This is a genomic window from Haloimpatiens massiliensis, assembly GCF_900184255.1.
Taxonomy (GTDB): domain Bacteria; phylum Bacillota; class Clostridia; order Clostridiales; family Clostridiaceae; genus Haloimpatiens; species Haloimpatiens massiliensis.
Window position 1 is genome coordinate 173,015 of sequence record NZ_LT854640.1, and the last position, 57,135, is coordinate 230,149.

The window sequence follows — 57,135 nt, forward strand, 5'->3', positions numbered from 1 at the left end:
GTTACAAAAAAATATAATATTAAAGAAGGGGAAATAGCCAAGGTAGATATAAAAGCAACTAGAGATGTTAAGGATGAAGTAAGCACTAAGGCATTAATAGACCAAGCAATTAAAAATTCCGGACCTCAATATTCAGTAGATAAGTCTGTAAAGGAAAAAGTAATTAAGAGCATAAATGAACTTTTAGGTAAAATAATTGAAGTTCAGCAAAGTGCAAAAGCTTTACCAGAAAACGAAAAAATGAATTTATATAGACAAAAAATAGAAGATTTGAAAAATGCAACATCAATAAAATTGTCTACAGAAAATATGGAAAAGCTGTTAAAACTAAATGAAGCAGAAGTTAGAAGTTTAAATGTAATTCTTAGAGATACTATGACAGAGGTTTATGATAATAAAATAATGGAAGATAAAAAGGAAGATGTAAAAGAAGCTAGAGAAACCATAGTATTTAGAATTAATAGTTCTGATTTATCTAAGTCAGGTAAAGAGCTAGGAGTAACTATAGGATATATGCAAGTTTTTCCTAACTATGTATTTGATGAAAAGAAAACAGAAGAATATAAGGAAAAGGTTGTAAAGGAAGTTCAACCTATTATAATTAAGAAAGATCAAATAATAGTAAAAGAGGGAGAGCCAGTAGAAAAATATCAAATGGATATATTAAAGAGCCTTGGCCTCCTAGATAATAAAAGTAATTTTGAATGGTATCTTTATATAAGTTTGGCTGGCTTAGTTTTGATAGTTATGACTCTTCAATTATACTATCTTAAGAAATATCATCAAAAGATATATAAAGATAATAGCAAATTAATACTTATATATATATTAATATTTATATCTCTATCTTTAGCAAGAGTACTAGGCATAATATCACCTTTTTTAGTGCCTCTATCTTGCGTTCCTATGCTTATGACACTTTTAATAGGGCAAAGGGTTGCTTTAACTATAAACGTTATAAACAGCGCTTTAATTGGTGCTGTAGTTGGTTTTAAACCAGAGATTATAATGTTAGCAGTTATAAACGGGGTCATAGGAACTATAATATTAAAGAAAATGCAGCAAAGAAACGATATACTGTATTCAAGTATATATATGGCTATAACAAATGTTATGTTTACATTTTCATCAGGATTCTTGCTTAGTAACAATGTACTAGATGTTGTGAAAAATGCAGCTTTTGCATTTATATCTAGTTGTATTTCAGGGGTACTTACTATAGGGTTCTTGCCATTTTTTGAAAGCGCATTTGACATAGTGACTACTATAAAACTTTTGGAATTATCAAATCCCAATAATCCGCTGCTCAGAAAGATATTATTAGAAGCTCCAGGAACATATCATCATAGCGTACTAGTTGGAAATTTAGCGGAGGTTGCAGCAGAGGCCGTTGGAGGCAATCCGGTTTTAGCTAGAGTTGGAGCGTACTATCATGATGCAGGAAAAATAAAAAGACCATACTTTTTCAAAGAAAATCAATTTGGGGGAGAAAATCCTCATAATAAAATAACACCAAACTTAAGCACTTTAATAATAACATCTCATGTAAAGGATGGGTTAGAACTGGCAAAAGAACATAAAATACCTAAAGAAATACAAGACATAATAATTCAACATCATGGTACTTCATTAGTAAAATACTTTTATTTAACAGTTAAAAATGCTAGTGATGATCCAGAAAGCATTAAAGAAGAGGATTTCAGGTATCCAGGTCCTATACCTAATAGTAAGGAAGCAGCCATAATAATGCTTGCAGATGGAGTAGAGGCGGCAGTAAGATCTATTAGTAATCCTACTAAGGGTAAAATAGAAGAAATGGTAAATAATATAATTAAGGGAAGATTAGCAGAGGGTCAACTAGATGATTGTGATTTAACTCTTAAGGATTTAAATAAAATTAGAAAGTCATTTTTGAAGGTGTTAAGTGGAATTTATCATCAAAGAATAGAATATCCTACAGATAAATGGTCTGAAAAAGCTATTTCTAAGGAATAAAAGGAGTTAAGTATATGTTATATATAGACAACAGACAAGAAAAAATAAACGTAGATGAGCAGTTTGAAAGTACTTTAGAGAAGATAATAGAATGGACTTTAAAAGAAGAAAAAGTAGATTTAGATTATGAGATAAGTATTTTATTTGTGGACAATGAAGCTATAAGAGAGATAAATAGAGAACAAAGAGGAATAGATAGAGATACAGATGTATTGTCATTTCCTATGTTAGATTATCCAAAGGGGAAAGTTTACAAAGAGATTTATTTAAAAAAATCCTTTGATGACAGTTATTTTGATGATGGAAAATTAGTACTTGGAGATATAGTCTTGTCATTAGAAAAGGGGAAAACTCAAAGTGAAGAATATGGTCATTCATTTTTAAGAGAATGTTGCTATTTAACAGTACATTCAGTATTACATTTACTTGGATATGATCATATGGAAGAAGAAGATAAGAAAAAAATGAGAACAAGAGAAGAAGAAATATTAAATAAGTTTAACATAATAAGATAAAAATAGTCCTCCTTCGAGAGGACTATTTTTAAAATGAAATACTTATAATACGTATAGTTATATTATATTAGGTGGTGATAGAGTGAAAGAAAAGAGAAAACTTTTAGATAGTTTTAACGATGCAATTGAAGGGGTAATTTATGCCATAAGAACTCAAAAAAACATGAGAATTCATATGATAGCAGCAATTTTAGTTTTAATATCATGCTTTTTCTTTGATCTTACGAAAAATGAATTGCTTATAGTTACAATCACTATAACCTTAGTGATATTTGCAGAAATGATAAACACAGCAGTAGAGTTTGCAATTGATGCTACTACTAATTACTATCATCCATTAGCAAAAATAGCTAAAAACATAGCTGCAGGGGCGGTTTTTATAACAGCTTTAAATGCAGTACTAGTAGGATTTATATTGTTTTGGGATAAACTTCAATACATTAATTTTTTAACTCTAAAAAAAATAAGAAATGCAGATACCTATATGATGTTTATTATATTGGTAATAGTTTGTATAGCTACAGTGATTGTAAAAGCTATATATGGAGAAGGAACACCACTTAAAGGAGGCATGCCTAGTGGACATAGTGCTTTGGCATTTTCTATAGCTACAATAATAGCTCTATTAACAGTGGAACCATCTGCTATAATATTAAGCTATTTGTTGGCTATAATAGTTGCACAAAGTAGAGTAGACTCAGAGGTTCACTCTGTACTAGAAGTAGTTCTAGGGGCGCTATTTGGCATTATATTGACTATAATAATATTTAAGTTTTTAAATTAGTGATACATGTATTGCTTGAAACAGCTAAAAATAATGATATAATTTATATACAATGTATAAGAATATAGATTGTATTAATAAATTTGGAGGTATGATTATGGAAATAAAAGAATTGATATATAAAGCAAAAACGGCCAGAGAAAAAGCATACTCACCATATTCAAATTTTAAAGTTGGAGCAGCTGTGCTTATGGACAATGGAGAGGTGTATACAGGATGTAATATAGAAAATGCATCTTTTGGAGCTACAAATTGTGCAGAAAGAACAGCTATATTTAAGGCAGTATCAGAAGGAGCTAAAGAAATAAAAGCCATAGCCTTAATAGGAAGTGAAGAAGAATTTACTTACCCATGTGGTATATGCAGACAGGTGATATCTGAATTTGCAGATGAAGATATCAAAATAATAATTGCGAAAAACGAAGAAGAATATATTGTTAAAAATTTAAATGATATATTGCCAGGAGCATTTACTAAAAAGGACTTAAATAAATAGTTACAAGAGGAGGAAAAATGTTTAAATCAGGATTTGTTACAATAATAGGAAGACCTAATGTGGGAAAATCCACATTAACAAATTATTTATTAGGAGAAAAATTATCTATAGTTTCTAATAAACCTCAAACTACTAGGAATAATATACAAACCGTCCTAACAGGGGAGGACTATCAATTAGTATTTGTGGATACACCGGGCATACATAAGCCTAAGCATAAATTAGGAGAATATATGGTTGATATAGCCACAGAATCTATAAATAATGTAGACTTAGTATTATTCCTAACCACTGCAGATGTGGAATTAGGTAAGGGTGATTTATATATATTAGAACAGTTAAAAAACATTAATAAACCTGTATTTCTAGTGGTGAATAAAATTGACGAAAGTAATCCAGAAAGAATAGCAAAAACTTTAGAAAATTACGGAGATGTTTATGGATTTAAAGAAATAATTCCCATATCAGCTAAAAATGGCAAAAATGTAGATACACTTTTAAATTTAATGATAGACAATATGCCAGAAGGACCTATGTATTACCCTAAAGATATGATAGCTGATGTACAGGAAAGATTTGTAGTTACAGAGATTATTAGAGAAAAAGCACTGAGACTTTTAAAGGAAGAAGTACCACATGGAATAGCTGTGGAAGTTGTATCTATGAAGCAAACTCAAAGTGGAAAATATAAAATTGATGTAAATATAATATGTGAAAAGAAGTCTCACAAAGGTATAATAATAGGTAAACAAGGAACTATGCTAGGGAAGATTACAAGGTATGCTGAGGAAGATATGAAAACTTTCTTAGGTGAAAAGGTTGACTTGACTATATGGGTTAAAGTAAGGAAAGAATGGAGAGATGACAATAATCTTTTAAGGGAACTTGGATATAAGAAGTAAAGTTTCCATAAAGTTAATAAAGTATTATAGAAGAATATGAAGAATTTAGGGTATAATATATATAGGAGATGATTTTCTGTCAACTTATAAGACTAAAGCAATAATTTTAAAAACTCAAGATTATAAGGAAAATGACAAAATTATATGGTTATTTACAGAAAAAATAGGTAAGATTTCAGCTATAGCTAAAGGAGCTAAAAAGAATAAAAGTAAGTTTTTATCATCTACTTTGCCCTTTTGCTTTGGAGAATTTGTCATATATAGAGGAAAGAGTATGTACCTAATAAATGAGGTTCAGATTATTCACTCCTTTGGAGAATTTTTAAACGATTTAGAAATGTTAACATACGCATCTTATTTAAATGAACTTATAGATATAGCACTTTTAGAGGAAGAAAGTAATAGAGAACTTTTTAGGCAAGTAGTTACAGCTTACTATCTTATGAAAAACAAAGTTGGAGATGTAGAAATACTAGTAAGAGCTTTTGAAATTAAACTATTAAGTTTTACAGGATACGGATTAAATTTTCAAAACTGTTGTATTTGTGGTAAAAAAATAAGTTCCTCCAATTATATTAATTTTTCTTATGGCGGAGGGGTGTGCAGTGAATGTAACAAACAAAATGGTGTGACCTTAACTAATACTGCGTATAATGTATTAAAAATTCTATCTAACTTTCCCTTAGAAAAGGTTCATAGAGTTAGTGTTAAGGAGGATACAAAAAAAGAATTATATAAAATATTATATGGTTTTATATTAGAGAACTATCAAAAAGCACCTAAAAGTTTGAATATGTTAAATGTTTTTAAGGAGGAGAGTAAAAATGAGTGATGTAACTTTAGAAAAGATTGACATGATAATAGAAAGGACTGGGGTCAGTTATACAGAAGCAAAGGAAGCTTTAGAAGCATGTGATGGTGATGTAGTAGAAGCATTAGTATATATAGAAAGCAACAAAAAAAATGAGTCTCCTTATACCACAAAAGAAGAATTTATAGCATGGGTTAAAGATTTAATAAAAAAAGGTCAGGCAACTAGAATCAAAATAAAAAGGGATGACAAGGTTCTTGTAGATATGCCTGTAAATGCAGGTGTTGCTGCTGGGGTTATTTCTTTAATTTGGTGGCCTATAGCTGCAACTTTATTAGTTACTGCAGTTTTTGCTAAGATAACTGTAGAAATAACTAAAAAAGACGGTACGGTAGAAGTTGTAAATAAAATAATAAAAACTAAAGCTTCTGAGGTTAAGGATATAGTTAAAGATGCAAGCAGCGATATTAAAGAAAAAATAAATTCTAAAATGAATAAAGATAAATATGAAGAAGAAAGTGACAATGTATATCAATATACAGTTAATTTTGAAGAAGATGAGAAAGAAGATAACAGAGAAGATAGTAACAAAAATTATTAATAAATAAGCTGGCAGATAATACTGCCAGCTTTGTGCATAAATGAGGCTATTTTGATGTGGAAAAAAGAATTATAATAAAAAAAGTATATACTATTGAAATTTTTTGTTAAAAAATATATCATTATTATGTTTAAATGGTATAATAGAAGTTAGTATATGTTAGAAAGAGGGTGGCTACTATTAAACTTACAGATAGACAACAAGAAATAATAAGATTAGTTAAAGAAAATCAACCCATGACTAGTGAGAAAATAGCTGCTAATTTGAATTTAACAAGAGCTGCACTTAGACCAGATTTGGCTATACTTACAATGACTGGAATATTAGATGCTAGGCCTAAAGTAGGCTATATATATTCTAATAAACCCTCTTATAGTCTTGTTTATGATTATATTAGGAAAATATCAGTAGAAGAAATAATGTCAAAGCCAGTAGTTGTAAAAGAAGATACGTCTATATATGATGCAATTTTGCATTTGTTTTTAAATGATGTAGGAACTCTTTTTGTAGAAAATAATGATACATTAGTGGGTGCTATATCAAGAAAAGACTTTTTAAAGATTGCTATGGGTGGAACGGATATGCACAAAGTTCCAGTGGGAATTATAATGACTAGAATGCCAAATATAGTTTTTGTGGATCCTAAGGATACAGCTTATAATGCAGCAAAGAAAATAATGGATCATGAGGTTGACAGCCTTCCAGTAGTAGAAAATTTTATTAGTGAAGGAAAAGAATTTTTCAAAATAGTTGGTAAGGTTTCTAAAACAAATATAACTAAAATATTTGTTAAATTAGGAGAGAACAGCTAAATTTATTTAGTGTTGTCTCTTAATTATATAAAACGTATACGCCGTAAAGGGGGACTAAAAATGTCGGATAATAAATATGTATATTTATTTAATGAAGGCAATGCCAAAATGAGAAATCTTTTAGGAGGAAAGGGTGCCAATTTAGCGGAAATGACTAATTTGGGAATACCTGTACCAGAAGGTTTTACAGTAACAACAGAAGCTTGTGTTAAGTATTATGATGATGGTAAGAAAGTAGATTCTTGCGTTATTTCTCAAATAGAAGATGCCATGATAAAAATAGAAGAATCTACAGGTAAAAAATTTGGTTCTAAGGAAAATCCTCTTCTTGTATCTGTTAGATCAGGGGCTAGAGTTTCTATGCCTGGTATGATGGATACTATATTAAATTTAGGATTAAATGATGAAACTGTAGAAGCTATGGCTAAATTAACTAATAATGAAAGATTTGCATATGATTCATATAGAAGATTTATTCAGATGTTTTCAGATGTAGTTATGGGAATAGAAAAAAGAAAATTTGAAGAAATATTGGATGAATTTAAATGTAAAAAAGGCGTAAAATATGATACAGATTTAGATGCACAAGATTTAAAAAATGTGGTTGAAAGCTATAAAAACGTATATAAAAAAGAAATGGGAGAAGAATTTCCACAGGAACCTAAAATACAGTTAATAGAAGCTGTTACAGCTGTATTTAGATCCTGGGACAATCCAAGAGCAAACGTTTATAGAAGACTTAATGATATACCAGGAGATTGGGGTACTGCTGTAAACGTTCAAAGAATGGCTTTTGGTAATATGGGAAATACCTCTGGAACTGGCGTAGCATTTACCAGAAACCCAGCTAATGGAGAAAATAAGATATTTGGTGAATACTTAATAAATGCTCAAGGTGAAGATGTAGTTGCTGGAGTAAGAACTCCACAGCCATTACAAAAATTAGAAGAAGATTTACCTGAATGCTATGAGCAATTTATGAATATTGCAAAAAAATTAGAAAATCACTATAGAGATATGCAAGATATGGAATTTACCATAGAACAAGGCAAATTGTATTTTTTACAAACAAGAAATGGAAAAAGAACTGCTCAAGCTGCGTTAAAAATAGCTGTAGACTTAGTAAATGAAGGACTTCTTACTAAGGAAGAGGCTATTTTAAAAGTAGAACCAAAACAGTTAGATACATTGCTTCATCCTAATTTTGATGAAAAAGAGTTAAAGAAAGCAAAAACTGTAGCAAAAGGATTACCAGCTTCTCCAGGAGCTGCTTCAGGAAGAGTTTATTTTACTGCTGAAGATGCTAAAATGCATCATGAAAGTGGCGAAAAGGTAGTTCTTGTAAGATTAGAAACTTCTCCAGAAGATATAGAAGGAATGGTTGCGTCAGAGGGCATATTAACTGTAAGAGGTGGTATGACATCTCACGCTGCAGTTGTAGCAAGAGGTATGGGAACTTGTTGTGTAGCAGGTTGTGGAGAAATAATTGTAGATGAAAAGGCAAAAACTTTTGAAGCTGCTGGACAAATATTTCATGAAGGCGATTACATTTCATTGGATGGAACTACAGGAAATGTATACGGTAAGTTAATAAAGACTGTTTCACCAGAAATGTCAGGACATTTTGGAATATTTATGAGCTGGGCAGATGAAATTAGAAAATTAAAAGTTAGAACTAATGCAGACACTCCAAAGGATGCTAAACAAGCAGTTGAATTTGGTGCACAGGGTATAGGTCTTTGTAGAACAGAGCATATGTTCTTTGATGAAAAGAGAATACCTTCTGTTAGAGAAATGATAGTTGCTAAAACAGTAGAACAAAGAGAAAAAGCTTTAGAAAAACTTTTGCCAATGCAAAGGGAAGATTTTATAGGAATATATGAAGCTATGGAGGGAAGACCTGTAACTATAAGACTTTTAGATCCACCACTACATGAATTCCTTCCAAATGAAGAAGAAGACATGAGAGAACTATCAAAGGAAATGGGAATAACCTTTGAAGAATTAAAAGCTACAGTAGCATCGTTACATGAATTTAATCCAATGATGGGTCACAGAGGTTGTAGACTTGCAGTTTCATATCCAGAGATAGCAAGAATGCAAACAAGAGCTATAATTGAGGCAGCAATAAAGGTTAATAAAGAAAAAGACTATAATATAGTACCAGAAATAATGATACCACTAGTAGGAGAATTGAAAGAGTTAAAATATGTTAAAGATACAATAACAAAAGAAGCAGATGAAATAATTAAATCAGAAGGTATAGAATTAAGATATATAGTAGGTACTATGATAGAAATACCAAGAGCAGCTATTACAGCAGATGAGATAGCCAAAGAAGCAGAATTCTTCTCCTTTGGAACTAATGATTTAACTCAAATGACTTTTGGATTTTCAAGAGATGATGCAGGTAAATTTTTGAAATATTATTATGAAAATAAGATTTATGAATTTGATCCATTCCAAAAATTAGATCAAGTTGGAGTGGGAAGATTAGTAGAAATTGCAACAGACCTAGGAAGAAAAACTAGACCAAACATTAAATTAGGAATTTGTGGAGAACATGGAGGAGATCCTTCATCTGTAGAGTTCTGCCACAATGTTGGATTGGATTATGTATCTTGTTCACCATATAGAGTTCCTATAGCTAGATTAGCAGCAGCTCAAGCTGAAGTGAAAAATCCTAGAAAATAATTAAAGAATAGTTAAAAATAATTTGAATCCCCAATCCCCAATTTACAGTTCCCAAGTAATAAACACTAAACCAGTGTTTTAGTAAACTAGGGGGCCCAGGTTGGAGACTGGGGATTATTTTAAATTTTAATCTTAAATCTACCTTCTATATAATCTATAAAATTATATGCAAATTTTAATTGCTCCTGTTCATTTTTAACAGATTTTAAAAGTATTTTAACAAAACTGTTTTTATTACATTTATTTATATTATTAAAGTAATCTCTAGATATTCTCCAATATTTTTGAGGAAAAGCCAAATAGCATAGAATATATAAATATTCATCTAAATTTAAAGGTAAAGTTTCTTCATATTCTTTAAGATATTTAAGTGTAAGGTTTAAATCCCATTTCGTGTTGTCTCTTCTTAAAAATCTTCTGAAAAAATATGAAATATCGTGAACGCAATAGTCCATTTCACATTTATCAAAATCAATTACCCATATATCAATATTATCATCAAACAATAAGTTTTTATTTACATAATCCAAATGGCATAGGCAACTAGATAAGTTGTCTGTATTTATTATATAAGAACTATTTAAAGAAATTTTACCAAGGGCTTCATTTACATCAAAATGGTCATTAAAAATATTGGAAAAATTATCATTATGCTTAACGGCTAAATTGAAATTTTTTAATAATCTTTCATATCTCCTATTTGTTGAAGAAAATATATCACTGTAATTTTCTCTTAAACTGCTACCGGTAATAGGTTGAAAATTTCTGCTTACATAATGCATTTTGGATAGATTTCTAACAGCTCTAATCATGTGTTCATGGTTATCATAGTCACATTTAATTCCATCTACCCAAGGAGTTAATATAAATAGCATGTTTTCATACTGAACAAATCGACTTCCAGAGTCTGTGGCAAGAAAGCGAGGAATTCTTAAACCAAATCTATATAGCCATTCCACTGAGGAATATACAAATAGAAGATCCTCAATGCCAAAATAAACTTTTTTAAGGCAATAGGATTTATCATTATAAGTTATTTTATATACTGCTCTTTGTTTCTCTGTGTTTTTAATTTTTATTTGTTCTATGTGAGCATTTTCCAGATTGTAATGACATAAAACGTATTTTTTTAAATTATATTCAGATAATAGTTTTATATTACTATATAAATTAGCCTTCGAAGGCATTGAAAACACATCCTTTATAAACATTCCACTATAAAGATATTAAAATATTCTTAATATTATACATTTTTATTTAAAAAAAGGATTTTTAATAATAGTATAGAATAAGTTTATGAATAAATATTTGAATAATATGAGAAAATAATATTTACGGGAAACAATATTTACAAAATTATATATATATTTTATATAATTTTGATAAAATTCCTTATGTGGAAATTTAATAAAATAAAAAATATGAAGGAATTTAATATTTTATAAAGAATATAATAAGTACAATGTAAAAAAAATAAAAAATAAAAGAAGGAGTTTATATTTTTTTGTCGAATAGTATTAAATTCGTACTAAAATAATTATAGTTAGGTGGGAGAGTTTTATTGATATCAGAAGATCTCATCTTAAGAATAAAAGAAGAAAATGATATAGTAGACGTAATTTCTGAAGTCGTTAATTTAAAAAAAACTGGAAGAAATTATGTGGGGTTATGTCCTTTCCATGGAGAAAAGACACCATCCTTTACAGTGTCACCAGACAAACAAATATTTAAATGTTTTGGTTGTGGAGAAGCAGGAAATGTATATACTTTTGTTATGAAAAATAGAAATGTTACTTTTCCTGAAGCTGCTAAAATACTTGGAGATAGAGTTAATATAAGTATAGAACAGGAGAAAGATAATAGTCCTCAAAATCAGAAACGAGAAAAACTCTACAAGATAAACGTAGATGCAGCTAGATATTTTTATAAGAACTTAAATAATAGTTCAGCAGCTAAAAAATATTTTTTTAAAAGAGGTATCACACATAAAACATTAGTTAAATTTGGTCTAGGATATGCTATGAATGGATGGAACAATCTCTTAAATTATTTAAAGGGAAAGGGATATACAGAATTAGATATGGTTGAAGCTGGATTAATAATTAAGAGTAAAAATGGAAACTACTATGATAGATTTAGAAATAGAGTTATATTTCCGGTTTTTAACTATAAAGGTAAGGTTATAGGATTTGGAGGGAGAGTATTAGATGACTCAAAACCTAAATACTTGAATTCACCTGAAACATATGTATTTAAAAAGGGAACAAATTTATATGGTTTGAATTTTGCTTTGAATAATTTTAATGGAGATACCCTTATGATTGTAGAAGGATACATGGATTGTATATCTTTGCATCAACGGGGTATAACTTATGTGGTAGCGTCTTTAGGAACTGCTTTTACTCCATACCAAGCAAAGCTTCTTAAAAGATATGTAAAAAAAATAATAATTTCTTACGATGCTGATGCTGCAGGTCAAGCGGCTACTTTGAGAGGGTTAGAGATATTAAAAAATCAGGGCTTTGATGTGCGGGTGCTTATAATACCCGATGGCAAAGATCCAGATGAATTTGTAAAAAATCACGGTAAGGAGGCTTTTGAAAAGTTAATAAAAGATGCATTACCACTGACAGAATACAGAATAAAAGTGGAAAGTAATGGAATAAATTTTCATGATAAGGAAATGATAATAAAATATACTAAAAAAGTTATTCCAATACTAGCTGAGTTACAGCCTATAGAACAGGATTTATATATAAAAAGAGTTGCTGAAAAAACAGATGTAAATCAACAAGCTTTATACGATATGATAAATAGATATGTAAATAGAAAAGAAAAAAGTAATGCAGATATGAATTTTGCTCAAGAAAATGCTGAAAAATTATATTTAGAACCAGCATATATAAAGGCAGAGAGAGTGCTTATTAATACAATGCTTAAAGATGCATCTAAAATACAAAGTATTAGTGGCATCATGAAGCCAGAGGAAATGGTACTAGATGTCCACAGAGAAATATATGATTACATATTAAAAAATTCACAATTGTCATCTGATCAGTTAATTAAAGATGTAGAGATGCAATGTAGGGATATTGAGAGTTCTAAAGAATTTGTAAAAATATTAGAAACAGAAATATTGGATGAAGAAAATTATACGGAGGCAATCAAAGATTGTATAGCCCAGATAAAAAAATCTAAGTTGGAGGAGTCGAAAAAAGTTATTATGGATAAAATCAGAAAGTATGAGTCAGAAGGAAACTTAGAGGAATCTATTAGATTAGCAAAAGAACTTGTTAATATTCAAAGACAGATTTCGCAAATTTAATATATGAAAGGAGGTAGCTTACTGCATGGATAAAAATGAAAAGATGAAATTAGTTAAGAACCTTATAGAAAAAGGAAAAAGTAAGGGTACTTTAACATATAAGGAAATAATGGATGAACTGGAGAAGGTTGATCTTACCCCAGAACAGATAGAAAAAATATACGAAGTTTTAGAATCTACTGGTATAAAAGTAGAAGGTGAAGAGGCTGAAAACCTAGGTAAAGAAGAAATTGAAATAAATATACCAGAAGGTATTGCTATAGATGACCCTGTAAGAATGTATTTAAAAGAAATAGGGAAAGTACCTTTATTAGAGGCAGAAGAGGAAACTCAATTGGCTCAAAGAATAGAACAGGGAGATCAAGTAGCTAAGAAGAAACTTGCTGAAGCTAACTTAAGATTGGTAGTTAGTATAGCAAAAAGATACGTTGGAAGAGGAATGCTATTTTTAGACTTAATCCAAGAAGGTAATTTAGGGCTTATAAAGGCCGTGGAAAAATTTGATTATAGAAAAGGTTATAAGTTCAGCACATATGCTACATGGTGGATACGTCAAGCTATAACTAGAGCTATAGCGGATCAAGCTAGAACTATAAGAATACCAGTGCATATGGTAGAGACTATAAATAAACTTATAAGGGTTTCTAGACAACTACTTCAGGAATTAGGAAGGGAACCACAACCAGAAGAAATAGCTAAAGAAATGGATATGCCTGTAGATAAGGTCAGAGAAATAATGAAAATTGCTCAAGAACCAGTTTCGTTAGAAACGCCTATAGGAGAAGAAGAGGATAGTCATTTAGGGGATTTTATACCAGATGATGAAGCACCAGCACCAGCAGAGGCTGCAGCATTCACAATGTTAAAAGAGCAACTTATAAATGTACTAGATACGTTAACTCCTAGAGAGGAAAAAGTCTTAAGATTGAGATTTGGGCTTGATGATGGAAGAGCTAGAACCCTTGAAGAAGTGGGAAAAGAGTTCAATGTAACTAGAGAAAGAATAAGACAAATAGAAGCAAAAGCTTTAAGGAAGCTAAGACATCCTAGCAGAAGTAAGAAACTAAAAGATTATTTAGATTAAAAACTAAATTTAAATTAAAAAAATAAAAGCACTATTTATTATTAACAATTTAAATAGTGCTTTTATTACATTTATAATATATAATATTAGTAATATATAAGTTTCCCTTTAAATTGGAAATCTAAAATAAGAAGAAGGTGATTATACCATGAATATATATAATTTTCGAAGAGGAATGGGATTATTATATCAGATATTTATAATAATTATAGTAAATTTAATAATAGGTGCTTTAATATTTGTAAGTAATAGTTATGTCATAAATGTATTTTCTAAAATATTATGCGCAGTTTTCAATATATATATGTTATATTACGTAGCTTTGTTTTCCACATTAAAAGTTGTTGCAGATGAAGAGTATATATGTATACTTGGCATATTCAATTTAAAAAAGATTAAAATTCCTATAAAGGACATAGAAGCTTATAGTGTAGCTACTGGTAAAATACGAGGAGTTCGATTATCAGGAATATGTAATAATAATTTTGCCCTAGGAAGAAGTATAGTTGATAAAATAGGAGTAACGAGAATGTTTGTAACTAGCAATGAATTTATAATATATTTTAAAACTCCTGAAATAAATTATGCTATATCTCCTAAAGAATATGTAATGTTAGAGGAATTTCTTAAAAAAAAGAAGATACCTAGTGGATTTTATGAAATAAATTATAAAAAAAAGGATGCTTTACATAAAGATAAAAAGTTTGTTAGATTGTTTGTTGCAGTTAGTATAGTTATAATAATAATGACTTTAAATCCATTTATATTATATATAATGGGAAAACTGCCTCGTACTATGCCTTTAAGTTACGATGCTGCTTTTAAACCTCTCATATATGGTACAAGTAAGCAGTTTGCATTTAGACAAATGATTTATGGAGCTTTAAATATGATAGTTCTATTTTGTATGTACTATGCTTCATATTTTCATGCTAAATATGATAAAAAATCTTCACTTGTGTATATTTATATGGCTTTAGTAGTAGCTATTGGATTTTTAGGAATGCAATTTAGAATACTAAGTACTAATTTGTAATTATGATTAAACACAAAAGATGAGTTAATCACATTAAAGCAATGTTGTATAAGGCACATTCAAATAAATAACAAGTCAGTATGCTAGTCTATCTTGCGTCATACTGCGTCAGCAGAACCCACCGATAGTTCTATTAGCGTCGGAACCTGCTTACTTGTTTGACACAAAATATACCAGCATCTTTGACTTGTTATTTATTTTCATGTACCTAATTGATACTAATTTTAAGATAGGATGATGAAATTGGATATAAGCATAAGATTAAAAACTATAGCTTCCATGGTAGATAAATGTGAAGTTTTAGTAGATGTAGGTACAGACCACGCCTATATCCCAATATATTTAGTGGAAAATCATATTTGCCAAAGGGCTATAGCATCTGATATAAACAAAGGTCCTGTAGAAAAAGCTAAGCTTAACGTAGCTATGGAAGGATTAAAAGAAAAAATACAATGCAGATTAGGGGGAGGTTTCTCTACAATAGAACCTGCAGAGGCAGATGTAGCAGTTATAGCGGGTATGGGTGGAAATCTTATAAGAGATATTATATTAGAGAGAGAAGAAGTATTTAAAAATCTTCAATATGCAGTGCTTCAACCCGTTCAAAATCCAGAGGTTTTAAGAGAATTTATTTATAAAAAGGGATATGAAATTCTAGATGAAGAATTGTGTTTAGAGGATGAAAAATATTATCAAATAATGAAAGTTAAATTTAATAATAAACCTATAAACATAAAAGATATATATTATGAGGTTGGACAAAAACTTATAGAAAAGAAGCATCCTCTATTAAAGAATTTTTTAATGCATTTAGTTAATAAGTATAAAAGAATACTAAATTCAATAAAAGATGATACGGATTTGGCTAAAAAGAGAAAAATTGAGATAAGCCATAAACTAAAAGAATTAGAGGAGCTGATTTCATGTCTTTAAAGGTTAAAGATATAGAAGAAATAATGGAGAATTATGCTCCATCAAAATTTAAAGAGAGCTATGACAATGTAGGGCTTATGGTAGGGGATAAGGAGGATGAGATTAAAGGAATATTAATAGCTTTGGATTGTACTTTAAAAGTGATAGAAGAGGCTAAAGAAAAGGGATGTAATTTAATTTTAACACATCATCCTTTAATTTTTAATAAGCCTTCATCCATAACTAAAGACACCCTACAGGGAAGAAAAATAATAGAGTTAATTAAAAATAATCTAAATTTGTTTTCTAGTCATACAAATTTAGATTCTGTATATGGTGGACTAAATAGTTTGATTATGAAAAAGCTAGGTTTCGAAGATTATTCAACTATGGAATTATCCCCAGTAAGAGAACCAGGAGACAATGTAACAGGTGTTGGAAGATTAGCTATTTTAAATGAGGCCATATCTATTAAGGACTTATGTAGAATGGTAAAGAATAAGCTTCGCGTACCATTTATAAGATATACTGGAGACGAAAACTGGAAAGTGGATAAAATTGCAGTTATCAATGGAAGTGGAGAAGATTTTTTTAGTATATCTAAAAAATTAGGTGCACAGTGTATAATAACAGGGGATACTACTTATCATTATGCCAGTGACTATACAGAAGAGGGCATAAGCATAATTGATGTAGGACATTTTGAAACAGAATGGCCAGCTTTTAAAATGTTTGGGGAACTAATTCAGGAGCAATTAAAAGAAAAAGCATATAATGTGGATATAATCATATCTGAAAAAACCAGTAGAGTATACAAATTTAAATAATATAAAGATTAAATTTAGAATGTAAAATAGGAATTTGTAGATTACGAACTTCTTATTATGAAAATACAGGAATTTAATACAGTATATACATTTATAAATAACTTGATTTAAATTTATGGCTGTGATAATATAATATTTGCGAGTAAGCTAGACAGTCGCTGCCAGATAGTATCTGGGAGAGGAAAGTCCGGGCTCCGTAGGGCAGGGTGCTGGGTAACCCCCAGTCAGGGTGACCTGAAGGAAAGTGCAACAGAGATATACCGCCAGAATGAAGTTTACTTCATGAGTGTAGCTTAGCTACCTGGCAAGGGTGGAAAGGCGAGGTAAGAGCTCACCAGCGCAATGGCGACTTTGCGGCTATGTAAACCCCACTTGGAGCAAGATCGAATAGAGAGACAAACGGAGTTGCCCGCTCTGTCTCCGGGTAAGATCGCTTGAGCCTATTGGTAACAATAGGCCTAGATAGATGACTGTTCACGACAGAACTCGGCTTATCGGTTTAGTCGCACACTTGAAACACTAGGTTTTGAACTTGGTGTTTTTTATTTTGCCACCATTTTGCCACCATTAAATAAATTAGTTAATTTTTCGGTGGCATCCTTTTGCATTTCTTTATCAACATGTGAATAAATGTTTAAAGTGGTACTAATATCAGTATGACCTAGTCTAGTTTGAACTACCTTAAAATTAACACCCTGTTCTATTAATAGAGTAGCATTTGTATGCCTTAAGTCATGAAATCTTATATTTTTAGATATACCAGCTTTTTTTAATACTTTTTTAAGCTTGCTAGTATAATAATTTGGATGAACATATTTACCATTTTCCCACGTCATTATAAAATTAAATTTGTTATTGTTAAACATATTTAATTCATAAAACTTACCATATTTTAATTTATTTTCACTTTGTATTTTATGATGCTTTTTTAACAGCTCTATTGCTTCATTAGATAAATACAATGTTCTTTCACTTTCTATGGTTTTCGGTGTAATTAAAGCAACGTGACCATTAGTATAAATCAAATTATTTTTTATAGTTACAGTTTGTTCTTTAAAATTGATATTTTCCCATTCAAGGCCACCAAGTTCTCCACGTCTTAAACCTAATTCCAAAGTTAAATATGTGCCTAGATGAAATATATAATCATAATATTCTTTAGAACTTGTTAAAGTTTTAAATATTTTATTAATTTCTTCTACAGTTAGGGTATTAGCTATAAATTTATCTCTTTTGGGCCTCTCAACATATTTACATGGATTATCATTTAGGATTTTTGATTTTATAGCTTTATTTAATGCAGTACTTAAAACAGTATATATTTGTTGTAGAGTGGATCCACTGATGTTGGACTCATTTTTAATACTAATTAACATTTTTTCAATATGAAAGGGCTTTAGTTCCATTAAAGTAATACCACCTAAATATGGTATCAAATATTTTCTAATTAATTCATTATATCTATTAAAAGTTGTTATTTTTCTAATAGGTTTTACATAATCGGTTAACCAGGTTAATAAATATTCTCCAGTGGAAGTTTTTTTAGGGACTATAAAACCTCCATTTTCAAATTCATACATTGCTTTATTCAATTCTTCTTGAGCTTCTTTTTTGGTTTTAAAACCTCCCTTCTCTTTCTTTTTTCTTTTACCGTCAATAACTCCAATATCAAAGTAATAACTCCATGTGGAGCCTCTTTTTCTTACTCCGCCTTGCATTTAAGCAGCACCTCCATTTTATTAAATTATTGGAAACAAATCTTTCTAAAATTCTGTTTCCGTTATGAAAACAGAGTGGAAACAATGGAAACACAAAAAATTGTTCTGTTTCCGATTGTGTTTCCGGTTGAAACATAGTAAAATTAATGGGTTTAATGCTATCGGATACAGATGATACACAATTTATATATAAAGTAATATTTATATAATTAGGCATATACACGTATATACGTATACGCCTAATATAGCAATTATAATATATATAAGAAAATCTGTATCATCTGTTTCCACTAGAATTGTTTAACTACTTCATATGGGAGGCCTAAATAAATAGAAACTTGTTCTAATGACATCCCGTATAACTCAATTTTGTCAATGTTAAAAAATTTTAAAGCAAAATAATTAGCTTGTTTTTCTAGCTTGCCTATATTTAGTAAATCTTTATTGAATGCAGCTTCATAAATATTAGTGTGTAGTAAAGCGTGCCCTAACTCGTGGGCTAGTATAAATTTTTCATATTCTAAATTTAAATCATTTCTAATAAAAACAACTTCTGTATTAAAATAATCTCTGTGATAGAAAGATTCATTTCCCCTAAGTAGAATATTGTTTAAATCTAATTTAATTATTTGTATTTCTAAATAATCATATATCTCATAGATATTGTCAGTATTATATGTATCCTTAACACCTTCTAATATATTGTCTATCCATAAATACATATTTTATCCCCCACCGTTCTATATAAGTTATTTTTTGTATTTATAACTTATCAGTTTGAGTTGTCTTAATAGTTCATTTGCGAATTCTACAACTTCATCATCACTCATTTGATTTACGTCAAATCCACCAAAGCCCATAATGGAAGGTTGTTTTAAAAGAAATTGAACTGCTTCTTTTGGATCAGCAAAGTCTACTATAGATTCTAAATATTTAATTTTTTCTTCCTGAGTAGTAATTTTATCTAAACTATTATCCCATTCTCTTATTTTTTCTTGTGTTACGGGTTTACCAATTGTTTCAGCTAAATCCTCTTTAAAGAATAGTTCAACTTTCACATCTAACGCTTTAGCTATTTTTTCTAATGTTGGTATAGATGGGTTAGTTTTATCATTTTCAATATCACTAATGAAACCCAATGATACCCCAGAAACCTTTGACAACTTATTTACACTCATTCCTCTTTCTTTTCTTAATAATCTTACATTATCTCCTAACAAAATAAACACTCCCTTTAAATTCGTTGTTATAGAATATTATAGTGAATATGTTCGCTTGTGTCAAATGAAAAAATAAGACATATTTAGCTATTCGTAGAAAACGAAAGGAATATGATGCTATTCTATAACTACGAACTACGGTGAAACTTGTTCGTAGTTATCGAATATGGTACTATTCACATATAGCGAACAAGCAAAGGGGGGGTGAAGGATTTGAATATGATTAAATTTTTTAGAAAAGAAAAAGGTTTAACGGTAAAAAAACTTTCTGAAATATCTGGTGTAGCAGTTGGATATTTAAGTGATTTAGAAAATAATAAGAGTAATAATCCAACAAAGGAAGTTATGGAAAATATAGCAGCTGCGCTTGGACAAACTGTTCCAGAAATATTTTATCCATAAAAAGGGGGTTAACGCATGAATAAACTTCTAACACAAAAAGACTTGGCTGAGAGGTGGCAAGTTAGTGTAAAGGCCATAGAAAGCTATAGACAGCAAGGAATATTAACTCCAATAGAAGGAATACCAAGCATACGTTTTAATCCACAACACATTGCAGAATTAGAGGGTACTAGAATAGAAAGATTTAGTCCACTGGAGCGTAGACGTATGGAAAGAGAAATGGAAGTTCTTAAACAAGAAAATGAAAAGCTTAAAGGCATATTAAGCCAAACATTGGCTAACTTAGCACCTGTAATTAATTTGTAGCACAAGCTCTAGTAAAAAAATCATACTCCACTAGAGATTAAGGAGAGGTATTGTATCGGGAAATAAATTTATAAGGAGGTATGTATGAATAAATTAATAAACATACAGGATAGAAATGGTAAGCAGCTAGTAAGTGCAAAGGAATTATATTTAGGACTAGGATTAGACAAATCCAATTGGTCAAGGTGGTATCAAAGAAATATATGGAATAATGAATTTTTTAAATTAAACATTGATTGGATAGGGGTTCGTCATTATGACGAAGGCAACGAGATACAAGATTTTGCAATAACTTTAGAATTTGCAAAACATATAGCAATGATGGCTAGAACTGAAAAATCACATGAATATAGAAATTACTTTATCGAGTGTGAAAAAAGAATTAAAGAGCAGCAGAAACCTACATGTATAGAAGATGTACTTATACAGAGCTTACAGGAAATGAAGGACATCAAACAACAATTAAACCAGGTTAGTAACAATGCACTACAAGCTACTAGAAGGGCAGAGGAAACCAAAGAAGAGGTACAAGCTATAAGAGATGTGATAACTCTTAACCCACATAGCTGGAGAAAAGAATCTTCTAATTTAATAAATAAGATGGCTTTAAATATGGGTGGATATGAACATATAAAACCAATTAGGGAAAAAAGTTATGCATTATTAGAACAAAGAATGGGAGTACAGCTATCAATAAGACTTGTAAATAAACGTAGGAGAATGGCAGATGAAGGTGTTTGTAAATCTAGGAGAAATAAACTTAATAAATTGGATATTATAGCTGATGATAAAAAACTTATAGAAGGATATCTTGCAATAGTTAAAGATATGGCAATTAAATCTGGTATATAGGAGGTGAAAAAGAATGAGTAAAAGCACTGATATTTACAAGAACGAAGACAAGAAGATTGGATGATGAAGATTTCATATCCACCAAATTGACGGACATGAACATGAAGTCAATTTTGATAAATGAATCAGGTTTATATTCAGCAATTCTTGGAAGTCAACTCCCATCAGCAAAAAAATTTAAAAGATGGGTTACATCAGAAGTATTACCAAGTATAAGACAAACAGGTGGCTATGTATCAAATGCTCCTAAGTTTATAGATAACTATTTCAGCAATTTCAGTATAGATCTAAGAAAAGAAATGATAGTTGAATTAGAGGGTAAAATTAAAGAATTATTTATTGAAAAGGAAAAGATAGACCAGCAGTTATTAGATAGTACAGAAACTATAGACAAAATAAAAAATACTTTGTAAAAGATTAAGGTAGGGACGGGGGTGATTATAGATGTCACTAGCTGAGAGCTTATTTGAATATGAGAAAACTATAGAAACTCTAAAAATAGAAAATCAATCGTTAAAAGACAGAGTTACATTTTTAGAAAATATGATTCCATTAACATTAAGAAATCAATCTCTAAATTTAGAATTGCTTACAGTTTCTGAAGTTGCTGAAAGGTTAAAAGTTAATAAGAATTCAGTTTATGAATTAATTAATAAAGGTTATCTAAAAAGTTTAAAACTAGGATCTATTAAAGTTCCGATAGAGGAACTAAATAATTTTATTGAGAGAAGTAAGGAATGTGAAATAAATTTATAGGTGCTGTAGGAGGTATGTAATGCTAAAAACAATACTAGAAAGGAGAGTAGGACATCTCAGTAATGCAGAATTTGCAGTAATAATGCAGATTACAACAGATGATATTAAGTTTAACAGAATTAGTTTTAAAAAATGTTCAAGCTTGGATTATGTGTTAGACGTAGCAGAGAGAAGCGCACATATTTTTAAAAAATGTGCATAAAAGGGGGTGAGTAAAATTAAAGATTGTATAAACAGCAATATAGAAGATATAGTTAAACTTTATTTTAAAGGTTATTCAGTAAAAGAAGCTATAGGAATTATAAGAGAAAGGAGCATAAAAAAAAGCCCTTTGCAGAGGGCATAAAATAAAAAATACGCAAACTCATTATAGACCAAAATGAGTAAAAAATCAAATGGAGGTAAACGGTGAAAATAATATTAAATTCTAATGATATACACGAAGTTTTGAAGTTAAGTAAAGCTGATAAAGTAAGTTTTATCAACCAAGATGGGATAACTTATATAATTGCTCATGAACTGAAAGACATTAGCTTTAAAAACCAAGTAATTAAGAGATTATATGGATATGGTGAGCCAGGACAAGCTCTTATAAATATAGAGGTTTTAAAGCTTATTCCCAAAAGCGTAGAAGTGGAAATTACAGAAGAGTTAATCACTGTAGGTAAGAGAAAAATTAAATATAAACCTAATAGTTTAGTAGATAAACCTATAGAAGTGGAAAAAGCACTTACTACTATAGAAGGTAAAGAGTTAGATCACTTACTAAGTTGTGATTATGCTATGAGCAAAGAATGTGTTAGACCAACGCTAAATGGTATTTGTATAAATAACGGTAAGTTTGTAGCATTAGATGGTTTTAGAATAGCAGTTAGAAAAGGAGCTTTCCAGACTAAGGAGTCTGTTATTGTAGCAGCAGATATAATTCCAGCACTTAAAAAAGTTAAATATGATGAAGATGTTGAAGTTTTTTACAACGACAACCATGTTAAGTTCGTATTTGGTGATTTAGAGATAATTGGTAGTAGGCAGCTAGGAGAATTTATAGAATATGAAAAAATATTTCCGGATAATTGTACTACATCCACAGAAATAAAAACGAAAGAAATTCTAAGCATACTTAAAGATTACAAGAAGAATAAATTTAGGCTAGTAAAATTTAATTTCGCAGATGGTGAGTTAATAATATCTACAAACAATAAAACTATAACAGTTAAAGATAAGTTGCCCATAAATTTACAAGGTGAACCAATAGAAATTATGTTCAATGTTAATTATTTAGTAGATACATTTAGTAATTATGAAATTGTTACATTAGAGCTTACCACAAATGAAAGCCCAATGATGGTTAAGAGTGAAAATAAATTAGACTTAATTCTACCAGTAAGGTTGGTAGATAGATAATGGTAGCACTGGTTAAGTTTAAAGGTTATCAAGAATTTATGGAATACTCATACTTTACTGATATAGAAGACTTAAAAGAAGGAGATCCAATTGTAGTTCCTACAAATGATTTCTTTTCAGTTGGAGTATTTTCACGATACACAGATAATAAGCAGCATATTAAAAATGCTACTAAATGTATTGTGCAAAAGGTAGATGTTGAAGGTTATGAAGCTAAGATGTTTTTAGGGGGTTTTGAATAATGGATAAAAACATTGAAATTATTAAGGATATTTTGGCTAGAGCCATTCAAATTACAGTTAACCAAAAGCAAGATGTATCTTGGGAATTTTATCCCTTAACTAAAACCCTAAGAATATCCACTCCACTCAAAGAAATTGGGCTAATAAAAACATACTGGGTGAAAGTTGAAGATACTGGAGGTTTAAAAGCAGTTCAAAATGAGTTAATTAATTTACAATGTGAAGATTTAAATAATGATTTTTTAGGATTATAAGGAGGAAAATAATATGAAAATCACAGCAGAATTTAATAGTAATGAGGAGTTAATAAGCTTTATAAATACTTTTGGTGCTAATGCACTAAAACTTGAAGCTAAGGAAGATGTAAAAACAACTAAAGAAGTTAAAAAAGAAGCAACTAAGGAGGAGGAGATCAAGAAGGTAGAAGAACCTAAGGAAGAAGTAAAAAAACAAGAAGTTAAGCAGGTAGATCCACCTAAGGAAGAAACAAAAAAAGAGGATAAAAAACAAGATACTCAAATTACAAAAGAAACTATAAGGGCTGCATTTGCAAAACTTATTAAAGCTGGTAAGGCTAACGAGGCTAAGGAGATTACTGCTAAGCATGGTGCTAAGAAAGTACCGGATTTAAAAGAAGAAGATTATGCTGAAGTATTAAAAGAAGTGGAGGAATTACTATAATGGCAAAACATGCAATATTGAGTGCTAGTGGTGCAAGCAGATGGCTCGCTTGTCCTCCTAGTGCTAGATTAGAAGAAAACTATCCTAATAAAAGTAGTGAATTTGCTAAGGAAGGGACACTTGCGCATGAGCTTGGAGAGTTGGGGCTACAGAAAAATTTAGGACTTATAACTACAAGGAAATATAATTCAGAGGTTAAAAAGATAGAAGCTAATGAACTATTCACAAAGGATATGCCATATTATGTGGAAATTTATTTAGATACTTGTATGGAAAAGGTAGCAGAAGCTGAAGCAAAGACACCAGATGCATTATTTAAGATAGAGCAGAAATTAAACTTTAGTGAATGGGTTCCAGAAGGCTTTGGAACTGGGGATTTTGTAATAATTGCAGACGGAACAATGGAAATATGTGACCTTAAGTATGGTAAAGGTGTTCCGGTAAGTGCTATAGGGAATGAGCAAATGAGATTGTATGCATTAGGAGCTATAACAGAATTTAGTTTCTTGTATGACATAGAAAAGGTTAAAATGACTATTATTCAACCTAGATTAGATAGCATTAGCACTGATGAAATAACAACAGAAAAATTGCTTGAATGGGCGGAAGAATATGTTAAACCTACTGCTCAATTAGCTTATGAAGGTAAAGGAGAATTTTGTGCAGGAGACCATTGTAAATTCTGTAGAGCTAAAGCAGTGTGTAAAGCTAGAGCAGATAAGAATATGGAACTAGCTAAGTATGATTTTCAGGAGCCAAATGCTTTAGATTATGAGGATATAGCTTTCATTCTTGGTAGAGCAGATGAATTGGTTAAATGGGCCACAGATGTAAAAGATTATGCATTGGAAAAAGCGCTTGAAGGCGAAGAGTTCCCAGGTTGGAAGGTTGTTGAAGGTAGAAGTAATAGAAAGTGGAAGGATGAAGATAAAGTTGGCGAAGTACTTCTTGGACAAGGATTCTTAGAAAATATTATATATACTAAAAAACTTACTGGAATTACAAACATGGAAAAGGCTATAGGTAAAAAAGAAGTTAATAGACTTCTAGGAGATTATATTATAAAACCTCAGGGCAAACCTACATTAGCACCTGAAGGTGATAAAAGACCAGTTTATAATTCTGCAGAAGCAGATTTCAAATAAGGAGGTATAAGCATTGGATTTTGTTATAAATGATTTAGATTTACAAAAGAGCTCTACGTTTAAAATCCACCCAGACTTAACAGTTAAGCAGGAACGATATTACTGTGTAATGCAAAATCCATTTATAACAAAATATGATACAGAAGTTATATATGGTAGCAGTGTTAAAGTATTACAAAATAAAATCAGAAGAAAATATAATTATTTAAAGAAAAGGAGAAATGTAAAATGATAAAAGCAAAAAGAACAGGCACAAAGGTAACTACAGGAAAGGTTAGATTAAGTTACGCAAATTTATTTGAGCCAAGAGCTATGGAAGGACAAGACCCAAAATACAGTGTAAGCGTAATAATTCCTAAAACTGATAAAGAAACACTACAAGCTATCAAAGAAGCCACTAATGAAGCTAAAGAGCAAGGCAAAGGTAAGTTTGGTGGCAAAGTACCTGCTAATCTAAAAACACCATTAAGGGATGGTGATATAGATAGACCAGATGATGAAGCTTATGCAGGTTGTTACTTCTTAAATGCTAATAGTAAAAATAAGCCAGGAGTAGTTGATAAAGATGTACAACCTATATTAGATGCTACAGAAGTATACAGTGGCTGTTATGCAAGACTTACACTTAACTTCTATGCATACAGTGCAAGTGGTAATAAAGGCATTGCTTGTGGATTAGGTAACGTGCAAAAGCTAGAAGATGGAGAGCCATTAGGTGGATTTACTAGGGCAGAAGATGACTTTGAAGCAGTTGGAGGAACTGCAGAAGATGACTTCTTAGGTTAAAAAATATAGGGTGAACTTATCGTTCACCCTTAATTATACAGGAGGGGTACAATGGAGTATTCATGTGAAAATCATATTCAGAATTCATATGGGGAAAGATTTTTTATAGGTGATAAAGTAAGTGTATATAAGGAATCATCATGGTGCTTTAGAGGGAAAATAACACACATTACAAGTAAGGGTATTTATTTAGATGTTGGTGCAAAGGCAGACAAATATTTTAGAGCTAATGAAATAGATGAAATAAAAATTCTAGGTGATGAAAAATGAGAACACTTGGAATAGACGTTGAGACCTATAGCAGTGTAGATATAGCTAAAGCAGGTGCTTATAAATATTGTGAGTCTCCAGATTTTGAAATACTACTATTTGCATATGCTTTTGATGATGATCCAGTGCAAATAGTAGATTTTGCACAAGATGAAGAACTACCTCAAGAGGTTGTAGAGGCACTTGATAATCCTACAATATTAAAAACTGCGTTTAATGCAAATTTTGAGAGAAACGCTATAAGTAATGATATGTATTTCCCTAATGGTATGCCACCAGAACAATGGGAATGTACTATGATAAAAGCTTTAACGTTAGGACTTCCAGGAAGTCTTGATATGGTGGGTAAGGCTTTAAAGTTTGAAGATGATAAGCAGAAGATGAAAGAAGGTAAATCATTAATTCAGTATTTCTGTAAGCCATGTAAACCTACTAAAACTAATGGTAAGAGAACTAGAAATCTTCCTAAACATGACCTAGAGAAATGGGAGCTGTTCAAAAAATATTGTAAGCGGGATGTTGAGGTAGAAAGAAATATTAGAAAGTTACTAAGTAGATATGAAACACTGGAAGAAGAACAGGAATTATGGCAACTGGACCAACACATAAATGATAGAGGTATTAATACGGATTTAACACTTATAGAAAAAGCTATTGAATGTGATACAGATTATACTAAAAGATTAATGCATGTAGCGACAAAGCTTACAGGACTTGAAAACCCAAATAGTCCTGCACAAATAAAAAAATGGATATGTGCTAGAGTTGGCCATGAAATAAAAAGTTTAAATAAGACTAGTATTCCAGGGCTTATAGAAGAGGCTGAAAGCCTTGAAAAACATGAAGTAATACAAATGCTAGAATTAAGAAAACTTATGGCCAAAACATCTATTAAAAAATATGAAACAATGCAAAATGCTAGATGTATTGATGGAAGAGTTAGAGGGTTGTTACAGTTTTACGGAGCTAATAGAACTGGCAGATGGGCTGGAAGATTAGTACAAGTTCAGAACCTTCCACAAAACCATTTACCGGACTTAGATGATGCTAGGAATTTTGTTAGAGAAGGTAAATTTGATACTGTAGAGTTTTTATATGATAGTATTCCAGATACTTTAAGTCAATTAATAAGAACTGCTTTTATACCTGGTGATGGTAATAGATTTATAGTTAGTGATTTCAGTGCTATAGAAGCAAGAGTAATTGCTTGGTTTGCTGGGGAACAATGGAGACAGGAAGTATTTAAGAATAATGGTGATATCTATTGTGCTTCAGCTAGTCAAATGTTTAGGGTACCCGTTGAAAAACATGGAATCAATGGCCACTTAAGACAAAAGGGAAAGATAGCAGAACTGGCTCTTGGTTATGGTGGAAGTGTAGGAGCTCTTACAAGTATGGGTGCTTTAAACATGGGTTTAAAAGAAGAAGAATTAAAACCACTGGTAGATAGCTGGAGAAGCGCGAACCCTAGTATTACAAAACTTTGGTGGGATGTAGATAAGGCTGCTAAAAAAGCTATTAAGGAAAGAACTACTGTATGTATGCAATATGGCCTTAAGTTTATATATGATCCTGGAGTTTTATTTGTACAATTACCTTCAGGTAGAAAGTTAGCATATATAAGACCCAAGATTGAACCTCATGAAACATTTAGTGGGGATAAGATAACCTATGAAGGTATGGAACAAACAAGTAAACAGTGGACTAGAATAAACACATATGGTCCTAAATTAGTAGAGAATATAATACAAGCTACTGCTAGGGATTGTCTAGGTGTAACAATGCAAAGGGTAGAAGAAGCAGGATACCCTATAGTAATGCATGTTCATGATGAATTAGTAATGGATGTACCTAAAGAGTTTGGAAGTTTGGAAGATGTTAACTCTATATTTGCTGAACCAATAGAATGGGCTCCGGGATTACTTCTAAATGCTGATGGATATGAGTGCAATTATTATATGAAGGATTAAAACATAATTTGAAAATAATGCGAACTTGAAAGGAGAACTGATTTATGTTATTAAATAAACAGCAAAAAAGGGATAGCAAGAAATGTGATGATATGGATATGAATAGCGAAACTATGGACTGTGCAGGATGTAGCTGTAGTGTGTGTATAGCACAAATAAAACTAACATTTGATAAAAAGGAATTAGCAACTATTATGGGTACGTTAATAGATGCAACCATTAGTAGAAAATATGAAGTGGAAAACAAAAAGTATTGTTGTGAAGAAGAACTAAAGTCTTTGGAAACTCAAATTGATGTATTAAATAAATTAGCAGCTAAAGTAAGCAAAATCATTAATGATTAATTCACATTCCAAAGATATTAGGTTTGGAGGGTTAAAAAATGTATGAGATAACTATTAGAATACCAACAAAAAGAGTTGGTGTGATAAATAAAATACGTAATATTCTTAAAAGTTCATATGAAACATCAAACATCAAGGGAAGAGGCACAGTTGAGGAAATACAAACTTGCAAAGCTGGTAGCATGAAAGAAATAGGAATAACTTTTGAAATTACTGAAACATAACGAAAGCCAGCAACCTTAAACATGGAATTTGAAGAAGTTATAAAAGATATGAAAAAGGGAGTGTAAATATAATGGATAAAATTAGAGATATTTCAATACAGGAAGCAGTACTTCATGTACTAGATAATAATTCAGATAAACCTATATTAAATAATTATAGAATAGTACTTAATGATGAGGTATATAGATTTATTCTAAGTCATATTGAAAGGATATTCAAAGATAATGATTTAAAATATGCACTATTTAAAGAAAATCCTACTGTACTAAAAGAAACTAGCCAGAACTATTTAAATGGGCAGGTTGATTTGCTCAAAGCTTCAAAGTATATAGCTAATAGCTTATTTAGTTTTATGAAATCTGATAACAGTATACCATCTTGCAATTTATTGGTTGTATCAATTAGTACTGAGTATGGTCCCATGTTAGGAATACTTAAGCTTGATTATATTAAACAGTATACACATGATATTGATTTTATTAATGATAATGTAGTGATTAAAATAGCTCCTATAACAACAGGGTTACCAACTACTAAAAAAGTTCAAAAGGCTGCTTTTATTAAACCTATAAATAGTAACCAAGAATATAATCTTTTAGTACTTGATAAGGGTAAAATTAGTGATGAATATGGAGCAAGTTATTTTACAGAAAACTTCCTTGGATGCTTGTTAATTGATAATGATAGAGATAATACAAGAACTTTTATGAATTCGTTAGAGAGTTGGACAAGAGCTAACTTAGGAGAAAATGCAGTAAAAGCAGAACATATAAGAAGTTTTGCAAGAAATGAACTTAAAGAAAACAAAGAAATAAATGTATATGAATTTGCTTCAAAAATTCTACCATTTGAGGAAAGTAGGAAGAATTTTATTTCTTATATGCAGGATAGAGATATTGAGAAGATTATAGTAGATAAGGAGTATTTAGAAAAAAGAATTAATAAACTTAAGCTTAAAATAGACAGTGATATTGAAATTAGTATAACAGAAGAAGCTTATAAGGATATTAATAGATTTGAGATTAAAAATAACGGAGATGGCTCTATTACATTTATGATAAAAAATGTAGAAAAATATGCAGAGAAGTAAAAGTCGAGATTCTTTGATGGAAAAGAGGTGATACCTTGGAAGCATACAAAACAGAAGATAAACCCAAAATTAAATATGATGGATCCATAGCTATAGCTACTGGAAAAAGCAGAAAAGAAACCCATTGGAAAAATAAAAATATTTTATGGTCAGCATTAGTTGAGAAATTATCACATACTACAAGAACACTTGAAGCTTATGCGGAATATAAGAAAATGCCTAAAACTGAAAAAGACAGGATTAAGGATGTTGGTGGATTTGTAGGTGGTGGACTCAAGAATGGTCGCAGGAAGGCTGAGAACGTTCAGAATAGAACTTTATTAACATTAGACCTAGACTATGTTAAGGGCGATATATGGACAAGTATAGAGCTATTATGGGACTTTGCGCTAGTTATGTATTCAACTCATACCCATACAGCAGACAACCCTAGATTAAGGTTAGTTATTCCATTAAGTAGGCCAGTACTTCCTGATGAATATCAGGCAATATCAAGAATGGTAGCCAATGATTTAGGTATTGACCAGTTTGATGATACAACCTATGAACCTAGTAGATTAATGTATTGGCCAAGCACTTCAAGTGATGGGGAATATGTATTTAAAGTACAAGATTTGTCATGGTTAAATCCAGATGATGTACTTAGTAGATATACCTTTGGTTGGCAAGATGTAAGTTATTGGCCAGAGAGTTCAAGAGCTAGGGCAAAACTAAATAATGTTTTAAAGAAGCAGGAGGACCCATTAGAAAAGAAAGGTATTATAGGTGCTTTCTGTAGGACCTATACAATTAGTGAAGCTATAGCAGAATTTTTAAATGATGTGTATGTACCTGGTGCAGATGAAACCAGGTACACATATGCAGAAGGTTCAACTACTGGTGGTGTAGTTGTTTATGATAATAAATTTAGCTATAGCCATCATGGTACGGATCCAGCAAGTAATATTTTATGTAATGCCTTTGACCTAGTTAGAATTCATAAGTTTGGACATTTAGATGATGAAGCTAAAGAAGATACTCCAGCTAATAGAATGCCTTCTTTTACTAAAATGAGTGAGTTTGCAAGTTCTAATGAAAAAGTAATGCAGACTATTGGAAAAGAAAGAATGGAAAAGGCTCAGGAGGATTTTGGTGTTGTTGAAGATGAAATAGACACAGAATGGGTAAAAGAATTAACATATACAGACCAAGGAAAAGTACGAAGCACAATAAGTAACTTTTCATTAATAATAGAGAATGATCCATTACTTAAGGATAAAATAGCTTACAATGAATTTTCTAATAGGGCTGTAGTTATAGGTCAACTTCCATGGAGGAGTAAAAATAATAAAAGTGATTGGAATGACACTGATGATAGCGGACTTAGAGAATTTATTGAAAAATATTATGGAATAAGTTCTACTGCAAAATGTGCTGATGCATTAGCATTAGCTTTTGAAAAACATTCTTTTCACCCTATAAAAGATTATCTAAATAGTCTTTTATGGGATGGAGAAAAAAGAGTTGATACATTATTTATAGATTATTTAGGTGCTGAAGATAATAGTTATGTTAGAACAGTAACAAGAAAAATATTAGTTGCTGCAGTAGCAAGGGTTTTTAATCCTGGATGTAAATTCGATAATATGCCGGTACTAAGTGGGCCACAAGGAATAGGAAAAAGTACCATTATAAAAAAACTGGGTATGGAGTGGTATAGTGATAGTTTAACCACTGTATCAGGTAAGGAAGCGTATGAACAACTTCAAGGAGTATGGCTTTTAGAGATGGGGGAAATGATGGCCACAAAGAAAGCAGACATTGAAGCAACTAAACATTTCCTAAGTAAAACGGAGGATATTTACAGAGTAGCTTATGGTAGAAGGACAAGCCGATTTCCCAGACAGTGTGTATTCATAGGTACAACTAATGACAGGGAATTTTTAAGAGATAAAACAGGAAATAGAAGGTTCTGGCCAATAGATGTAGGCCTAACGAAACATACTAAAAGTGTTTTTAAAGATATGACAGATTATGAAATAAGTCAAATTTGGGCTGAAGCAGTAGAGTTCTTTAAAAAAGAAGAACCGTTATATCTAAATGCAGAAGAAGAAAAAGAAGCCCAAAAGCAGCAGGAGGCACACAGCGAAGAAAGTGCAAAAGCAGGGCTTATAGAGGAATACTTAAATAAACCTCTACCTGATAATTGGTATAGTTTAGGATTATCTGAAAGGAAAAACTATATACAAGGCACTGAATTTGGTGATAGTTTGGAAGGTACCTTAAGGAGAGATAAAACTTGTGTTATGGAGATATGGGTTGAACTTTTTAATGGAGATCCTAAACAGCTTACACCATTACAGAGTAGAGAAATTAATGAAATTTTGAAAGGACTTAAAGAGTGGGAGAGAAATAGATCACCTTTAAGTTTTGGAAAAATTTATGGTAGACAAAGAGCTTATATACGGATACAGAATTAAAATTTAATCCTAAAATTCTGTATCCACTAAAATAATAGACCAGATACAATTGATACACAAAAAACGTTTTGTATCCGCTTTTGTATCCGCGCTAAGCTTAGATATGTCAATGGGTTTAATGCTATCGGAAACAGATGATACAGTATTTATATATAAAGTAATATTTATATAATTAGGCATATACACGTATATACACATACGCCTAATATAGCAATTATAATATATATAAGAAAATCTGTACCATCTGTTTCCACCTAATAATTGGAAGGTGATAATTTGGAAGAATCAAAAATAGAAAAATATCTAAAAAAGCAAATTGAATTGTTAGGTGGTAAAGCATTAAAGTTTGTTAGTCCAGGGACGTCAGGAGTGCCAGATAGGATTGTTTTATTACCACAAGGTAAGATAATATTTGTTGAACTTAAAGCACCAGGTAAAAGACCAAGAACTATGCAAGAATATAGAATTAAAGAATTGAGAAATTTAGGATTCAGAGTTGAAATAATAGATAGTATTGAAAAAGTTAATAAATTTGTAAGGGAGGTGGTCATATGAATTTTAGTCCATGGAATTATCAAGAGTATGCAATAAATCATATTTTAGAGCATGAGGCTTCAGGCCTTTTTCTCGACATGGGCATGGGTTAACTAGGGCAAAACCATAAGTACATTAACAGCAATAGATGATTTACTATTCCTAGGAGAAGTAAATAAAGTTTTAGTTATAGCGCCTTTAAGAGTAGCAGAAGATACATGGAGTACAGAAGTTGATAAATGGGACCATATTAAGCATTTAAAAATATCTAAGATTTTAGGAACTCCAACACAAAGAAAAAAAGCAGTACTAAAAGATGCGGATATTTATGTGACAAATAGAGAAAATGTAGTTTGGTTAGTTGATAATTATTTTAAGAATTGGAAGTGGGACACATGTGTTATAGATGAATTGAGTTCTTTTAAATCTTCCAAGGCTAAAAGGTTTAGAGCTTTAAAGAAAGTCAGGCCATACTTTAAAAGAATAGTAGGACTTACTGGAACTCCAGCACCTAATAGTTTAATTGATTTATGGCCACAGGTTTATTTATTAGATGGTGGTAAAAGATTGGGCAAAACTATAACAGGGTATAAGGACCAATATTTTTATCCAGTGCAAATGAATGGCCATATTGTTTATAAGTATGGACTAAAAGATGGAGCAGAAGAACAGATCCATAGAAAGATAAGTGATATTTGTATTTCTATGATGGCCAAAGATTATTTAGATATTCCTGAAAGGATTGATAATATTATAAATATTAAGTTACCTGATGAAGCAGTAAAGAGGTACAAGCAGTTAGAGAAAGACCTAGTAATAGAACTTGACGAAAATGATATTACTGCAGCTAATGCAGCAGTACTTACAAATAAGTTATTGCAAATGTCTAATGGGGCTATTTATTCGGAGGACAAGCAAGTTGTAAAAATTCATGATGAAAAAATAAACAAACTTGAAGAAATAATTGATACGGCAAATGGTAAGCCAGTTTTAGTATTTTATAATTTTAAACATGACTACGATAGAATAGCTAAAATGTTAGATAAGCTTAAAGTTAAATATCAAACATTGGATAATTCAGAAGATATTAAGGCATGGAATAGTGGAGAAATAGAAGTTGCATTATTACATCCAGCTTCAGCAGGTCATGGTTTAAATCTTCAATATGGTGGTAATATTATTGTTTGGTTTGGGCTTACATGGAGTTTAGAACTATATCAACAGGCTAATGCAAGACTTCACAGGCAGGGACAGAAAGAGGCAGTTATAATTCATCATTTAGTGAGTATTGGCACAGTTGATGAGGATGTGATGAAAGCTTTAAGTAATAAAGAAATCAATCAAAATACATTACTTGAAGCAGTAAAGGCTAGGTTAAAAGAGGTGGATAAATGCAAAGGGTAAAAGAATATTTGAATCAAGCTTATAGGTTGAACAAGCTTATAAATAATAAACAAAAGCAAATAGATAGTTTAAGAAGCTTAAGCATTAGTTTAAGTTGTAACCAAGATGAAAGAGTACAAACATCTTTAAGAAATGATAAAATTAGTTCTATGATAGCTAAAGTAATTGACCTAGAAAGAGAGATAACAAATGATATAGATAAGTATATAGATTTAAAAAAAGAAATAATGATGGAGATAGATAAGCTTAAAAATGGAGATCAGATTGAATTACTATACTCAAGATATTTAGAGTTTAAGCGGTGGGAATATATTGCAGTAGAAATGGGGTATAGTGTTAGACAAATTTATAGGATTCATGGTGAAGCATTAAAGAACTTAGAGGGTGTCATTGAATGTCACTAATAAAGTGTGTTAATGTTAAACTAATGTATTGTACAAATATAAAGAGTACTTGGAAATTATCCAGGTACTTTTTTATTTGTAGAGGAAGGTGAGAGGTTTGAGAATAGAAAAAATATTAAAAGTACAACAACCAAGGGAACATAAACAATTGAATGAGAATAGAAAAGAGAATAAGAAAAAATCTAGGAGAGGCGAAAACCTCTCTTTTTCTGATGTTATGGAGCTAATGAAACATGATAGTTATAAGAGGGGTAAGGGTGGAGCACTGAGGCAGAGGTAGGTGAGATGTATGAAAGATTTTATTTGGTTTTGGAAGGCTAGTAAAAAGTATACTGGATACAATTGGATTAAACTATTTTGTTTAGGATGGAAACCATTATTTAAATTTATGAGATTGACACGAGACAATAGAGAATATATAAGAAATAATCCACGATAAAAGGAGGTGGCATTGTGGCCAAACTAACACCAAAACAACAAAGATTTGTAGAAGAATATCTTATAGACCTTAATGCCACACAAGCGGCAATTAGGGCAGGATATTCGCCTAAGACAGCTAAAGATATTGGATGTGAGAACTTAGCAAAACCCAACATACGCGCGTGTATAGACAAAGCTATGGCAGAGAGGTCAAAACGTACTGGAATAAATGCTGATAGGGTTCTTCAGGAACTAGCAAGAATAGGTTTTGTTAATCCTAAAGACGTTATTAATTTTAATAAAGCTTCAGTAGAATCAAATGCCAGTGAAGATGATCTAGCTGCTATTCAATCAGTTAAGGTTAAGATGATGCAATCTGAAAATGGTGACATGGTTGAAAGAGAAGTTAGGCTTAATGATAAGCTTAAGGCTCTGGAGCTTATGGGTAAGCACCTAGGAATGTTCAAAGACAATGTAAATATTAATGCAAATGTAAATAGCACTAAGAAGCTAGATTCAATACTAGAGCAATTAGGTGATGAAGATAATGAGTGATGAATACAAGTTATCTCCAAAATATAGAGACTTTCTAAAACACAATGCCCCAGTAGAGTTTTTGGAGGGCACAACAGCAGCAGGCAAAACTACAGTAGGAATTACAAAGTTTATGTTAAAGGTTGCTAAGTCAAATAAGAAAATGCATGTAATAGCATCTAAAACAACAGGAGTTGCAGAAAAGAACATAATCCAAAAGGAATATGGAATTTTAGATGTGTTTGGTGATTTAGTAAGATATAACGGTAATGGTGATAAGGATAATAAAATACCTCACATAAGATATCAAACACCCAAAGGTGAGAAGATAATATATATTCTAGGTTATGATAATGCAGATAAGTGGAAGATGGCACTAGGTTCGCAGTTTGGTTGCGTATTGATAGATGAAATTAACACAGCAAGTATTGAATTTGTAAGAGAAATATGTACAAGAAATGATTACTTAATGGCCACACTTAATCCTGATGATCCTAATTTACCTATTTATTCAGAGTTTATAAATTGTAGTAGACCACTAGAAAAATATAAAAAAGATGTTCCAAAAGAAATAATGGAGCAATTAAACAGCGAAGAGAAATCAGGTTGGACATACTGGTTTTTTTCTTTTTATGATAATGCAAGTTTATCTGAAGCAGATATAGAGAAGAAGAAGTTAAGTGCTCCAAAAGGAACAAAGCTTTATAAAAATAAAATACTAGGCTTAAGAGGTAGAGCAACAGGGTTAATATTCTCTAACTTTGAAAGAAGGAACAATGTAATATCTAAAAAGAAAGCTAAAACAATGAAGTTTGTTCAGTTTACTGCTGGACTTGATACTTCATACTCACAGAATAGTCCAGACACATTTGCATTTACTTTCTTAGGGATTACAGATAAGAAAGAAGTTGTTGTACTGGATGAAGAAGTATATAACAATGCAAATTTAGAAACACCTTTAGCACCTAGTGACATAGCTCCTAGGTTTTTTAAATTCTTAGAGAAGAATAGAAAGGAATGGGGATTTGCTAGAGATGTATTTATAGATTCAGCTGACCAGGCAACAATAATGGAGCTTAAGAAGTTTAAAAGAACTAATGCATGTTTATATAATTTTCTTAATTCTTATAAAAAAGTTGAGATAATAGACAGAATACATCTAATGCTTGGGTGGATTAATACAGCTAGTAAGATTTATTACTATGTTGTAGATACTTGTACAGAGCATATAAGGGAATTAGAGTGCTATAGCTGGAAAGAAGATAAGTATGAGCCAGAGGACGCAAACGACCATACAATTAACTCTAGTCAGTACGCATGGATACCTTTTAGAAAGATAATAGGAGATTATAAGGAGGAATAGAAGTGGATAAAGAACTCAAGATTAAAGATTGTTACTCCAATACAAATATAGGAGGATTTGCGTGGGGTCTCATAGTAGGAATATTGTCAGGTATAACACTTATAAAGGTATTATTATTATAGTCCAAGTTTAAATTTAAAATAGGTGCCTAGTACTGTAACTAATATACCTACAATAAAGCCGCTTATAAAATTACTGAAAAATGCACGCCAAAATGCTTTATCTTGTTGTGTTTTATTCAAAAGATATTCTAACCCTATATCAGTAATGACATATGGTTGTAGTGGTTCACCATTTTCAGATAAATTTGAATAAGTAATCCACTGTTTTCTTAACATCAAAGATGGAGTAATATATGAGTTTCTACAGAGAGATAGTAATTCATTTTCATTTAAAGGATTTTCTTTAATAATTCTTAGTATTTTATAACTTTTATCAAGCATTTATATCATTCCTTTCATTAGTAGTATTTTAACATAAATAGAAGGAGGAATAGAATGGGGTGGTTTAAAAATATGGTAACAAAAGCCGCAGTAAAACTATTAAATATACAACCTGCAGTATCAACACCAATAATGATACAAGAACCTTTAAGTTATGAAGGTAATGTAATGAAAAATAGAATATGGTACAGAGGCGAACCATCAGAACTGGACCAGTTTTTTAAGAATATGGCATTAGATCAAGTTAGTAAATCTAGGTTTTGGGCTGCAGTTCCTAGTGAAAACTTAAACATAAGGAAAATGCATTCAGGCCTTCCAGCAATTATAGTGGAAACACTAGCAGATATAATTGCAAGTGATATAAACAGTATCGATATGGAAGAAATACAAGCAGAAACGTGGGAAGAAATATCTAAGGATAATAAGTTTAATAAATTAATCAAGCAAGCTATTGTTGAAACCCTTGTGGCTGGTGATGGAGCTTTTAAAATAACCATAGATACTGATTTAACTCCATATCCTATACTAGAGTATTATAGCGGTGAAAGGGTTGATTATACGGTTAAGAGGGGAAGATTACAAGAGGTATTATTCTTTACTGACTATACTGTTAAGAATAAAAACTATAGACTTATAGAGAGTTTTGGTAAGGGATATATAAAGAATAAGCTAGTTGATGAAAGAGGGAATGAAGTCCCTTTATCTTTAGTTCCAGGACTTGAAGAACTAAAGGATGTAACTTTTGATAATAGCTTTATGATGGCAGTACCTATGAAGTATTTTGAATCGCAAAAATGGGGTGGCAGGGGTAAGAGCATATTTGATAATAAAACAGATTCCTTTGATGCATTGGATGAAATAATAAGCCAATGGATAGATGCAATAAGAGCTGGAAGAGTACAAAAGTATATTCCTGAGGATTTAATACCCAAGAACCCTAATAATGGTGAACTAATGAAGCCTAATCCATTTGATAATCAGTTTATTAAGCTTGGCTCTTCATTGGCAGAAGATGATAAATCTAAAGTAGATATGTTACAACCAGAGATTAGATACCAAGCATTTATTGAAAGCTATGCAAAGGCTTTAGATATGTGTCTGCAGGGAATAATATCTCCAGCAACACTAGGAATAGACCTTAAGAAGTTAGATAATGCAGAAGCACAAAGAGAAAAGGAAAAGACCACTTTATATACTAGAAAGAAGATAATAGATGAACTTCAAGAAGTATTATACGAACTAATCAATGTTATATTTAAAACGTATAATACTATGAATAATAAAGCATGTATAGAAGATATCGAAGTAACAATTAACTTTGGTGAGTATGCTTCACCTAGCTTTGATGATAAGGTTGAAACAGTAGGAAAAGCTAAGACTTTTGGTGTTATGTCTATAGAGCAATGTGTTGAAGAATTATATGGAGACACATGGACAGAAGAAGAAAAAGAAGAAGAGGTTAAGAGGCTCAAAGCAGAACAGGGACTACTTGAAGCAGAAGAACCAAAAGTAACAGATGATGAAGAGTTAGACAATGAAGGAGATAATACAGAGAATATCCCAGAGGATGAAGAAGATGACGAAGAATAGTAAAGTATCAAAGTTAGGTGATATTTTAAAGAAGTTTACTAAGCAATTCATAAAAAAAGGAGCTAAAAAGGAAAGAGACAAGGCTTATGATATTAGAAAAATATTTGAGGAAATGGAGCTTAACCTTATATCATCTATGAAAAGAGCTTTTTATTTTCATGAAAGTGAACAAAATAAAGAAGGTTTTAAATGGGAACAATGGCAGCTTACTAAACTTAGAGAGATTGAGAAGTATAGAAGGAGAAACAAGAAATTAGTTCAGGAACATAATAGGCCTATACAACAAACTATAAACAGAGAGTTAAAAGGTAATTATATTAAAGGCCAAAACAGAGTAAGTAAGTTAATAAGCAAGGTTAAAGAATTTCTGGGGTTTAATAATGAAGCATCCATTAATTTGCCAGAGGATACCTCAGAGAAACAAAGTTTCAAAGAATATATAGCTAAGTTATTAAACAGACCTATAAAACCTCCTAAGGAAGAAAACTTTTTTGGAGTTAATGATAAGAAACTTGAAGCTCTGCAGGAAACAGTTACTAAGGACTTAAATAAAGCTAGCCAAGCTGTACTTAGAAAAATGGATGATGTATATAGGCAAACAATATTTAAAACTCATGTATACTTTCAAAATGGTACTAAAACATTAAATCAAGCAATAGATATGGCAACTAAAGATTTTTTAGATAAAGGTATAAATAGTATACAATATAAAAATGGTGCTAATGTTAATATCGCAAGCTATGCAGAAATGGCTTTAAGAACTGCATCACACAGAGCCACATTATTAGGTGAAGGAAAGAAACGTGATGAATATGGATTATATCTTGTAGTAGTAAGTGCTCATGCAAATACGTGTGAGAAATGTTTACCATGGCAAGGTAAAATACTTATAGATGATGTATTTAGCCACCCAAGTAAAGAGTATATAGAAGAATATAAAGCTAAATACAAGCTATTAAGTGAAGCTATAGAAGCAGGACTATTACATCCTAACTGTAGGCATACATTAACAACTTATTTTCCTGGTATAACTAAATTACCTGTAGCTCCAGATGAAGAAGAAGCTATAAAGGTATATGAAGCTGAACAAAAGCAGAGATATATGGAAAGACAGATTAGAAAGTGGAAAAGAGTCGAGGCTGGAGCTTGTGATTTAGAAAATCAGCAAAAGGCTCATGCTAAAGTTAAGGGTTTAGAGTATAAAATAAGGGAACACTTAAAAAATAATCCTCAACTTAGAAGAGATTACTACAGAGAAGAACCAGGAGAAGGGATAACTAATAAAGCACTAAAAGCTAATGCTAATAGATTGAAACAAAAAGCTTTAGATGATAAAATAGAAGAAACTAGGAAATATATTAAATCAGATGAACAGCCGAAGAATATCCATCTAGGTAAGCAAGGTAAGCATATCTTAGGGCATAATAACTATATACAAGGGAGAAGCTATCTAACTATATCAATAGAAGAAGCAGAGCAATTAATCAAAAGGTATGCAAGTACAGGAACGTTTGAGTTACAGCGTAACGGTGAGGTTAAGAATAGAGAGTTAATTGAATGTAATAAGAATATTGGAATTAATATAAATAACCAAACTGGAGAATTAACAGAAACTAATAGGTTCTATATACACTATAGTAAAGATGGCGTACACATAGTACCAACGTTAAAAGGAGTTGATAAGAAATGAGTTTATTAAGGGAATACTTTAATAAGAATGTAAGAATTGTCGATATAGATAATAGAGAATTTACTGGCTATGTAGAAACCTATACACCACCTATAGACAGCGAGGAAGAATTAGAGGAAATATCTATATTAGACAAGTCAAATAATCTAATAGGGTTTAATGAAGAAGAAATAAAAAGTATAGAAGAAATTTAAAAGCGCTTACTAAGTAAAAATAGTAGGTGCTTTTATTATGCTTAAAATTAAGTGCAGGGAGGATTAAGGTATGGGTTTAATAATAGATACAATATTGATTCCACTATTAGCTATAAGCACTATTTCTGATTATAAAAAGATAAAATCAAATAAAGAATTGATTGAAACATTAAATAAAACATTAGAAAAAATTGATTAAGTCTTAGAAATAAGGCTTTTTATTTTGCTCTTTTTTAAGTGTTGCAGAGCATAAAGAACAACGGTACTCCTAACTGGGAGCAACCAGTATAAATATGCTATTGGAGGGAATAGAAATGGAATGGTTAAGAAAATTATTAGAAAGTGCAACTATTAAAGATGGAAAGCTAGATATTGATGGATTAATGAAGTCAATAAATACTGAATTTCCTAAAAATGCAGTACCAAAAGATAAATTTAACGAGGTTTCAGAAGCTAAAAAGCAATTAGAAAGTGATATTAAAGAAAGAGATAATCAGCTTGAAACTCTTAAAAAGTCAACTGGTGACAATGCGGAGTTACAAAAACAAATTGAAACATTGCAAACTGATAATAAGAAAAAAGATGAAGAATATCAAGCTCAATTAAAAGATTTGCAAGTATCTAATGCAATCAAATTGGCTGTAGCTGATAAGGCACAGGATGCTGAATTAGTAGCAGGATTATTTGATAAGTCTAAATTAATCCTAGGTGATGATGGTAAAATTACAGGACTTGAGGATCAATTAAAAAATTTACAAGAAAGTAAGGCTTTTTTATTCAAGCAAGAAGAAAAACAAGAAACTCAACCAGGTTTTAAAATTGGAGTTGATGGTACATCACAAAATGGAGATGTTAATAGTCAATTAGCTTCAATCTTTGGAAACAGTACTAAATAATAAAGGAGAGATGATGATATGGCAGTAATTAGTTATGCTGAACAATTCGAAAGAGAGTTACAACAAAAATATGTAAGGGAGCTAACATCATATGCGTTAACTCAATCTAATCCAGGAGTTAAATTTATTAATGCACAAACTATAAAGTTACCTAGATTAACTTTAAGTGGATACAAGGACCATAATAGAAATGCTATGGGATTCAACACTGGAACTATAGCAAATGATTGGGAACCAAAGAAACTAGCTCATGATAGGGATATTGAGTTTGCACTAGACCCAATGGATATAGACGAAACTAATCTAGTTTTAGAAGTGGCTAATATCCAAAATGTATTTGAGACAGAGCAGGCAATACCTGAAAAGGATAGTTACAGATACTCTAAGTTATATGCAGAAGCAAAGACTTATAAAGCTAAAGGGGCTGTTATAGATAATACAGTTCTTACAGTAGCTAATATACTAGATTGGTTTGATACTCAAATGGAAAAGATGGACGATGAAGGAGTTCCTGCTGAGGGAAGAATACTTTATGTTACACCAGCTATAAATAAATTACTTAAAAATGCTAGCGGTTTATCTAGAAATATTGATGTAACTTCAAACAACGGTAAGATTGATAGAAGAGTTTATTCATTAGATGATGTTAATATTGTTAAGGTACCAAGTGCTAGATTTAAAACTAAATATGACTTTACTAATGGTTGTGTACCAGCAGGAGATGCAAAGCAAATCCATATGGTACTTGTGCATCCTTCTTGTGTTGTATCAAGAGATAAATATGCTTACATGAAGTTATTCACACCTGGTACAGATTCGAGAACAGCAGATAAATATATATATCAAAATAGATACTACACAGATACATTCTTAATAGAGAATAAAGCTTGTGGTATTGCAATTAATGCTGAAGCGGAAGCATAGGAGGGATATAAATGAAGGCAAGCAAGGATAACAAGGTTTATACGATAGATGAAACTCAAAAAGAAGCTTATGCAGCACAAGGATATGACATTATGGATGATGAAGGTAATATAGTTAAGTATGGAGCTGGCAAAACTGTTTCATATGAAGAATATAAGGAATTAGAGGACAAGGCTGTAAAACTAGAGAAAGAAAATAAAAAGCTAAAAGAAGAAAACAAGGAATTAAAGAAGGGTGACAAGTAGTTACTCTTCTTTTTCTTAAGGATGTGATTTAATGTCTTATGCAGATTCAGCTTACTATAAAAATGAATATGTAGGGAATATCATATCGGATGAAGATTTAAATTCAAAATTAAGTAGAGCTTCTGAACAGATAGATAACTTAACTTATAATAGAATCTCAGCTATAGGTTTTGATAATCTTACAGAATTTCAAAAGGATAAAGTAAGGAAAGCAGTGTGTTACCAAGCTGATTTTATAACTCAATATGGTGAATATTTAAACATGCCATTAAGCGGATATTCTGCTGGAAGTATAAGCCTTTCGTTTAATCCAAAAGAAGGCGGAGGAAATATAAAAACTTCTGACGAGGTTATTAATTTGCTTAGATCTACTGGACTTACTTCAAGGAGGTTGTAGTTATGCTAGGGAAACTTCCATTTCCAAAGTGGATATTGGTAACACCAGTAAAGATATATCAAACGGAAATAAGTGAAGATGGTGAGCCTGTAGAAAACTTAATTTATGATGGATTATGTAATTATAATGAAAAAACCAAACAAACATTAGATGCAGAAAGAAGGCTCATAACTCTTTCAGGTAAGGTCATTGTTGAAGGTGATATTAATCCAGGTAAATTGATTGAGGGATATGTGAAAATTGGAGAAATAAAAAAAGATATATTTAAGACTTCAAGACCACGTAATCCGGATGGTTCAGTTTTCAGTACTGAATTGGAGTTGATTTAATGGGTGTTAAAGTAACTATAAAATTGGATAATTCAAAAATAAATACTCTAATTGAGGCACAAAAGAAAGCTTTAGAAATGACTACAGAAGCTGTTAAGAGTGACATAGTTACTTCTGCAGTAGTACCCAAACAAACAGGTGAACTTGAGATAAGTCATTTTGTAGATACATCACAAATTGATGAAATGAAAACCTCAATTAATGTTAGTGGCCCACCATATGCAAGGAGATTATACTGGCATCCAGAGTATAATTTTAGAACAGATAAAAATATAAATGCCCAAGGAAAATGGATGCAGCCCTATATTGATGGAGAAAAGAAAGACTTTGCTAAAAATACTTTTAAAATAAATTTAAAGCAGCTCTCAAGGGGGTTGATTAAGTAATGTTATTAAGTGACGTAAGAGAATTTTTAAAAACAAAAATAGATTGTCCGCAATGGTATAGTGGGAAAATAGATGGAAGTAAGGAGCAATGCATAGGATTATATAATGTACAAGGTCCTGCTCCTAATTTAGCCTTAGGAGGATTAGCAAACACAAGTTATTCCGCCAAGGCTATTTCTATATTGGTTCACTGGACTAAGAATTGCAATATTGCAGAGCAAAAGGCTCAAGAAGTATATAATGCTTTATTTGGACAAGGTGGTACTATTGGAGGGCATAGGATAATTAAGTTTGATATGAGAACATCAGAGCCTATAGGAGTAGGAACAGATACAAATGGTGTTTTTGAATTTGTAATAGAAACAGTAATTTATTATGAAAGGTAGGTAATGTAAATGGCATTTACAGGAGTATTTCCAGTTTATAACCTTAAATTTAAGGTTGGGGTAAAAGGAAAAGAAAGTACAACCCCTACAGATATGAAAGAGATAGCTGATTTAGAGAACTTTGGTATAAGTATAGATGGTAAGGTGGAGGATTGGACACCAATGACCACTGCGGGATGGGCAAGAGCATTAATGACTGGTAAAGCATTCTCTATAAGTTTAAAAGGAAAAAGAAACGTAGGAGATCCAGGTAATGATTATGTAGCAAACACAGCTTGGAAAGATGGATTGGATTGTAGCACAAAAGGTGAGATAGAATTTCCAGATGGTGCAAAACTTACATTTGATTGTGTTATAGATGTTAAGAACGTAGGTGGTGGAGATTCTACTAATGTTGCACCACTTGAGTTCGATTTAAAAGGTGATGGTAAACCAACATATACACCAGCAGAAGTAGTATAGTAGGAGGGATATAAATGGCTAAGATATATAATATAATGGATAGGCTTACAAATGATAAACCCGAAATTAAAATTGATAATGAACATGTGTATAAAGTAAACAATAGTAAGAATACAGCTATACTTATAAAGTCGTTAAGTGAAGATCCAAAACTTGAAGAATTTGAAATGATGGACAAAATTGTGGAGGCTGGACTTGGAAAAGAAGCGTTAGAGTATATAAATAGTCTAGAACTATCACTGAAAGGCTATGAAGCAATTATGAATGCTATTATGGCAGCCATAAGTGAACAGGATTTAGAAGATATTGAAAAAATGGCAGAGCAAGAAATGAAAAAAATAACTAAAAAAAAGTAAATAAGTGGTATGATTTGTTTGAAGATTGGGGGCTAATAGAAGCCTCCTTTACTTCTCAATACGGGATTAGATTAAGAAATGAGAATGATATGTCATGGGGTGAATTTTGTACACTTTTAGCTGGTATAATGCCTAAAACCCCCCTAGGTGAAGTAGTTAATGTTAGAAGTGAAGAAAATAAGGATATATTAAAAAACTTCACTCCTGAACAACATAGAATTAGAAACGAATGGAGAAATAGACAAGTAGATGATATGACAAATGAAGAAAAGAAGGAAAAAATAAAAGAATTACAAGAAATATTTGCAAAAGCTTTTAGTTAATGTATATTATAATTAAGATATGTTAACTAGGAGGGGAGTATATGGGTTTATTAAATGGCTTAAAAAAGCAAATGAAAGAGGCTTATGAAGAAGGTAAAAATAAAGGTAAAAAATTAGGTTCTTTTGAATATCAATCTGAAAAAATAGAAGAAAAAAAACAAAAGAAATTACAGGAAAAAGAGAGAATATCCAATATGAAAAAAGAGGGCGTAGTATTTTGCCCTAAGTGTAAAAGTACATCTATAACTTATGTTGAAAAACATAAAAAGTTGAGTATAGGTAGAGCAGTTGTAGGTGGAGCATTGGCAGGCGAAACAGGAGCCATTCTCGGAGGATTAACCAGTAAAAAAGTAAAAGGAAAGGTTAAATGTTTAAATTGTGGCTATGAATGGAAACCAGGAAAAAGATAATATATATTTTTAGATAAAGCACTTACTAAGTTAATTAGTAGGTGTTTTTATTATGTTTAAAAGTGAGGTGAGAATATGAGTGATAGTGTAGGGCAGATAAGCTTGGATTTAGGTTTAAATGATGTAACCGAAAAACAAATTGAAAACATCAGTGAGAAAATAAAATCAAATATAACTAAAGCATTAAGTAATTTAGGTGATATAGGTAATGTCAATAAGACATTAGACAGCATTCAAAACACCATAAAGAAAATGATTGATTCAATACACTCGGAAATTAAAAGCAATCTCTCTGAACTTAAAAGTTATATTGAAGATATATTTTCAAAACTTAAAGTAAAAAATCCTATGGAAAATTTTTTAAATAAAGATTCTGCTGCTACTAATGAAAATGATGCTAGCACTAAAACTTCAAGAGGCCCACCTATAGGTGTTAAGGTTCCTAAAGTAGATTTATCCAGTGATACTGAATATATAAAATCACAAATAGAAAATCTAACAGCTCAATTAGACCAAGTTGGAGCTAAAGCTGATGAAGAAAGATACAAAATAAAAGATTTAAGAAAAGAAATAGAAAATTTAAGCAAACCAACTGGTAATAAAGCTATGGATTTTATTAACCAGGAGCAAATAAAAAAGCTACAGATTGAGCTTTCAAAGGCTGAACAGAGACTAAATAAATTTGCATCAACTTCTGATAAAACAGCATTTACAATAATTGAGTTAGAGAAAAAACTTGGAGGATTAGGTAACGCTACAAATACATCTTCAAAAGGTGTTAAAGGTCTATTTTCAAAACTCGGTGCTTTAGGTAGTGCAGCAAAAAAAGTTTCTAGTGCATCAAACGCTACAGCAGAGAATATAAAAAGAAGTGCAAGGGCCAGCATACAAGCTGGAGGGCACTTTAAGAAATTAGGGAATATTGGCTCTGATACAGGAAGAAGATTCCATGGTATGGGAAATATGATTTCTAGAAGTTTTGGCAGAGTATTAAGACAAGTACTTGTAATAAGAATTATGTACAGGGCCTTAAGAGGATTGATTAGCTATACAGGTTCAGCACTTATGACGAATAGGCAATTTGCACATTCTTTAAATCAAATTAGAACTAATTTAATGGTTGCATTTATGCCCATATACCAAGCAGTACTTCCAGCGCTAAATGCTCTAATGAGTGCATTATCTACAGTTACTGCGTATATTGCTACATTTATAAGTGCTATATTTGGTAAAACATATAAGCAGAGTTTTAATGCGGCTAAAGGATTGAATAAAGCAAGAGCAGCTATGGGAGCATACGGTAAAAGTACTAAGAAAGCTGGAGCAGATTCCAAAAAAGCAGCTAAGGATATGGAAGCAATGAAAGGTGCTTTAATGGGATTTGATGAGATAAATCAATTAGATTTAGATAAAGACAAGGGTAAAAAAGATAAGGGCGATTCTGGTGGGGATGGTATGCCACCAATGGTAATGCCTGATGTAGATGTAAGTCCAGCAAGTGCTGCTGGAAAGGCTATAGAAGGTATGGCTAAAAAAGTTAAGGCAGTATTAGCCACAATATTTCAACCTTTTAAGAATGCTTGGGCTAAAGAGGGGCAAGCAACTATTGCAAGTATTAAATATGCATTACATAGTATATTAGACTTACTAGGTAGCATAGGAAACAGTATGCTAACGGTATGGAGCAATGGAACTGGTGAAGCTATATTAACTGTTATACTGCAGATACTTCAAGATATATTCAATATTATAGGAGATATATCAAGTACTTTTACTACTGCATGGAATAAAGGTGGCATTGGAACTTCAATAGTACAAGGAATTGCTAATACAATTTTAAATTTACTAACATTAGTAAAAAAAGTTGGTGATTCATTTAGAGAGGTATGGGGACAAATAGGAACTCCACTAGCCGATACTTTTATGCAGGTTGTAAAATCAACTATAGATACGTTGGAAAATTTATCTCAAAAGCTTATTTATGTTTGGGATAATGGGGGAGAACATTTATTTCAAGGGCTTATTAGATTAGGCTCTAAAATATTTGAATTAGCAGGATATATTTATACACAATTTGTATTACCTTTTGTTGATTGGTTTGTAAATAATATGGCGCCTGCTATTGCACCAGTTTTAGATTTTATTGGTAAATTATTAGATAAGTTTACTGAACTAATAGATTGGCTCATGAATGATGGAAAGCCAGTGCTTGATATAATAGTAACTGTGTTAGGAAGTATGGCAGCCGCATTTGGAGTGGTTAAAGGAGCTATTGCGTTATATCATGGGGTTATAAAAATAGCAACTGGAGTTTCAAAAGTTTTTGGGGCAGCTATAGCTTGGCTGACTTCTCCTATAGGGATAGCAATAGTAGCAATAGGGGCAATAATAGCAATAGGAGTACTGCTATATAAAAACTGGGATACATTAAAAGCAAAAGCGGCAAAAGTATGGGGTAATATTAAGAGTACATTTGAATGTTTTAAAAATTGGCTAGGCAATGTATTTGCAACAGACTGGTCTAGAAGGTTTGGCTTCTTTGGAGATATTTTAAATGCCTTTCTACACACCGTGAAAGATATATGGAATAGTATTAAGAGAGTATTCTCAGGAATTATTGATTTTGTAGCTGGTGTTTTTACAGGCAATTGGAGAAGAGCTTGGCAAGGTGTGGTGAATATATTTGGTGGCATATTTGATGGTATAAAGGCATTAGCTAAAGCGCCATTGAATGGAGTAATTAGTTTAATAAATGGCGCTATAGGCGGATTAAATAAAATAAGCCTTCCTGATTGGGTTCCTGGAATAGGTGGTAAGGGAATTAACATTCCTAAAATACCTATGCTAGCGCGTGGAGGAATTATAGACCAGCCAACTTTATCTATGGTAGGTGAAGCTGGTAAGGAGGCTGTGGTACCATTAGAAAATAATACTGGTTGGATAGATAAAATATCTGAAGTTGTAGCTAATGCGATAGTAGCAGCTATGCAGTTTAATGGTAGCAAGACTAATAATCAAGATAATAGTGATATAGTAATGCAACTTGATGGTGTTACATTTGCAAGATTGATTAAAAAATATATAGATAGTGAAAATCAAAGAATAGGTAATGATGTAATACTTAAAATGACTTAGAAAGGAGCAGGTAGCTATGATAAAAGTTAATGGGGTAGAACTTCCTGCTCCAGTTGATTTTCAAGCAGGGGTAATGGATATTTCTAAGGCGGAAAGAAATGCCAGGGGAAGTATGATAATTGAGAGAATAGCAACTAAAAGAAAATTGGAATTAGCATGGAAGAACTTATCTGCAGAAGAAACAAGCAAATTACTTAAGTTAGTTTCAACGGTATTTTTCAATGTTTCTTATATAGATCCACAAGATAATAGTATGAGGACAGGGACATTTTATTGTGGTGATAGAACTATTGGAATGTTAGGCTTCTTGAATGGCAAAGTATATTATAAGGATATAAAATTTAATTTAATTGAAAGGTAGGTGTTTAGATTGATAACAGTTAGTAAAGAATTTAAGAAAGCAGTTTATGCGCCTACAAGGTCATGCAAGGCTAAAATAAGATTTGAAATACTGGACATTACAGCATTTAAAGACAATACAAAAACAGTAAGTAGCGAGGCTAGTATAAGTAGGAAAGACCAGTTAACGAATAAAATAAGAAAAATGAGTAATAAATATGCGGTATTTGAAAAGGACTATCTAAAGTTAGATGGTTCTTTTATTATTCCACCAAAAACTAACGAAATGTTAGATACAGAGTTGGGGTGGTGGAGCAATGCTTTAAGTGATGTTAATGGAATATTTAATCCATACCAAGTATTAGAGTTTAACTTTAGTCAAGAGCACTCTTCTGCAGGAATAACCCTATACTTCGATATGTTGAGCAGTGAATATGCTACTAATTTTGATATAGATGTATATGGAGCTACAGGATTAATTAAGCATGATTCTATAGTGAATAATTACAATTCTGTATATGTGTATATATCACAATTATCTAATTATAAAAGAATAGTAATAACTATTAAAAAGTGGTGCAAAGGTTATAGAAGGGTGAAAATTACTGAGGTGGACTTTGGAATCATTAAAGAATACACAGATAGCAATTTAATAAAAATGAATGTATTACAGGAACTTAATCCTACAAGTAGTGCTCTACCTGCAGATGAACTAAAGTTTACAATAGATAACTCTAATAAAGAGTTTAATGTTTTAAACCCTTCTGGATTTTATAATTTTCTTAAGGAAGGGCAAGAATGTTTCCCGGAAATAGGTGTTGAATTGGAAAGTGGAGAGATTGAATATATTCCAGTTGGAAAATTCTATCTTAAGAACTGGCAAAGCGACGAGGGGACTCTTACCACTACATTTACTGCTAGGGATATTTTAGATAGCCTTTCTAATGATGAAATTGAAAATGCTAATACTAGAGATACCACCCTTTATGATTTAGCTGTAGAGGTTATGAAGGCAAGTAATATAGAGAATTATGTACTAAGTAACAATTTAAAGTTTATTAAAACTAAAGGATTATACAAGAAAATGAGTTATAGAAATTTGTTACAGCTTATAGCCATAGCTGGAATGTGTGTGGTATACAGTGATAACTTGGGTGTATTCCATATGAAGCAACTTATTAGTGCTGAAGCTGTAATTGATTCTATAACAGTAAGTAATGAAGCTCTTATAAGTAATAAAGACCAGGTAATAAATAATATCCTGGAACCCAATTTTAACATTGCTACTTTTGAAAAAGATAGATTTAAACTAGATGGTAGCTTTGTTATTCCACAGGAAAATATGAAAGGTTATGAGGTTGGCTGGTGGAGCTCTGACTTATGTAATAATGATGGTATATTCTTAACACCATTAAAATTAGAAGTGAATATATCTAAGGACCACAATAGTAAAAATTTTGAGATTTTATTTGATACCATAAATAATGAATATGCTAATGAATTTGATTTAAAAGTTTATGCACCAGATGGATCTATAAAGATAAATGAAACTATAGTAAATAACAAAGCTAGATTCTTCTATGAAAATAATTTACTAGAGAATTGCAGAAAGATAGAGATTGTAATTAAAAAATGGTGCAAGGGTATTAGGAGAGCTAGAGTGGTTGAAATAGGATTTGACCTTCCAACTGATAACATAACTTTTGACAATATCTATAAAGAGCCACAAATAGAGCTAGGGCAAGCCGTAAAAGCGCTTGAAGTAACTTATTATCCAATGGATTTAGAGAATAAAGCAACTTACACTGCAGTAAATAATGATATAAAAGAAGGAGCTATTCTTAAGTTAGAAAATAGTTTAATAAACACAGAGATAGACGCTAAAAATGTGGCTGAATGGCTATTAAAAGAGAATAATAACATTGCTACTTTTAAAGTGGATTGGAGAGGTAACCCGGCATTAAATCTAACTGATAAAGTAAGTATAGAAAATGGGTATGGCAATAATAATATTGCAAATATAACTAAGCAAGAAATAGAGTATCAGGGCTATTTAAGTGGTAAAACAGAAGCAAAGGGGGGAATTTAATGTGGTTAACTCCTAAATTAGATTGGGCTAAGGATGATTTTTATAACCCTGAAGATTTAAATAGAGTTGAAAATAACACCGTAGAAGTAGCAAAATTAATCCAACAATTAATGGGCATTAATATAAGTCTTGAAGGGGCAGTAACTAATAGGGATTATAGTACAATCGAATTTGCAGATAGTTTGAATAGGGTTGAAAGAAACCTAGAAAAACTATCTGTTTTAAATTTACCAAGGTTAAAAGAACTAAAAACTACTTGGCAAACAGGAGAGCCATTTAGCTATAAAGATGCTATTAGATTAGAGAATAATTTAGAAATACTATATGATATTTTGAATAAAAACATAAGTAATATTAAATATTGTGGTTCATTTAGCTGTGGGCAATAAGGGTGTGATCACATGGTTAATACAATTGATATAAAAAATATTGAATGGAGTAAAAACACAGCGGATGTTGGGGAAACTGTTTTAATAAAAATAACCATAAGCAAAATTATTACAGATACTGTGCAGAGTAGTCAATATAGTTTATGTGGAGAAATTATTTCAGGACAACAAGTTAAAAGTGAGCTTGTTTTTAAACCATAGGAAAGGAAGGATATAATGGCAGTAAAAACAGTTAAGGTAAATATGAATGGGCAGGATTATGCATTAAGCTATAATAGTACAAGTGGAAAATGGGAAGGAAGTATAACGGCGCCATCTACTACATCATGGAACCAGTCCAATAATAAATATGGTGTGACCGTAACAGCTACAGATGAAGCTGGTAATAGTACTATAAAAGATAGAACAGATGGTGTACTAGGTTCTGCATTACAATTAAGGGTATTGGAAAAAGACAAACCTACTATTACATTAAGCTCCCCAAGTTCTGGTGCACGTGTTATTACTTCTAAACCAGCTATTAAATTTACATTAAGAGATAGTGGTTCCGGAATAGACATATCTAAATTACAGTTAAAGATAGATAGTGGAACATCTGTAGGAAACACTGCTACCGGTATGGCATGCACAAGCGTGCCTGGGGGGTATGATTGCACTTATACACCTACAACATCTCTCTCAGAAGGTTCACATACCATAACAATTAGTATAACTGATAATGATGGAAATATTTCTGATTTATTATCTTCTGCATTTAATGTGGATACAGTACCACCAGCACTTAATATTTCTAATCCATCAAATGGCTTAATAACTAACAATAAAACTCTAACGGTTAGAGGTACTACAAATGATGAAACATCTTCTCCTGTAACAGTTAGTATTAAGTTGAATGGCGTGGACCAGGGAGCAGTAACAGTATCAAGTGGTTCATTCTCCAAAGCATTAACATTGGCAGAAGGAAGCAATACCATAGAAATTAAAGCGGTAGACAGTGCTGGATTGACTTCTACTGTAACAAGAACGGTAACACTAGATACTAAAGCACCTACTATTTCAGCTGTAGCAGTTACACCAAATCCAGTAGATTGTGGTAAGACATTTGTAATTACAGTAACAGTGAATGACTAATGAGGTTAATAGGGTATTTGGATGGGGTAGAAATTAGTTTTGATTTCTACCCACCAAATGTTTTCAAAGCCACTATACCCAAGAGTGTTAAGGGTACTTATATAGTGCAACTAAAAGCTATTGATAATGCAGGTAATGAAACTAATCAGGCAGATATTTATATGTTTATAGATTTTCAAAAGATGATATTTAGGAAACTAGACAGTAAATATATTTGCAAACATGAAAATAGCGAATTTGTCTGTGTAAAACTAAAAAATAATTATTATTATAGAGAGTTGTGGTGATGTAATGATATTGCAACAGGGGGAGGTTAGAGAGGTTGGAATTGAGGTAATAAATCAACTGGGGCAAGATTTTGTAATAGATGTAGCAGAATATAAAATAATTAATAAAGGCAAAGAAGTATTAGAAGAAGGTTTCCCAGCAATAGATGGGCATAAGGTATTGTTACTATTCAATGCAACAGAGAAAGGTGAATTTAGTGTTATATTTAAATATCATATAGGCCCAGAAATTCTAAAGGCTAAAATTTGTGTGGAGGTGATATAATGGCATATCAAAAAACAACTTGGAAAAATAGATTAGTAGAAAGACCTGGGACTTATACTTTTAGGCAGAATGCGGATGGAACTGTAACTTTATTAGCAGCTGAGGGGAATGTTATAGAAGCTGGAACGCCCGTTAATGCAGAGAATATGAATAAGATTGAGAATTTTTTAGAAGAATTGGATAAAAGAAAAATTAAAGAAAGTGATATAACAGAGGCTGTGCAGGAATATACAGTAGTTTCTTCTGTCCGAGAGCAGGGTTATAGATTATTTCCACCTGGACCAGATGGGAAGCGATTGTTAATTCAATTTGGCAGTATTAAGGTTGCAGAGTCCGAAGGAGCAAATAGTTCTAGCGGAGGGGTGTATTACAAAATGGTTACTAATTTAACTCTTCCATTGTCATATAAAGACGAAAATTTCAAGGTTTCTACGAATGCTAGAGGTGCATTCTGCTGGACATTTGGAAGTTCCGTAAATAATAGCCAAATTAATATTGGACTTTCTAACGTAACGAATGCTGCAACAAATGGTAACCAGACGATACAGTGGCGTACCATAGGATTCATATAAGGAGATGAAAAGATGATATATATAAGTATACAAAATGAAAATGAATTTCTATTTAGAAATTCTAATGTAGAGCAAATAGAGGCGAATGATGTGCCTGTAAAAGAAGAAATATATTTAGAATATTTACAAAGGGAAATAAATGAAAAATTTAAAATTAAAAATCTACAAGGTTCTACTTTTGAAGAAATTTTCGAAGAAGTTGAACCAGAACCAATAGAACCAAGAGAAGTCGAACCAAGTTCGCAGGAACTTTTAGCGCAACAAGTTGCTAACTTAGCGATAGAAAATAAGAAAAAAGATATGGCAATTGAAAGCCTAGTCAAAATGGTTGCAGATTTAAATATTAAAGTACAAGGAGGTACAAATTAATGTTTGATTTCTATAATACGTTTTACAGGATGGGATATTTGAAAATTGATGATGTAAAAGAGGCTTGTAAGTGGAAATGTATAAGTGAGACAGAATATAAAGAGATAACTGGAGAAGATTATACAATTTAGAAAAACTAAAAAGGCAAAATAGGCACCTATATGGTGTTTTTATTTTGCCTAAATTTAATAAGAAAGAAGGTTAAAAAATGAAATGGAATAAAATGCTAAGTACAATTATAGCCGGAGTGGGGGCTTGTGCAAATTACTTCTTTGGAGGGTGGGACATGGCACTTAAGACACTATTACTACTTATGTTTTTAGACTATATAACAGGATTAATTTGTGCAGGCAAAGATAAAACACTTAGTTCTAGTATAGGGTTTAAAGGCTTAGGTAAAAAGATACTTATATTAATAATAGTAGGTGTTGGTGTGTGTATAGATAATGTTACTGGAGCACATGGAATAGTTAGGAGCATGGTTATATTCTTTTATGCTTCTATGGAAGGAATATCTATATTGGAAAATGCAACTAGAGCTGGTGTGCCAGTTCCGGAACAACTAAAAGAAATGCTAGTACAACTTAAAGAAGGAAATAAAAAAGAGATCCATAAAGAGCAGATCAAATAGTTCTGTTCTTTTTATTTAGAAAAATAAAATTTTAGGAGGAATGAATAATGAATATAATAGAAAGAAATCTTAATTTAGGCAATATGACATATGGTAATAAACCCAACACAATAGTATTGCACCATGCAGAAAGTTCTAAGTGTACTGTGGAGGATATAAACAGGTGGCATAAGGGTAACGGTTGGGCAGGCATTGGGTACCACTATTTTGTAAAGAAAGATGGCAGTATCTATAAAGGTAGACCAGATAACGCCATAGGAGCACATGCTAGGGGACACAATACTAATAGTTTAGGCATATGTGCAGAAGGACGATATATGGTAGAGAACATGCCACAAGCACAGAAAAATAGCATTATAGAGTTATGTAAATACCTAAAGAGTAAGTATGGAATAAGTAGGATATATGGACATGGTGAGTTAATGTCCACAGATTGTCCAGGAGCTAATTTCCCTTTACAAGAAATTAAAAATACAGTTCTTAATGGACAGAGCTCTACCAATGCAACTAACAGTGGCGTATCTGTAGGTTCTAAAATAAAAATTACTGGTGCTAATTATGCAACCGGACAAGCAATACCTAACTGGGTAAAAAATAATACTTATACAGTACAACAGATTAGTGGCAGCAAGGCATTAATAAAAGAGATCTTAAGCTGGGTATATATAAAAGATTTAAAAGTGGTGTCCAGCAACTCTAATAGTTCTTCCAAACAAAACACTTCTAATTGGATAAGTTTAGATGGCAAAACTGGTACTTGTACTGGTAGCGGTGTAAGGGTTAGAAGCTCAAAAGATACTAGTACCAGTAAAAATATATTAGGCCACCTATACAAAGGCGAAAAGGTTAGGCTCTACAGACTAGAAGGAGATTGGGTGCACATATATTACCCTTCTCATGGTGGGTACATCCACAAGAATTATATAAAATATTAACTCTAAGGTAGCAGGTAGGAGAAATCTTACTTGCTACCTTTTTTATTTTTTCATATGTGTTTATTAAGATACAAAATAAATTAAATAGTTATGGTGGCAAAAATTATTTTTGCCACCACTTTGCCACCAATGTATAAGATTTATCAAATTTTTATTAATTATAATAAAATAATCGAATGTGCGTAAAGTGTTGATTTACATATTGTTTAAATTATTATATAATATTATAAAGTAGAGTTAAATGTAAGCCTAATATAAGACAGAACTCGGCTTATCGGTTTAGTCGCACACTTGAAACACTGGGTTTTCAACTTGGTGTTTTTTATTTTGCCACCGTTACACTCCATAAAGTACACATTATGCTGTTTAATGGTAAAATTATTGTTCTCAGCTCTTATGTAAGCCATGGAGGAGAAATTTCATAATTCCACTACATTGTACCTTTTGTGGTTTAATCATAATGATGAAACTAAATCAAAAATAATAATATTAAAAAAGAAAATATTAAATTTAAAAAGTATTAAATCTAAATAGAGGACAGTTAATAATTTTTTAAATAGTTAAATTTTATTAACTGTTCTTTTAATATAGATTAAATTCTTAAGATTTAAAAAACAGGTAAAATAACCACAACAAGGT

The 57,135-nt window shown here is 31.3% G+C and carries 71 protein-coding genes, 1 other RNA gene and 3 pseudogenes (1 of these 75 running past the window's edge); 70 read left to right on the plus strand and 5 right to left on the minus strand.

The window, feature by feature from the left end; all coding sequences use genetic code 11:
• From C1715_RS08925 to ppdK, 9 genes are all read left to right on the plus strand, one after another.
• Window positions 1-1,995, plus strand: partial view of an HD family phosphohydrolase gene (locus tag C1715_RS08925; RefSeq protein WP_102400157.1) — the 3' portion only. It extends 108 nt beyond the left edge of the window; 1,995 of the gene's 2,103 nt are visible here — the last part of the coding sequence; its start codon lies beyond the left edge, outside the window; the stop codon is at window positions 1,993-1,995.
• Between the two features lie 14 nt (window positions 1,996-2,009).
• Window positions 2,010-2,510 (plus strand): rRNA maturation RNase YbeY, encoded by a 501-nt coding sequence (ybeY, locus tag C1715_RS08930; RefSeq protein ID WP_102400158.1) that lies wholly within the window; start codon window positions 2,010-2,012, stop codon window positions 2,508-2,510.
• Between the two features lie 82 nt (window positions 2,511-2,592).
• Entirely contained in the window at window positions 2,593-3,294 is a 702-nt protein-coding gene (locus tag C1715_RS08935) for a diacylglycerol kinase (RefSeq protein WP_102400159.1), read from the plus strand.
• A gap of 97 nt (window positions 3,295-3,391) precedes the next feature.
• Window positions 3,392-3,790 (plus strand): cytidine deaminase, encoded by a 399-nt coding sequence (locus C1715_RS08940; protein ID WP_102400160.1) that lies wholly within the window; start codon window positions 3,392-3,394, stop codon window positions 3,788-3,790.
• Window positions 3,791-3,807: 17 nt separating this feature from the next.
• Complete coding sequence (gene era / locus C1715_RS08945) at window positions 3,808-4,692, plus strand: GTPase Era (RefSeq protein WP_102400161.1); 885 nt, start codon at window positions 3,808-3,810, stop codon at window positions 4,690-4,692.
• Window positions 4,693-4,768: 76 nt separating this feature from the next.
• Window positions 4,769-5,524 (plus strand): DNA repair protein RecO, encoded by a 756-nt coding sequence (recO, locus tag C1715_RS08950; RefSeq protein WP_102400162.1) that lies wholly within the window; start codon window positions 4,769-4,771, stop codon window positions 5,522-5,524.
• Window positions 5,517-6,104, plus strand: a complete 588-nt coding sequence (locus tag C1715_RS08955) for a DUF4342 domain-containing protein (RefSeq protein ID WP_102400163.1) — start codon at window positions 5,517-5,519, stop codon at window positions 6,102-6,104. The genes recO and C1715_RS08955 overlap by 8 nt, the downstream gene beginning before the upstream one ends.
• A gap of 170 nt (window positions 6,105-6,274) precedes the next feature.
• On the plus strand, window positions 6,275-6,916 hold the full coding sequence (gene ccpN, locus C1715_RS08960) for a transcriptional regulator CcpN (protein WP_102400164.1): 642 nt from the start codon (window positions 6,275-6,277) through the stop codon (window positions 6,914-6,916).
• A 60-nt stretch (window positions 6,917-6,976) separates the two neighbouring features.
• On the plus strand, window positions 6,977-9,610 hold the full coding sequence (ppdK, locus tag C1715_RS08965; protein ID WP_102400165.1) for a pyruvate, phosphate dikinase: 2,634 nt from the start codon (window positions 6,977-6,979) through the stop codon (window positions 9,608-9,610).
• 119 nt (window positions 9,611-9,729) lie between these two features.
• On the opposite strand, the gene C1715_RS08970 is transcribed toward ppdK, so the two are convergent.
• Window positions 9,730-10,797, minus strand: a complete 1,068-nt coding sequence (locus C1715_RS08970) for a CotS family spore coat protein (RefSeq protein WP_102400166.1) — start codon at window positions 10,795-10,797, stop codon at window positions 9,730-9,732.
• Window positions 10,798-11,171: 374 nt separating this feature from the next.
• Between C1715_RS08970 and dnaG the strand changes: the two genes are divergently transcribed.
• From dnaG to rnpB, 6 genes are all read left to right on the plus strand, one after another.
• Window positions 11,172-12,935, plus strand: coding sequence for a DNA primase (gene dnaG, locus C1715_RS08975; protein WP_102400167.1), 1,764 nt, complete (start codon window positions 11,172-11,174; stop codon window positions 12,933-12,935).
• A gap of 25 nt (window positions 12,936-12,960) precedes the next feature.
• Entirely contained in the window at window positions 12,961-14,019 is a 1,059-nt protein-coding gene (rpoD, locus tag C1715_RS08980) for an RNA polymerase sigma factor RpoD (RefSeq protein ID WP_102400168.1), read from the plus strand.
• 148 nt (window positions 14,020-14,167) lie between these two features.
• Window positions 14,168-15,055 (plus strand): PH domain-containing protein, encoded by an 888-nt coding sequence (locus tag C1715_RS08985; protein WP_242971933.1) that lies wholly within the window; start codon window positions 14,168-14,170, stop codon window positions 15,053-15,055.
• 243 nt (window positions 15,056-15,298) lie between these two features.
• On the plus strand, window positions 15,299-15,988 hold the full coding sequence (locus C1715_RS08990) for a tRNA (adenine(22)-N(1))-methyltransferase (RefSeq protein WP_102400169.1): 690 nt from the start codon (window positions 15,299-15,301) through the stop codon (window positions 15,986-15,988).
• Window positions 15,979-16,794 (plus strand): Nif3-like dinuclear metal center hexameric protein, encoded by an 816-nt coding sequence (locus tag C1715_RS08995; RefSeq protein WP_102400170.1) that lies wholly within the window; start codon window positions 15,979-15,981, stop codon window positions 16,792-16,794. The genes C1715_RS08990 and C1715_RS08995 overlap by 10 nt, the downstream gene beginning before the upstream one ends.
• A 139-nt stretch (window positions 16,795-16,933) precedes the next feature.
• Window positions 16,934-17,304: RNase P RNA component class A (rnpB, locus tag C1715_RS09000), an RNA gene on the plus strand.
• 32 nt (window positions 17,305-17,336) lie between these two features.
• Here the strand turns inward: rnpB and C1715_RS09005 are convergent.
• From C1715_RS09005 to C1715_RS09015, 3 genes are all read right to left on the minus strand, one after another.
• A complete protein-coding gene (locus C1715_RS09005; RefSeq protein ID WP_102400171.1) occupies window positions 17,337-18,512 on the minus strand; it encodes a tyrosine-type recombinase/integrase in 1,176 nt (391 codons plus the stop codon).
• 290 nt (window positions 18,513-18,802) lie between these two features.
• Window positions 18,803-19,234 carry an ImmA/IrrE family metallo-endopeptidase gene (locus C1715_RS09010; RefSeq protein WP_102400172.1) on the minus strand — a complete coding sequence of 144 codons (432 nt, stop codon included), beginning with the start codon at window positions 19,232-19,234 and terminating at the stop codon, window positions 18,803-18,805.
• A gap of 27 nt (window positions 19,235-19,261) precedes the next feature.
• The gene (locus tag C1715_RS09015) at window positions 19,262-19,732 is read right to left on the minus strand and encodes a helix-turn-helix domain-containing protein (protein ID WP_341457745.1); all 471 of its coding nucleotides are present in this window, start codon (window positions 19,730-19,732) and stop codon (window positions 19,262-19,264) included.
• Window positions 19,733-19,951: 219 nt separating this feature from the next.
• Here C1715_RS09015 and C1715_RS09020 point away from each other — a divergent pair, with 219 nt between their 5' ends.
• The 27 genes and pseudogenes from C1715_RS09020 (at window position 19,952) to C1715_RS09145 (ending at window position 37,323) form a co-directional block, all read left to right on the plus strand.
• Window positions 19,952-20,134, plus strand: coding sequence for a helix-turn-helix domain-containing protein (locus tag C1715_RS09020; RefSeq protein ID WP_242972003.1), 183 nt, complete (start codon window positions 19,952-19,954; stop codon window positions 20,132-20,134).
• A 15-nt stretch (window positions 20,135-20,149) separates the two neighbouring features.
• Window positions 20,150-20,440, plus strand: a complete 291-nt coding sequence (locus tag C1715_RS09025; RefSeq protein WP_102400174.1) for a histidine kinase — start codon at window positions 20,150-20,152, stop codon at window positions 20,438-20,440.
• Between the two features lie 84 nt (window positions 20,441-20,524).
• Window positions 20,525-21,292 carry an antA/AntB antirepressor family protein gene (locus C1715_RS09030; RefSeq protein WP_102400175.1) on the plus strand — a complete coding sequence of 256 codons (768 nt, stop codon included), beginning with the start codon at window positions 20,525-20,527 and terminating at the stop codon, window positions 21,290-21,292.
• Window positions 21,293-21,402: 110 nt separating this feature from the next.
• Window positions 21,403-21,529 (plus strand): annotated as a pseudogene (locus tag C1715_RS19785) (BRO-N domain-containing protein); the annotation flags it as partial.
• Window positions 21,530-21,736: 207 nt separating this feature from the next.
• On the plus strand, window positions 21,737-22,048 hold the full coding sequence (locus C1715_RS09040; RefSeq protein WP_242971935.1) for a helix-turn-helix domain-containing protein: 312 nt from the start codon (window positions 21,737-21,739) through the stop codon (window positions 22,046-22,048).
• Between the two features lie 19 nt (window positions 22,049-22,067).
• Entirely contained in the window at window positions 22,068-22,250 is a 183-nt protein-coding gene (locus C1715_RS09045) for a hypothetical protein (RefSeq protein ID WP_102400176.1), read from the plus strand.
• 6 nt (window positions 22,251-22,256) lie between these two features.
• Window positions 22,257-22,394 (plus strand): hypothetical protein, encoded by a 138-nt coding sequence (locus C1715_RS19370; RefSeq protein WP_180964036.1) that lies wholly within the window; start codon window positions 22,257-22,259, stop codon window positions 22,392-22,394.
• Window positions 22,395-22,456: 62 nt separating this feature from the next.
• Window positions 22,457-23,452: a DNA polymerase III subunit beta family protein gene (locus C1715_RS09050; protein WP_102400177.1), complete on the plus strand. Its 996-nt coding sequence runs from the start codon at window positions 22,457-22,459 to the stop codon at window positions 23,450-23,452.
• Complete coding sequence (locus tag C1715_RS09055; RefSeq protein ID WP_102400178.1) at window positions 23,452-23,694, plus strand: hypothetical protein; 243 nt, start codon at window positions 23,452-23,454, stop codon at window positions 23,692-23,694. The genes C1715_RS09050 and C1715_RS09055 overlap by 1 nt, the downstream gene beginning before the upstream one ends.
• Window positions 23,694-23,948: a hypothetical protein gene (locus tag C1715_RS09060; RefSeq protein ID WP_102400179.1), complete on the plus strand. Its 255-nt coding sequence runs from the start codon at window positions 23,694-23,696 to the stop codon at window positions 23,946-23,948. Before C1715_RS09055 ends, C1715_RS09060 begins: the two co-directional genes overlap by 1 nt.
• A 13-nt stretch (window positions 23,949-23,961) precedes the next feature.
• On the plus strand, window positions 23,962-24,375 hold the full coding sequence (locus C1715_RS09065; RefSeq protein WP_102400180.1) for a hypothetical protein: 414 nt from the start codon (window positions 23,962-23,964) through the stop codon (window positions 24,373-24,375).
• Window positions 24,375-25,520, plus strand: coding sequence for a DUF2800 domain-containing protein (locus C1715_RS09070; RefSeq protein ID WP_102400181.1), 1,146 nt, complete (start codon window positions 24,375-24,377; stop codon window positions 25,518-25,520). Before C1715_RS09065 ends, C1715_RS09070 begins: the two co-directional genes overlap by 1 nt.
• Before the next feature lie 13 nt (window positions 25,521-25,533).
• Window positions 25,534-25,752 carry a hypothetical protein gene (locus tag C1715_RS09075; RefSeq protein ID WP_102400182.1) on the plus strand — a complete coding sequence of 73 codons (219 nt, stop codon included), beginning with the start codon at window positions 25,534-25,536 and terminating at the stop codon, window positions 25,750-25,752.
• Window positions 25,749-26,306 carry a DUF2815 family protein gene (locus C1715_RS09080; RefSeq protein WP_102400183.1) on the plus strand — a complete coding sequence of 186 codons (558 nt, stop codon included), beginning with the start codon at window positions 25,749-25,751 and terminating at the stop codon, window positions 26,304-26,306. The genes C1715_RS09075 and C1715_RS09080 overlap by 4 nt, the downstream gene beginning before the upstream one ends.
• 51 nt (window positions 26,307-26,357) lie before the next feature.
• On the plus strand, window positions 26,358-26,576 hold the full coding sequence (locus C1715_RS09085) for a hypothetical protein (protein WP_102400184.1): 219 nt from the start codon (window positions 26,358-26,360) through the stop codon (window positions 26,574-26,576).
• Window positions 26,573-28,546, plus strand: coding sequence for a DNA polymerase (locus tag C1715_RS09090; RefSeq protein ID WP_102400185.1), 1,974 nt, complete (start codon window positions 26,573-26,575; stop codon window positions 28,544-28,546). Before C1715_RS09085 ends, C1715_RS09090 begins: the two co-directional genes overlap by 4 nt.
• A gap of 44 nt (window positions 28,547-28,590) precedes the next feature.
• Complete coding sequence (locus C1715_RS09095) at window positions 28,591-28,890, plus strand: hypothetical protein (RefSeq protein ID WP_102400186.1); 300 nt, start codon at window positions 28,591-28,593, stop codon at window positions 28,888-28,890.
• Between the two features lie 38 nt (window positions 28,891-28,928).
• Window positions 28,929-29,114, plus strand: a complete 186-nt coding sequence (locus C1715_RS09100; RefSeq protein WP_102400187.1) for a hypothetical protein — start codon at window positions 28,929-28,931, stop codon at window positions 29,112-29,114.
• Window positions 29,115-29,185: 71 nt separating this feature from the next.
• Window positions 29,186-30,205, plus strand: coding sequence for a nucleoid-associated protein (locus C1715_RS09105; RefSeq protein WP_102400188.1), 1,020 nt, complete (start codon window positions 29,186-29,188; stop codon window positions 30,203-30,205).
• Window positions 30,206-30,240: 35 nt separating this feature from the next.
• Window positions 30,241-32,664, plus strand: a complete 2,424-nt coding sequence (locus tag C1715_RS09110) for a virulence-associated E family protein (RefSeq protein WP_102400189.1) — start codon at window positions 30,241-30,243, stop codon at window positions 32,662-32,664.
• 276 nt (window positions 32,665-32,940) lie between these two features.
• The gene (locus C1715_RS09115) at window positions 32,941-33,219 is read left to right on the plus strand and encodes a VRR-NUC domain-containing protein (protein ID WP_102400190.1); all 279 of its coding nucleotides are present in this window, start codon (window positions 32,941-32,943) and stop codon (window positions 33,217-33,219) included.
• Window positions 33,216-34,602, plus strand: a pseudogene (locus C1715_RS09125) (SNF2-related protein). The gene C1715_RS09115 and the pseudogene C1715_RS09125 overlap by 4 nt, the downstream one beginning before the upstream one ends.
• Entirely contained in the window at window positions 34,590-35,006 is a 417-nt protein-coding gene (locus C1715_RS09130) for a hypothetical protein (protein ID WP_102400192.1), read from the plus strand. Before C1715_RS09125 ends, C1715_RS09130 begins: the two are co-directional and overlap by 13 nt.
• 97 nt (window positions 35,007-35,103) lie before the next feature.
• Window positions 35,104-35,286, plus strand: a complete 183-nt coding sequence (locus tag C1715_RS09135) for a hypothetical protein (RefSeq protein ID WP_102400193.1) — start codon at window positions 35,104-35,106, stop codon at window positions 35,284-35,286.
• Window positions 35,287-35,295: 9 nt separating this feature from the next.
• A complete protein-coding gene (locus C1715_RS19375; protein WP_180964037.1) occupies window positions 35,296-35,445 on the plus strand; it encodes a hypothetical protein in 150 nt (49 codons plus the stop codon).
• 14 nt (window positions 35,446-35,459) lie between these two features.
• A complete protein-coding gene (locus C1715_RS09140) occupies window positions 35,460-35,981 on the plus strand; it encodes a terminase small subunit (RefSeq protein ID WP_102400194.1) in 522 nt (173 codons plus the stop codon).
• Window positions 35,974-37,323: a terminase large subunit domain-containing protein gene (locus C1715_RS09145; RefSeq protein WP_102400195.1), complete on the plus strand. Its 1,350-nt coding sequence runs from the start codon at window positions 35,974-35,976 to the stop codon at window positions 37,321-37,323. The genes C1715_RS09140 and C1715_RS09145 overlap by 8 nt, the downstream gene beginning before the upstream one ends.
• A gap of 116 nt (window positions 37,324-37,439) precedes the next feature.
• Here C1715_RS09145 and C1715_RS09150 read toward each other — a convergent pair whose 3' ends face one another.
• Entirely contained in the window at window positions 37,440-37,766 is a 327-nt protein-coding gene (locus C1715_RS09150; RefSeq protein ID WP_102400196.1) for a hypothetical protein, read from the minus strand.
• A gap of 54 nt (window positions 37,767-37,820) precedes the next feature.
• Between C1715_RS09150 and C1715_RS09155 the strand changes: the two genes are divergently transcribed.
• From C1715_RS09155 to C1715_RS09285, 28 genes and pseudogenes are all read left to right on the plus strand, one after another.
• Window positions 37,821-39,356 (plus strand): phage portal protein, encoded by a 1,536-nt coding sequence (locus C1715_RS09155; RefSeq protein ID WP_102400197.1) that lies wholly within the window; start codon window positions 37,821-37,823, stop codon window positions 39,354-39,356.
• Entirely contained in the window at window positions 39,343-41,046 is a 1,704-nt protein-coding gene (locus C1715_RS09160; RefSeq protein WP_102400198.1) for a phage minor capsid protein, read from the plus strand. The genes C1715_RS09155 and C1715_RS09160 overlap by 14 nt, the downstream gene beginning before the upstream one ends.
• Window positions 41,043-41,240: a hypothetical protein gene (locus tag C1715_RS09165; protein ID WP_102400199.1), complete on the plus strand. Its 198-nt coding sequence runs from the start codon at window positions 41,043-41,045 to the stop codon at window positions 41,238-41,240. The genes C1715_RS09160 and C1715_RS09165 overlap by 4 nt, the downstream gene beginning before the upstream one ends.
• A 70-nt stretch (window positions 41,241-41,310) precedes the next feature.
• Window positions 41,311-41,439: a hypothetical protein gene (locus C1715_RS20050; protein ID WP_278320101.1), complete on the plus strand. Its 129-nt coding sequence runs from the start codon at window positions 41,311-41,313 to the stop codon at window positions 41,437-41,439.
• Between the two features lie 115 nt (window positions 41,440-41,554).
• On the plus strand, window positions 41,555-42,136 hold the full coding sequence (locus tag C1715_RS09170) for a phage scaffolding protein (protein WP_102400200.1): 582 nt from the start codon (window positions 41,555-41,557) through the stop codon (window positions 42,134-42,136).
• A gap of 18 nt (window positions 42,137-42,154) precedes the next feature.
• The gene (locus C1715_RS09175) at window positions 42,155-43,060 is read left to right on the plus strand and encodes a capsid protein (protein ID WP_102400201.1); all 906 of its coding nucleotides are present in this window, start codon (window positions 42,155-42,157) and stop codon (window positions 43,058-43,060) included.
• Between the two features lie 11 nt (window positions 43,061-43,071).
• Window positions 43,072-43,305: a hypothetical protein gene (locus tag C1715_RS09180; RefSeq protein WP_102400202.1), complete on the plus strand. Its 234-nt coding sequence runs from the start codon at window positions 43,072-43,074 to the stop codon at window positions 43,303-43,305.
• A gap of 31 nt (window positions 43,306-43,336) precedes the next feature.
• Window positions 43,337-43,702 (plus strand): head-tail connector protein, encoded by a 366-nt coding sequence (locus C1715_RS09185; protein ID WP_102400203.1) that lies wholly within the window; start codon window positions 43,337-43,339, stop codon window positions 43,700-43,702.
• Between the two features lie 2 nt (window positions 43,703-43,704).
• Window positions 43,705-44,031, plus strand: coding sequence for a hypothetical protein (locus tag C1715_RS09190; RefSeq protein WP_102400204.1), 327 nt, complete (start codon window positions 43,705-43,707; stop codon window positions 44,029-44,031).
• On the plus strand, window positions 44,031-44,417 hold the full coding sequence (locus C1715_RS09195; protein ID WP_102400205.1) for a hypothetical protein: 387 nt from the start codon (window positions 44,031-44,033) through the stop codon (window positions 44,415-44,417). The genes C1715_RS09190 and C1715_RS09195 overlap by 1 nt, the downstream gene beginning before the upstream one ends.
• Window positions 44,417-44,803 (plus strand): phage tail terminator protein, encoded by a 387-nt coding sequence (locus C1715_RS09200; RefSeq protein WP_102400206.1) that lies wholly within the window; start codon window positions 44,417-44,419, stop codon window positions 44,801-44,803. The genes C1715_RS09195 and C1715_RS09200 overlap by 1 nt, the downstream gene beginning before the upstream one ends.
• 9 nt (window positions 44,804-44,812) lie before the next feature.
• Window positions 44,813-45,265: a phage tail tube protein gene (locus tag C1715_RS09205; RefSeq protein ID WP_102400207.1), complete on the plus strand. Its 453-nt coding sequence runs from the start codon at window positions 44,813-44,815 to the stop codon at window positions 45,263-45,265.
• A 14-nt stretch (window positions 45,266-45,279) separates the two neighbouring features.
• Window positions 45,280-45,621, plus strand: a complete 342-nt coding sequence (locus C1715_RS09210) for a hypothetical protein (protein WP_102400208.1) — start codon at window positions 45,280-45,282, stop codon at window positions 45,619-45,621.
• Between the two features lie 11 nt (window positions 45,622-45,632).
• Window positions 45,633-45,944 (plus strand): annotated as a pseudogene (locus tag C1715_RS09215) (Gp15 family bacteriophage protein); the annotation flags it as partial.
• A 41-nt stretch (window positions 45,945-45,985) separates the two neighbouring features.
• Window positions 45,986-46,354, plus strand: coding sequence for a hypothetical protein (locus tag C1715_RS09220; protein ID WP_102400210.1), 369 nt, complete (start codon window positions 45,986-45,988; stop codon window positions 46,352-46,354).
• Between the two features lie 75 nt (window positions 46,355-46,429).
• A complete protein-coding gene (locus tag C1715_RS09225; RefSeq protein WP_102400211.1) occupies window positions 46,430-49,489 on the plus strand; it encodes a phage tail protein in 3,060 nt (1,019 codons plus the stop codon).
• Between the two features lie 16 nt (window positions 49,490-49,505).
• On the plus strand, window positions 49,506-49,850 hold the full coding sequence (locus C1715_RS09230) for a DUF6711 family protein (protein WP_102400212.1): 345 nt from the start codon (window positions 49,506-49,508) through the stop codon (window positions 49,848-49,850).
• 9 nt (window positions 49,851-49,859) lie between these two features.
• Window positions 49,860-51,917, plus strand: a complete 2,058-nt coding sequence (locus C1715_RS09235) for a hypothetical protein (RefSeq protein ID WP_102400213.1) — start codon at window positions 49,860-49,862, stop codon at window positions 51,915-51,917.
• Window positions 51,917-52,306, plus strand: coding sequence for a hypothetical protein (locus tag C1715_RS09240; protein ID WP_102400214.1), 390 nt, complete (start codon window positions 51,917-51,919; stop codon window positions 52,304-52,306). The genes C1715_RS09235 and C1715_RS09240 overlap by 1 nt, the downstream gene beginning before the upstream one ends.
• A gap of 12 nt (window positions 52,307-52,318) precedes the next feature.
• Window positions 52,319-52,507, plus strand: a complete 189-nt coding sequence (locus tag C1715_RS09245; protein ID WP_102400215.1) for a hypothetical protein — start codon at window positions 52,319-52,321, stop codon at window positions 52,505-52,507.
• A gap of 15 nt (window positions 52,508-52,522) precedes the next feature.
• Window positions 52,523-53,437, plus strand: a complete 915-nt coding sequence (locus C1715_RS09250) for an Ig-like domain-containing protein (protein WP_102400216.1) — start codon at window positions 52,523-52,525, stop codon at window positions 53,435-53,437.
• Window positions 53,437-53,724: an Ig-like domain-containing protein gene (locus C1715_RS09255; RefSeq protein ID WP_146005379.1), complete on the plus strand. Its 288-nt coding sequence runs from the start codon at window positions 53,437-53,439 to the stop codon at window positions 53,722-53,724. The genes C1715_RS09250 and C1715_RS09255 overlap by 1 nt, the downstream gene beginning before the upstream one ends.
• Window positions 53,725-53,728: 4 nt before the next feature.
• Window positions 53,729-53,989: a hypothetical protein gene (locus C1715_RS09260; RefSeq protein ID WP_102400218.1), complete on the plus strand. Its 261-nt coding sequence runs from the start codon at window positions 53,729-53,731 to the stop codon at window positions 53,987-53,989.
• Window positions 53,989-54,561: a hypothetical protein gene (locus tag C1715_RS09265; RefSeq protein WP_102400219.1), complete on the plus strand. Its 573-nt coding sequence runs from the start codon at window positions 53,989-53,991 to the stop codon at window positions 54,559-54,561. The genes C1715_RS09260 and C1715_RS09265 overlap by 1 nt, the downstream gene beginning before the upstream one ends.
• Window positions 54,562-54,573: 12 nt before the next feature.
• Window positions 54,574-54,930: a hypothetical protein gene (locus C1715_RS09270; protein ID WP_102400220.1), complete on the plus strand. Its 357-nt coding sequence runs from the start codon at window positions 54,574-54,576 to the stop codon at window positions 54,928-54,930.
• Window positions 54,930-55,061: an XkdX family protein gene (locus tag C1715_RS09275; protein ID WP_102400221.1), complete on the plus strand. Its 132-nt coding sequence runs from the start codon at window positions 54,930-54,932 to the stop codon at window positions 55,059-55,061. Before C1715_RS09270 ends, C1715_RS09275 begins: the two co-directional genes overlap by 1 nt.
• 77 nt (window positions 55,062-55,138) lie before the next feature.
• Window positions 55,139-55,561, plus strand: a complete 423-nt coding sequence (locus C1715_RS09280; protein WP_102400222.1) for a phage holin family protein — start codon at window positions 55,139-55,141, stop codon at window positions 55,559-55,561.
• Between the two features lie 47 nt (window positions 55,562-55,608).
• Entirely contained in the window at window positions 55,609-56,496 is an 888-nt protein-coding gene (locus C1715_RS09285) for an N-acetylmuramoyl-L-alanine amidase (protein WP_102400223.1), read from the plus strand.
• Window positions 56,497-57,135 lie beyond the last annotated feature (639 nt).

Excerpts from the sequence above, each read along its gene's own strand:
- C1715_RS09100 (WP_102400187.1), top strand. The coding sequence starts at position 28,929 with ATGTATGAGATAACTATTAGAATACCAACAAAAAGAGTTGGTGTGATA.
- C1715_RS09145 (WP_102400195.1), top strand. The coding sequence starts at position 35,974 with ATGAGTGATGAATACAAGTTATCTCCAAAATATAGAGACTTTCTAAAA.
- ppdK (WP_102400165.1), top strand. The coding sequence starts at position 6,977 with ATGTCGGATAATAAATATGTATATTTATTTAATGAAGGCAATGCCAAA.
- C1715_RS08995 (WP_102400170.1), top strand. The coding sequence starts at position 15,979 with ATGTCTTTAAAGGTTAAAGATATAGAAGAAATAATGGAGAATTATGCT.
- C1715_RS08985 (WP_242971933.1), top strand. The coding sequence starts at position 14,168 with ATGAATATATATAATTTTCGAAGAGGAATGGGATTATTATATCAGATA.
- C1715_RS09085 (WP_102400184.1), top strand. The coding sequence starts at position 26,358 with ATGGAGTATTCATGTGAAAATCATATTCAGAATTCATATGGGGAAAGA.
- C1715_RS09005 (WP_102400171.1), bottom strand. The coding sequence starts at position 18,512 with ATGCAAGGCGGAGTAAGAAAAAGAGGCTCCACATGGAGTTATTACTTT.
- C1715_RS09270 (WP_102400220.1), top strand. The coding sequence starts at position 54,574 with ATGATATATATAAGTATACAAAATGAAAATGAATTTCTATTTAGAAAT.
- C1715_RS09190 (WP_102400204.1), top strand. The coding sequence starts at position 43,705 with ATGCTAGGGAAACTTCCATTTCCAAAGTGGATATTGGTAACACCAGTA.
- C1715_RS09240 (WP_102400214.1), top strand. The coding sequence starts at position 51,917 with ATGTGGTTAACTCCTAAATTAGATTGGGCTAAGGATGATTTTTATAAC.
- C1715_RS09040 (WP_242971935.1), top strand. The coding sequence starts at position 21,737 with ATGTCACTAGCTGAGAGCTTATTTGAATATGAGAAAACTATAGAAACT.
- C1715_RS19375 (WP_180964037.1), top strand. The coding sequence starts at position 35,296 with ATGAAAGATTTTATTTGGTTTTGGAAGGCTAGTAAAAAGTATACTGGA.
- C1715_RS09180 (WP_102400202.1), top strand. The coding sequence starts at position 43,072 with ATGAAGGCAAGCAAGGATAACAAGGTTTATACGATAGATGAAACTCAA.
- C1715_RS09030 (WP_102400175.1), top strand. The coding sequence starts at position 20,525 with ATGAATAAATTAATAAACATACAGGATAGAAATGGTAAGCAGCTAGTA.
- C1715_RS09080 (WP_102400183.1), top strand. The coding sequence starts at position 25,749 with ATGATAAAAGCAAAAAGAACAGGCACAAAGGTAACTACAGGAAAGGTT.
- C1715_RS09170 (WP_102400200.1), top strand. The coding sequence starts at position 41,555 with ATGGAATGGTTAAGAAAATTATTAGAAAGTGCAACTATTAAAGATGGA.
- C1715_RS09070 (WP_102400181.1), top strand. The coding sequence starts at position 24,375 with ATGGCAAAACATGCAATATTGAGTGCTAGTGGTGCAAGCAGATGGCTC.
- C1715_RS09175 (WP_102400201.1), top strand. The coding sequence starts at position 42,155 with ATGGCAGTAATTAGTTATGCTGAACAATTCGAAAGAGAGTTACAACAA.
- era (WP_102400161.1), top strand. The coding sequence starts at position 3,808 with ATGTTTAAATCAGGATTTGTTACAATAATAGGAAGACCTAATGTGGGA.
- C1715_RS09195 (WP_102400205.1), top strand. The coding sequence starts at position 44,031 with ATGGGTGTTAAAGTAACTATAAAATTGGATAATTCAAAAATAAATACT.
- C1715_RS09055 (WP_102400178.1), top strand. The coding sequence starts at position 23,452 with ATGGTAGCACTGGTTAAGTTTAAAGGTTATCAAGAATTTATGGAATAC.
- C1715_RS08940 (WP_102400160.1), top strand. The coding sequence starts at position 3,392 with ATGGAAATAAAAGAATTGATATATAAAGCAAAAACGGCCAGAGAAAAA.
- C1715_RS09130 (WP_102400192.1), top strand. The coding sequence starts at position 34,590 with ATGCAAAGGGTAAAAGAATATTTGAATCAAGCTTATAGGTTGAACAAG.
- ybeY (WP_102400158.1), top strand. The coding sequence starts at position 2,010 with ATGTTATATATAGACAACAGACAAGAAAAAATAAACGTAGATGAGCAG.
- C1715_RS08970 (WP_102400166.1), bottom strand. The coding sequence starts at position 10,797 with ATGCCTTCGAAGGCTAATTTATATAGTAATATAAAACTATTATCTGAA.
- C1715_RS09160 (WP_102400198.1), top strand. The coding sequence starts at position 39,343 with ATGACGAAGAATAGTAAAGTATCAAAGTTAGGTGATATTTTAAAGAAG.
- C1715_RS09205 (WP_102400207.1), top strand. The coding sequence starts at position 44,813 with ATGGCATTTACAGGAGTATTTCCAGTTTATAACCTTAAATTTAAGGTT.
- C1715_RS09260 (WP_102400218.1), top strand. The coding sequence starts at position 53,729 with ATGATATTGCAACAGGGGGAGGTTAGAGAGGTTGGAATTGAGGTAATA.
- C1715_RS09255 (WP_146005379.1), top strand. The coding sequence starts at position 53,437 with ATGAGGTTAATAGGGTATTTGGATGGGGTAGAAATTAGTTTTGATTTC.
- C1715_RS09285 (WP_102400223.1), top strand. The coding sequence starts at position 55,609 with ATGAATATAATAGAAAGAAATCTTAATTTAGGCAATATGACATATGGT.
- C1715_RS09060 (WP_102400179.1), top strand. The coding sequence starts at position 23,694 with ATGGATAAAAACATTGAAATTATTAAGGATATTTTGGCTAGAGCCATT.
- C1715_RS09250 (WP_102400216.1), top strand. The coding sequence starts at position 52,523 with ATGGCAGTAAAAACAGTTAAGGTAAATATGAATGGGCAGGATTATGCA.
- C1715_RS09105 (WP_102400188.1), top strand. The coding sequence starts at position 29,186 with ATGGATAAAATTAGAGATATTTCAATACAGGAAGCAGTACTTCATGTA.
- C1715_RS09065 (WP_102400180.1), top strand. The coding sequence starts at position 23,962 with ATGAAAATCACAGCAGAATTTAATAGTAATGAGGAGTTAATAAGCTTT.
- C1715_RS09225 (WP_102400211.1), top strand. The coding sequence starts at position 46,430 with ATGAGTGATAGTGTAGGGCAGATAAGCTTGGATTTAGGTTTAAATGAT.
- C1715_RS09275 (WP_102400221.1), top strand. The coding sequence starts at position 54,930 with ATGTTTGATTTCTATAATACGTTTTACAGGATGGGATATTTGAAAATT.
- C1715_RS09150 (WP_102400196.1), bottom strand. The coding sequence starts at position 37,766 with ATGCTTGATAAAAGTTATAAAATACTAAGAATTATTAAAGAAAATCCT.
- C1715_RS09095 (WP_102400186.1), top strand. The coding sequence starts at position 28,591 with ATGTTATTAAATAAACAGCAAAAAAGGGATAGCAAGAAATGTGATGAT.
- C1715_RS20050 (WP_278320101.1), top strand. The coding sequence starts at position 41,311 with ATGGGTTTAATAATAGATACAATATTGATTCCACTATTAGCTATAAGC.
- C1715_RS09020 (WP_242972003.1), top strand. The coding sequence starts at position 19,952 with ATGATTAAATTTTTTAGAAAAGAAAAAGGTTTAACGGTAAAAAAACTT.
- C1715_RS09265 (WP_102400219.1), top strand. The coding sequence starts at position 53,989 with ATGGCATATCAAAAAACAACTTGGAAAAATAGATTAGTAGAAAGACCT.
- C1715_RS09165 (WP_102400199.1), top strand. The coding sequence starts at position 41,043 with ATGAGTTTATTAAGGGAATACTTTAATAAGAATGTAAGAATTGTCGAT.
- C1715_RS09025 (WP_102400174.1), top strand. The coding sequence starts at position 20,150 with ATGAATAAACTTCTAACACAAAAAGACTTGGCTGAGAGGTGGCAAGTT.
- C1715_RS09230 (WP_102400212.1), top strand. The coding sequence starts at position 49,506 with ATGATAAAAGTTAATGGGGTAGAACTTCCTGCTCCAGTTGATTTTCAA.
- C1715_RS09200 (WP_102400206.1), top strand. The coding sequence starts at position 44,417 with ATGTTATTAAGTGACGTAAGAGAATTTTTAAAAACAAAAATAGATTGT.
- C1715_RS09155 (WP_102400197.1), top strand. The coding sequence starts at position 37,821 with ATGGGGTGGTTTAAAAATATGGTAACAAAAGCCGCAGTAAAACTATTA.
- C1715_RS09220 (WP_102400210.1), top strand. The coding sequence starts at position 45,986 with ATGGGTTTATTAAATGGCTTAAAAAAGCAAATGAAAGAGGCTTATGAA.
- C1715_RS08955 (WP_102400163.1), top strand. The coding sequence starts at position 5,517 with ATGAGTGATGTAACTTTAGAAAAGATTGACATGATAATAGAAAGGACT.
- C1715_RS09210 (WP_102400208.1), top strand. The coding sequence starts at position 45,280 with ATGGCTAAGATATATAATATAATGGATAGGCTTACAAATGATAAACCC.
- C1715_RS09245 (WP_102400215.1), top strand. The coding sequence starts at position 52,319 with ATGGTTAATACAATTGATATAAAAAATATTGAATGGAGTAAAAACACA.
- C1715_RS09010 (WP_102400172.1), bottom strand. The coding sequence starts at position 19,234 with ATGTATTTATGGATAGACAATATATTAGAAGGTGTTAAGGATACATAT.
- rpoD (WP_102400168.1), top strand. The coding sequence starts at position 12,961 with ATGGATAAAAATGAAAAGATGAAATTAGTTAAGAACCTTATAGAAAAA.
- C1715_RS09185 (WP_102400203.1), top strand. The coding sequence starts at position 43,337 with ATGTCTTATGCAGATTCAGCTTACTATAAAAATGAATATGTAGGGAAT.
- C1715_RS09045 (WP_102400176.1), top strand. The coding sequence starts at position 22,068 with ATGCTAAAAACAATACTAGAAAGGAGAGTAGGACATCTCAGTAATGCA.
- C1715_RS09090 (WP_102400185.1), top strand. The coding sequence starts at position 26,573 with ATGAGAACACTTGGAATAGACGTTGAGACCTATAGCAGTGTAGATATA.
- C1715_RS09280 (WP_102400222.1), top strand. The coding sequence starts at position 55,139 with ATGAAATGGAATAAAATGCTAAGTACAATTATAGCCGGAGTGGGGGCT.